The sequence below is a fragment of the Neisseria sp. P0006.S009 genome, assembly GCF_051962915.1.
Taxonomy (GTDB): domain Bacteria; phylum Pseudomonadota; class Gammaproteobacteria; order Burkholderiales; family Neisseriaceae; genus Neisseria; species Neisseria subflava_E.
This window is the reverse complement of the sequence record NZ_JBQCUV010000002.1, coordinates 123,713-180,113: the sequence shown is the minus strand read 5'-3', so window position 1 is coordinate 180,113 and position 56,401 is coordinate 123,713. Positions and strand designations below refer to the sequence as shown.

General features: G+C 48.5%; 57 protein-coding genes and 2 tRNA genes (1 of these 59 only partly in view). 46 read left to right on the top strand and 13 right to left on the bottom strand.

The genetic code is table 11. From position 1 onward, the window contains the following. A protein-coding gene (locus tag ACTHTK_RS04640) for an inositol monophosphatase family protein (protein ID WP_440378422.1) crosses the window boundary here: on the bottom strand, positions 1–275 show its 5' end (the start). 514 nt of this gene lie to the left of the window's left edge; only the first 275 of its 789 coding nucleotides appear in the window; the start codon lies at positions 273–275; its stop codon lies off the left edge, out of view. A gap of 163 nt (positions 276–438) precedes the next feature. Here ACTHTK_RS04640 and ACTHTK_RS04635 point away from each other — a divergent pair, with 163 nt between their 5' ends. From ACTHTK_RS04635 to ACTHTK_RS04620, 4 genes are all read left to right on the top strand, one after another. After that, positions 439–1,164, top strand: coding sequence for a 16S rRNA (uracil(1498)-N(3))-methyltransferase (locus ACTHTK_RS04635; protein ID WP_440378421.1), 726 nt, complete (start codon positions 439–441; stop codon positions 1,162–1,164). 80 nt (positions 1,165–1,244) lie between these two features. Next, positions 1,245–1,535 carry an acyl carrier protein gene (locus ACTHTK_RS04630; RefSeq protein ID WP_070606132.1) on the top strand — a complete coding sequence of 97 codons (291 nt, stop codon included), beginning with the start codon at positions 1,245–1,247 and terminating at the stop codon, positions 1,533–1,535. Next, positions 1,532–2,590 (top strand): beta-ketoacyl synthase N-terminal-like domain-containing protein, encoded by a 1,059-nt coding sequence (locus ACTHTK_RS04625; RefSeq protein WP_107723776.1) that lies wholly within the window; start codon positions 1,532–1,534, stop codon positions 2,588–2,590. The genes ACTHTK_RS04630 and ACTHTK_RS04625 overlap by 4 nt, the downstream gene beginning before the upstream one ends. After that, positions 2,572–3,261: a hypothetical protein gene (locus ACTHTK_RS04620; RefSeq protein ID WP_107723775.1), complete on the top strand. Its 690-nt coding sequence runs from the start codon at positions 2,572–2,574 to the stop codon at positions 3,259–3,261. The genes ACTHTK_RS04625 and ACTHTK_RS04620 overlap by 19 nt, the downstream gene beginning before the upstream one ends. A gap of 110 nt (positions 3,262–3,371) precedes the next feature. Here ACTHTK_RS04620 and ACTHTK_RS04615 read toward each other — a convergent pair whose 3' ends face one another. The 3 genes from ACTHTK_RS04615 to cyaY all read right to left on the bottom strand — a co-directional run bounded on the left by ACTHTK_RS04615 (position 3,372) and on the right by cyaY (position 5,832). Continuing rightward, positions 3,372–4,763 carry a hypothetical protein gene (locus ACTHTK_RS04615; RefSeq protein ID WP_371459614.1) on the bottom strand — a complete coding sequence of 464 codons (1,392 nt, stop codon included), beginning with the start codon at positions 4,761–4,763 and terminating at the stop codon, positions 3,372–3,374. A gap of 184 nt (positions 4,764–4,947) precedes the next feature. After that, entirely contained in the window at positions 4,948–5,454 is a 507-nt protein-coding gene (luxS, locus tag ACTHTK_RS04610; RefSeq protein ID WP_004518928.1) for an S-ribosylhomocysteine lyase, read from the bottom strand. 54 nt (positions 5,455–5,508) lie between these two features. Beyond that, complete coding sequence (gene cyaY / locus ACTHTK_RS04605) at positions 5,509–5,832, bottom strand: iron donor protein CyaY (RefSeq protein ID WP_107723773.1); 324 nt, start codon at positions 5,830–5,832, stop codon at positions 5,509–5,511. Between the two features lie 50 nt (positions 5,833–5,882). Here cyaY and lptM point away from each other — a divergent pair, with 50 nt between their 5' ends. Both lptM and lysA read left to right on the top strand, forming a co-directional pair. Next, on the top strand, positions 5,883–6,074 hold the full coding sequence (gene lptM, locus ACTHTK_RS04600) for an LPS translocon maturation chaperone LptM (protein ID WP_003684659.1): 192 nt from the start codon (positions 5,883–5,885) through the stop codon (positions 6,072–6,074). A gap of 16 nt (positions 6,075–6,090) precedes the next feature. After that, on the top strand, positions 6,091–7,311 hold the full coding sequence (gene lysA, locus ACTHTK_RS04595) for a diaminopimelate decarboxylase (RefSeq protein ID WP_440378420.1): 1,221 nt from the start codon (positions 6,091–6,093) through the stop codon (positions 7,309–7,311). 102 nt (positions 7,312–7,413) lie between these two features. Here the strand turns inward: lysA and ACTHTK_RS04590 are convergent, their stop codons facing one another. Then, positions 7,414–7,641 (bottom strand): SlyX family protein, encoded by a 228-nt coding sequence (locus ACTHTK_RS04590; protein WP_049331977.1) that lies wholly within the window; start codon positions 7,639–7,641, stop codon positions 7,414–7,416. 1 nt (position 7,642) lies between these two features. Further along, on the bottom strand, positions 7,643–9,016 hold the full coding sequence (locus ACTHTK_RS04585) for a Na+/H+ antiporter family protein (RefSeq protein ID WP_440378419.1): 1,374 nt from the start codon (positions 9,014–9,016) through the stop codon (positions 7,643–7,645). A 349-nt stretch (positions 9,017–9,365) separates the two neighbouring features. Here ACTHTK_RS04585 and ACTHTK_RS04580 point away from each other — a divergent pair, with 349 nt between their 5' ends. The 4 genes from ACTHTK_RS04580 (at position 9,366) to ACTHTK_RS04565 (ending at position 14,682) form a co-directional block, all read left to right on the top strand. After that, positions 9,366–10,685: an MFS transporter gene (locus ACTHTK_RS04580; RefSeq protein WP_440378418.1), complete on the top strand. Its 1,320-nt coding sequence runs from the start codon at positions 9,366–9,368 to the stop codon at positions 10,683–10,685. A gap of 316 nt (positions 10,686–11,001) precedes the next feature. After that, complete coding sequence (gene adhE / locus ACTHTK_RS04575) at positions 11,002–13,617, top strand: bifunctional acetaldehyde-CoA/alcohol dehydrogenase (protein ID WP_440378417.1); 2,616 nt, start codon at positions 11,002–11,004, stop codon at positions 13,615–13,617. 125 nt (positions 13,618–13,742) lie between these two features. After that, on the top strand, positions 13,743–13,997 hold the full coding sequence (locus ACTHTK_RS04570) for a helix-turn-helix domain-containing protein (RefSeq protein ID WP_079453748.1): 255 nt from the start codon (positions 13,743–13,745) through the stop codon (positions 13,995–13,997). Further along, positions 13,984–14,682: a MutH/Sau3AI family endonuclease gene (locus tag ACTHTK_RS04565; protein WP_440379745.1), complete on the top strand. Its 699-nt coding sequence runs from the start codon at positions 13,984–13,986 to the stop codon at positions 14,680–14,682. The genes ACTHTK_RS04570 and ACTHTK_RS04565 overlap by 14 nt, the downstream gene beginning before the upstream one ends. Before the next feature lie 12 nt (positions 14,683–14,694). Here ACTHTK_RS04565 and ACTHTK_RS04560 read toward each other — a convergent pair whose 3' ends face one another. The 3 genes from ACTHTK_RS04560 to leuS form a co-directional block, all read right to left on the bottom strand. After that, the gene (locus ACTHTK_RS04560; RefSeq protein WP_440378415.1) at positions 14,695–15,510 is read right to left on the bottom strand and encodes a DNA-methyltransferase; all 816 of its coding nucleotides are present in this window, start codon (positions 15,508–15,510) and stop codon (positions 14,695–14,697) included. Further along, a complete protein-coding gene (locus ACTHTK_RS04555) occupies positions 15,503–16,315 on the bottom strand; it encodes a Dam family site-specific DNA-(adenine-N6)-methyltransferase (protein ID WP_311476359.1) in 813 nt (270 codons plus the stop codon). The genes ACTHTK_RS04560 and ACTHTK_RS04555 overlap by 8 nt, the downstream gene beginning before the upstream one ends. 230 nt (positions 16,316–16,545) lie before the next feature. Beyond that, positions 16,546–19,176, bottom strand: a complete 2,631-nt coding sequence (gene leuS, locus ACTHTK_RS04550) for a leucine--tRNA ligase (protein WP_440378414.1) — start codon at positions 19,174–19,176, stop codon at positions 16,546–16,548. Positions 19,177–19,386: 210 nt separating this feature from the next. On the opposite strand from leuS, the gene dnaJ reads away from it, so the two are divergent. The 3 genes from dnaJ (at position 19,387) to ACTHTK_RS04535 (ending at position 22,077) form a co-directional block, all read left to right on the top strand. Next, positions 19,387–20,556 carry a molecular chaperone DnaJ gene (gene dnaJ / locus ACTHTK_RS04545; protein WP_440378413.1) on the top strand — a complete coding sequence of 390 codons (1,170 nt, stop codon included), beginning with the start codon at positions 19,387–19,389 and terminating at the stop codon, positions 20,554–20,556. Positions 20,557–20,846: 290 nt separating this feature from the next. Next, positions 20,847–21,425, top strand: a complete 579-nt coding sequence (locus ACTHTK_RS04540; RefSeq protein WP_070504231.1) for a TMEM165/GDT1 family protein — start codon at positions 20,847–20,849, stop codon at positions 21,423–21,425. A 1-nt stretch (position 21,426) separates the two neighbouring features. Then, positions 21,427–22,077, top strand: coding sequence for a TIGR01621 family pseudouridine synthase (locus tag ACTHTK_RS04535; protein WP_440378412.1), 651 nt, complete (start codon positions 21,427–21,429; stop codon positions 22,075–22,077). Between the two features lie 75 nt (positions 22,078–22,152). Here the strand turns inward: ACTHTK_RS04535 and ACTHTK_RS04530 are convergent, their stop codons facing one another. Next, complete coding sequence (locus ACTHTK_RS04530; protein WP_003748251.1) at positions 22,153–23,079, bottom strand: LysR family transcriptional regulator; 927 nt, start codon at positions 23,077–23,079, stop codon at positions 22,153–22,155. 175 nt (positions 23,080–23,254) lie between these two features. On the opposite strand from ACTHTK_RS04530, the gene ACTHTK_RS04525 reads away from it, so the two are divergent. The 6 genes from ACTHTK_RS04525 to ACTHTK_RS04500 all read left to right on the top strand — a co-directional run bounded on the left by ACTHTK_RS04525 (position 23,255) and on the right by ACTHTK_RS04500 (position 28,115). Next, positions 23,255–24,004: a Nif3-like dinuclear metal center hexameric protein gene (locus ACTHTK_RS04525; RefSeq protein ID WP_107723764.1), complete on the top strand. Its 750-nt coding sequence runs from the start codon at positions 23,255–23,257 to the stop codon at positions 24,002–24,004. Between the two features lie 122 nt (positions 24,005–24,126). Beyond that, on the top strand, positions 24,127–24,708 hold the full coding sequence (petA, locus tag ACTHTK_RS04520) for a ubiquinol-cytochrome c reductase iron-sulfur subunit (RefSeq protein ID WP_070504243.1): 582 nt from the start codon (positions 24,127–24,129) through the stop codon (positions 24,706–24,708). An 18-nt stretch (positions 24,709–24,726) separates the two neighbouring features. Beyond that, on the top strand, positions 24,727–26,076 hold the full coding sequence (locus tag ACTHTK_RS04515; protein WP_003681866.1) for a cytochrome b: 1,350 nt from the start codon (positions 24,727–24,729) through the stop codon (positions 26,074–26,076). 14 nt (positions 26,077–26,090) lie between these two features. After that, positions 26,091–26,879 carry a cytochrome c1 gene (locus ACTHTK_RS04510; protein WP_198341499.1) on the top strand — a complete coding sequence of 263 codons (789 nt, stop codon included), beginning with the start codon at positions 26,091–26,093 and terminating at the stop codon, positions 26,877–26,879. Positions 26,880–27,093: 214 nt separating this feature from the next. Continuing rightward, positions 27,094–27,699, top strand: coding sequence for a glutathione S-transferase N-terminal domain-containing protein (locus ACTHTK_RS04505; protein ID WP_039861850.1), 606 nt, complete (start codon positions 27,094–27,096; stop codon positions 27,697–27,699). A gap of 11 nt (positions 27,700–27,710) precedes the next feature. Further along, positions 27,711–28,115, top strand: coding sequence for a ClpXP protease specificity-enhancing factor (locus ACTHTK_RS04500; protein ID WP_107723763.1), 405 nt, complete (start codon positions 27,711–27,713; stop codon positions 28,113–28,115). A gap of 146 nt (positions 28,116–28,261) precedes the next feature. On the opposite strand, the gene ACTHTK_RS04495 is transcribed toward ACTHTK_RS04500, so the two are convergent. The 3 genes from ACTHTK_RS04495 to ACTHTK_RS04485 form a co-directional block, all read right to left on the bottom strand. Further along, positions 28,262–28,337 (bottom strand) — tRNA-Ala (locus ACTHTK_RS04495). A gap of 6 nt (positions 28,338–28,343) precedes the next feature. Next, a tRNA-Met gene (locus ACTHTK_RS04490) sits at positions 28,344–28,420 on the bottom strand. 106 nt (positions 28,421–28,526) lie between these two features. Then, positions 28,527–29,678, bottom strand: coding sequence for a class I SAM-dependent methyltransferase (locus ACTHTK_RS04485; RefSeq protein WP_440378411.1), 1,152 nt, complete (start codon positions 29,676–29,678; stop codon positions 28,527–28,529). A gap of 401 nt (positions 29,679–30,079) precedes the next feature. On the opposite strand from ACTHTK_RS04485, the gene mraZ reads away from it, so the two are divergent. From mraZ to ftsA, 27 genes are all read left to right on the top strand, one after another. Continuing rightward, positions 30,080–30,535: a division/cell wall cluster transcriptional repressor MraZ gene (gene mraZ, locus ACTHTK_RS04480; protein ID WP_039861849.1), complete on the top strand. Its 456-nt coding sequence runs from the start codon at positions 30,080–30,082 to the stop codon at positions 30,533–30,535. Then, positions 30,532–31,494, top strand: coding sequence for a 16S rRNA (cytosine(1402)-N(4))-methyltransferase RsmH (gene rsmH, locus ACTHTK_RS04475; RefSeq protein ID WP_440378410.1), 963 nt, complete (start codon positions 30,532–30,534; stop codon positions 31,492–31,494). The genes mraZ and rsmH overlap by 4 nt, the downstream gene beginning before the upstream one ends. Positions 31,495–31,555: 61 nt before the next feature. Further along, on the top strand, positions 31,556–31,819 hold the full coding sequence (gene ftsL / locus ACTHTK_RS04470; protein ID WP_003681879.1) for a cell division protein FtsL: 264 nt from the start codon (positions 31,556–31,558) through the stop codon (positions 31,817–31,819). A 74-nt stretch (positions 31,820–31,893) separates the two neighbouring features. After that, positions 31,894–33,642, top strand: a complete 1,749-nt coding sequence (locus tag ACTHTK_RS04465; protein WP_107723759.1) for a peptidoglycan D,D-transpeptidase FtsI family protein — start codon at positions 31,894–31,896, stop codon at positions 33,640–33,642. A gap of 26 nt (positions 33,643–33,668) precedes the next feature. Continuing rightward, entirely contained in the window at positions 33,669–35,147 is a 1,479-nt protein-coding gene (locus tag ACTHTK_RS04460; protein WP_107723758.1) for a UDP-N-acetylmuramoyl-L-alanyl-D-glutamate--2,6-diaminopimelate ligase, read from the top strand. A 180-nt stretch (positions 35,148–35,327) separates the two neighbouring features. After that, positions 35,328–35,849: a M23 family metallopeptidase gene (locus ACTHTK_RS04455; RefSeq protein ID WP_070826302.1), complete on the top strand. Its 522-nt coding sequence runs from the start codon at positions 35,328–35,330 to the stop codon at positions 35,847–35,849. Positions 35,850–35,873: 24 nt separating this feature from the next. Further along, entirely contained in the window at positions 35,874–36,728 is an 855-nt protein-coding gene (locus ACTHTK_RS04450) for a peptidase (protein WP_440378409.1), read from the top strand. 21 nt (positions 36,729–36,749) lie between these two features. Further along, positions 36,750–37,253, top strand: a complete 504-nt coding sequence (locus tag ACTHTK_RS04445) for a hypothetical protein (RefSeq protein ID WP_070588003.1) — start codon at positions 36,750–36,752, stop codon at positions 37,251–37,253. Next, positions 37,250–38,614 carry a UDP-N-acetylmuramoyl-tripeptide--D-alanyl-D-alanine ligase gene (locus ACTHTK_RS04440; protein ID WP_440378408.1) on the top strand — a complete coding sequence of 455 codons (1,365 nt, stop codon included), beginning with the start codon at positions 37,250–37,252 and terminating at the stop codon, positions 38,612–38,614. Before ACTHTK_RS04445 ends, ACTHTK_RS04440 begins: the two co-directional genes overlap by 4 nt. 15 nt (positions 38,615–38,629) lie before the next feature. Further along, the gene (locus ACTHTK_RS04435) at positions 38,630–38,779 is read left to right on the top strand and encodes a hypothetical protein (protein WP_003748282.1); all 150 of its coding nucleotides are present in this window, start codon (positions 38,630–38,632) and stop codon (positions 38,777–38,779) included. Positions 38,780–38,879: 100 nt separating this feature from the next. Further along, complete coding sequence (gene mraY, locus ACTHTK_RS04430) at positions 38,880–39,962, top strand: phospho-N-acetylmuramoyl-pentapeptide-transferase (RefSeq protein ID WP_004518887.1); 1,083 nt, start codon at positions 38,880–38,882, stop codon at positions 39,960–39,962. A gap of 115 nt (positions 39,963–40,077) precedes the next feature. Continuing rightward, the gene (locus tag ACTHTK_RS04425) at positions 40,078–40,557 is read left to right on the top strand and encodes a group II truncated hemoglobin (RefSeq protein ID WP_107723754.1); all 480 of its coding nucleotides are present in this window, start codon (positions 40,078–40,080) and stop codon (positions 40,555–40,557) included. A gap of 130 nt (positions 40,558–40,687) precedes the next feature. Further along, positions 40,688–41,299: a hypothetical protein gene (locus ACTHTK_RS04420; protein WP_107723753.1), complete on the top strand. Its 612-nt coding sequence runs from the start codon at positions 40,688–40,690 to the stop codon at positions 41,297–41,299. A gap of 139 nt (positions 41,300–41,438) precedes the next feature. After that, the gene (locus ACTHTK_RS04415; protein ID WP_159068470.1) at positions 41,439–41,930 is read left to right on the top strand and encodes a hypothetical protein; all 492 of its coding nucleotides are present in this window, start codon (positions 41,439–41,441) and stop codon (positions 41,928–41,930) included. A gap of 22 nt (positions 41,931–41,952) precedes the next feature. After that, positions 41,953–43,026: a hypothetical protein gene (locus ACTHTK_RS04410; protein ID WP_107723751.1), complete on the top strand. Its 1,074-nt coding sequence runs from the start codon at positions 41,953–41,955 to the stop codon at positions 43,024–43,026. A 24-nt stretch (positions 43,027–43,050) separates the two neighbouring features. After that, positions 43,051–43,575: a hypothetical protein gene (locus tag ACTHTK_RS04405; protein WP_440378407.1), complete on the top strand. Its 525-nt coding sequence runs from the start codon at positions 43,051–43,053 to the stop codon at positions 43,573–43,575. Between the two features lie 49 nt (positions 43,576–43,624). Further along, positions 43,625–44,668 carry an SEL1-like repeat protein gene (locus ACTHTK_RS04400; RefSeq protein ID WP_440379747.1) on the top strand — a complete coding sequence of 348 codons (1,044 nt, stop codon included), beginning with the start codon at positions 43,625–43,627 and terminating at the stop codon, positions 44,666–44,668. A 45-nt stretch (positions 44,669–44,713) separates the two neighbouring features. After that, on the top strand, positions 44,714–46,051 hold the full coding sequence (gene murD, locus ACTHTK_RS04395; protein ID WP_107723749.1) for a UDP-N-acetylmuramoyl-L-alanine--D-glutamate ligase: 1,338 nt from the start codon (positions 44,714–44,716) through the stop codon (positions 46,049–46,051). 13 nt (positions 46,052–46,064) lie between these two features. Next, positions 46,065–46,625: a L,D-transpeptidase family protein gene (locus ACTHTK_RS04390; RefSeq protein ID WP_107723748.1), complete on the top strand. Its 561-nt coding sequence runs from the start codon at positions 46,065–46,067 to the stop codon at positions 46,623–46,625. 133 nt (positions 46,626–46,758) lie between these two features. After that, positions 46,759–47,361, top strand: a complete 603-nt coding sequence (locus tag ACTHTK_RS04385; RefSeq protein ID WP_107723747.1) for a hypothetical protein — start codon at positions 46,759–46,761, stop codon at positions 47,359–47,361. A 189-nt stretch (positions 47,362–47,550) separates the two neighbouring features. Further along, positions 47,551–49,047, top strand: coding sequence for an amidase (locus ACTHTK_RS04380; RefSeq protein WP_440378406.1), 1,497 nt, complete (start codon positions 47,551–47,553; stop codon positions 49,045–49,047). A 271-nt stretch (positions 49,048–49,318) separates the two neighbouring features. Next, complete coding sequence (locus ACTHTK_RS04375; RefSeq protein ID WP_107723745.1) at positions 49,319–50,581, top strand: FtsW/RodA/SpoVE family cell cycle protein; 1,263 nt, start codon at positions 49,319–49,321, stop codon at positions 50,579–50,581. A gap of 4 nt (positions 50,582–50,585) precedes the next feature. Beyond that, positions 50,586–51,653, top strand: a complete 1,068-nt coding sequence (gene murG, locus ACTHTK_RS04370) for an undecaprenyldiphospho-muramoylpentapeptide beta-N-acetylglucosaminyltransferase (RefSeq protein ID WP_063069305.1) — start codon at positions 50,586–50,588, stop codon at positions 51,651–51,653. A 165-nt stretch (positions 51,654–51,818) separates the two neighbouring features. Then, positions 51,819–53,228, top strand: a complete 1,410-nt coding sequence (gene murC / locus ACTHTK_RS04365) for a UDP-N-acetylmuramate--L-alanine ligase (RefSeq protein WP_070826291.1) — start codon at positions 51,819–51,821, stop codon at positions 53,226–53,228. Between the two features lie 87 nt (positions 53,229–53,315). Next, entirely contained in the window at positions 53,316–54,230 is a 915-nt protein-coding gene (locus ACTHTK_RS04360) for a D-alanine--D-alanine ligase (protein WP_371459639.1), read from the top strand. Further along, positions 54,220–54,939, top strand: a complete 720-nt coding sequence (locus ACTHTK_RS04355) for a cell division protein FtsQ/DivIB (RefSeq protein WP_107723743.1) — start codon at positions 54,220–54,222, stop codon at positions 54,937–54,939. Before ACTHTK_RS04360 ends, ACTHTK_RS04355 begins: the two co-directional genes overlap by 11 nt. 74 nt (positions 54,940–55,013) lie before the next feature. Continuing rightward, entirely contained in the window at positions 55,014–56,267 is a 1,254-nt protein-coding gene (gene ftsA, locus ACTHTK_RS04350; RefSeq protein ID WP_003682483.1) for a cell division protein FtsA, read from the top strand. Positions 56,268–56,401 lie beyond the last annotated feature (134 nt).

Genomic DNA, 56,401 nt, shown 5'->3' with positions numbered 1-56,401 from the left:
ACGAAGTTGTTTGTGCCATCGATAGGGTCGACAATCCACAGGCCGTCTGAATGTTCGTTCCACAAACGGGTTTGCTCCTGAACGCTCATCTCCTCGCCCAACATCGGACGATCCTCCAATAAGGGCAGGGCGGCGGCAAAAGCGGTTTGTGCGGCCAAATCTGCTTCACTCAAAACCGAACCGTCTTCCTTGCGTCGTGACGGCGTGTTCAGAAAACGCGGCATGACTTCGGTTTGGGCGATGTGGCGGACGACTTTCTGTAAACGGTATAGCACGGCGTATCCTTGTTTTTTGCAGTTTTGCGTGACAGTGGATTAAAATTCAGGAAGTTTTAAATTATAGTGGATGAAATCGAAATCAGGCAGGCAAGAGGATGTCGCCGTGTTTCAACTTCGTTCACGAAAGTTCAAATTATATACATGAATAAAGCAGGAAACCATGCCCCGATTTTACGTTGATTTTGCCTTAAGCCCCGACAGCGTGGTCGAATTGCCCGATAATGTGGTGCGCCATCTGAATGTATTGCGCGTGAAAAATACGGAAGAAATCGTGTTGTTCAACGGCAATGGCAAGTCATATCCGGCTTTGCCTGAAGTTTTGGAAAAACGCCGCGCCAGCGTGCGGATTCTGCGTGAAGAGGCAACGGACAACGAATCGCCGCTGAACATTACGTTGGTACAGGCGGTATCCGCCGCAGAGCGCATGGATTTCACTTTGCAGAAAAGCGTGGAATTGGGCGTGGCAGAAATTCGCCCGGTCATCAGCGAACGCTGTGTCGTCCGCTTGAGCGGCGAACGCGCTGAAAAGCGGGTGGCGCGTTGGCAGGAAATCGTCGTTTCGGCGTGTGAACAAAGCGGCCGCAATATTGTGCCGAAGGTTTTGCCGCTGACGACTTATGCACAGGTATTGCAACAGTTGCCGCAGGAAACAACCAAACTGTTGATGAGCTTGAACCGCGCTCAAAAGCTAAGCGATGTTCGGCCGCAATCCGGCAAAGTCGTGTTTATGGTCGGTCCGGAAGGCGGCTGGACGGAGAAGGAAGAGCAGCAGGCATTTGATGCCGGTTTTCAATCCGTTACGCTCGGCAAACGGGTGTTGCGTACCGAAACCGCCTCACTTGCGGCCATCGCCGCCATGCAGACGCTTTGGGGCGATTTTGCATAAAGTGGGCCGTCTGAAAACGAGCGTAGCGAGTTTCGCTAAAACGAGCTGTTGCTTCATGATATAAAAATGGGAGTTTAAAAATGTCTTACACCTTTACACTGGCCGAGCACGAGCTGGAAACGGAATTGAAAAAGCTAATCGTGCAAGAGGCCGATAAGGCTGACGATGTGGATATGGATGATTTCACCGACGATGCACTTTTGTTTGGCGATGACAGTCCGGTTGGTTTGGATTCGCTTGATGCGCTGCAGATCAGCGTTGCCTTGCAACAGTATTTCCAAGTGCGCCTACAGGGCGACCGGATGGTGCGCAAACATATGATGTGCGTACGCGATTTGGCGGCGTTTATCCGTGCGGAGCATGGCGCGTGAGTTGGGTTTGCGGTACGGCGGCCACTTCTGCCTTGAATCCGCAAACGGATTTCAGACGGCCTGATGCGGTGTCTTATACGTTTTTAAACCAACCGCAGCAGGCTGCTTATTTTCGTGCATTTGCTAGCGACAGTTTGGGGCGGAAGGAATTGGCGGATATCGCCGAACAACATTTGCGCCTAGCTGCCGAAAATGCAGGCTGGCCATCTGAAAGTTGGCATGATGCGCCGGTGTTTATCGGGTCTAGTTCCTATTCCATCTCCGAATATGAAAACTGCCATTTTGTGGGCAATAGGGCGGAAGAAGAACACAATCTGCTTTATCTCGCCGAAGATTTGCGCCGGCGCAGCGGCAATCGGCAGATTTTCAGTTTCGCTACTGCCTGCACTTCATCCGCCCATGCGCTCATTCAGGCGGATAACTGCTTGCGCGGCGAGGCGGAGCGTGCCTTTGTGCTTGGGATTGAAAACCTCAACCGACTGACTTTGCTGCATTTTCACAGTTTGGGTTTGCTGGCAGAACACTATCAGCCTTTTGGCGGAAACGGTTTGATTTTAGGCGAAGGTGTTGCCGCACTTGCCTTATCTTCCGTTGCTCCCGAATCTTCTTCAGGCCGTCTGAAACTTATCGGACACGCTGCCAATACAGGCAATGACCTGATTCAAAGCGATGGCCAAGCGCAAGAGCAGGTGATGCGCCGTGCGTTAGATATTGCAGGCATCGCTCCTGAAAGCATTGCAGCCGTTAAAACACACGGCATCGGCACGGCTGACAGCGATGCCGCTGAATTGGCCGCACTGGAAAATATATTCGGTGCACTGCCGCCTCTGATGGCGTTTAAGCCGCAAATCGGACACACGCTTGGCGCAACGGCAGCCCTTGAAACAGCCCTGCTTTTATCCGCTTTAAAACAAGGTGGAAACAGCGATTATCAGGGGCGGGAAATTCGTTTTTCCGAGTGCGCAGCTTCACAAAAAGGCGGTTTTTTCTGTTTGGCCAATCAGTTTGGTTTTGGCGGCAGCAACACATCTTTGGTATGGAAATGGCAACCGTAAATCCTAATATCCGCATTACCGCCGCCGTGCGTTTTGATACGGACGCTGGCACCGGTGGTAAAATTCTCAAACAAACCTTAAAGCAGCAAAACGGTATAGATACCCGCCGCCTCAGCCGCTTGAGTTTGATTGCCGCGCTTGGTGCAGGGCAACTGAAGGAACAAAGCAAAATTTGCCCTGATTGCACCGTTTTTCTCGGTACGCTGTTTTCTTCGCCATCCGTGTTTGAAAAAATGGCAGACAATGTACTGAACCATCACGCTGCGATGCCGTTTGACTTTATTGCCAACCTGCACAACGCTCCCGTTTTTCATGCTGCTCAAGCGTTAGGAACGCATGGTGCAACTTTGGTCGTAGCTGTCGACAACAATATGGATACCTGCTTTCATCCATTGTTGCTGGCGATGCAATCTGTGCAAAATGGCGGACAGGCTGCGGTTGGCTGGGCATATGAACATCAAGCAGCACATGCCGATACCCATGAAGGCAGTATTTGGATTGTGCTTGAAGCCGGTGCAGAGCAGGGTGTTCCCGTTGTGTTGAATGATGAAGTGATGCAGACTGATAGGTCGTCTGAAAAGCCGCAATATTATTGGCAAAATATCGCCGATTGGATAGAAGCAGTAATGGCGCACGAGGGTAGGGATGTGAAGAAATGTACTTTGGCGTGATCAGCAAATGATTTTAGAGAAAGTATTTGTCTGTTGAATAAATAAGGTTTGTACCATTAAAAAGGCCGTCTGAAAATGTTTTCAGACGGCCTTTTTGTATAAAAAACCAATCAACGAGACATCTCGCCTTGAATAGCGCGGATATTTGCTTTACGGGCGTTGATGGTACGGGTCAGTTGTTGGATTTTAATCTGATCGCCTTTTTGTTTGGCCGCATTCAGCTGTGTTTGAAGGCGGGTAATAGCGGCCTGTTCGTTGCGTACTTCGGTCTGCAATATTTGTTTGCGGGTTTCCTTAGGACTTGGCTTAGGAGCCGGCGTAACCACAGGAGCAGTACGGATCACAGGGGCTTTGTATTTGCTGTATGAAGAAGCGCGTGATTTACCCGGACGGTTGCGCAAGATAATATTCAGACGCGGATTGGCGGCTTCGGCTGTGTTGGTTACGCTGGTAATCGGAATATGGGGCAGAATTTTGATATCGTTGTAAACATTGCTCGGATCGAACGGAATATCGGCAGCCGGCTTATATGCATTAGGGAAAGGCGTTTGTACGGATGTTTTGCTTTGATCTACCGGGGAAATCGTTGCAGCAGGTTTATTTGGTACATTTGATTCTGCTGTTGGTGTAACAACGGTTTTAATCGTTTGTTCGTTAGCCGTGTTTGTGACGGCTATTTTTACAGTTTTGGTGTTTTTTGCATTACGTAGGGTTGGAGTTTGGGCTTTGCCTTTACGCTTGGTTTCAACTTTGATAGGTGTTTTGTCAAGTGCTTCATCTGAGGCAGTTACGGTTTGGTTATTTTGTTTGGCCGTAGTGCGATCAGGTGTTTTCGGTAAAACAACAGGATTCTGAATAATTGTTTGGGGAGCTTGAATCGCAGATGCTTTCGGGCGGGTTTGCGTAATAGGAGTGGTAATGGAGTCGGGTATATTGTTTGGAGTTTGATCAGCCGCAGTTTGAGGTTGTGTGGTATCAGGCATGACGTTGAGAACGTCAGTAGTGTCAATTTCAGGTTTTATTGTAGATGGGGTTGTATCACCGAGAATGGCAAGGCCGTCAGCAACATTTTTATCAATTTGAGAAGTTAGACGTGCTTGTGCCATCGGAATGGAAATAGGTGCAGGGATACCGTTTTCATTTCGAGTAACAACGACTGGGGTTTGTACCGCAGGCATTGCTTGAGAAGCATGAACGTAGTCAGTGGCAGATGCTTTAAATTCTGTTGTTTGTACCGTTTTTAAAGCGGACATATCGTTGAGGATAGCAGAACCATTTGTAACGGATTTATTAGTTGGTTCAGATTCAGTGAATACGTTAGGTTCTGCAACAATGCTGCTCTCTGTGGTGGTGTTTGTGTCAACTACGCGGCAGGTATTGTTGAGTGGGTATGAAGCATAAACAGAGATGCCTTCAACATTGCAGACATACTCGGCAGCGTTGGCGGCGGCGGGGAGGGTCAGGCTGAGGGCAATGGCGGTTTTGCAGAAAAACGGTTTCATAAAAGCAATAGAATCAGGTTGTTTGTTTAAAGTGTAATTATACTATGTACACTGTCAGCATCCGCCAACTTATTTTTAGGCGGTGTAAAACTGTGGCTGAAAGGTTGAAAATTGGAATAAAAGGTCTTAGGCCGTCTGAAACTTGTCATATAAAGTTTCAGACGGCCTTTGCTGTCATAGCGTATTAGGCGTTTAACAGGCTTTCGTCCAATGTCAGCTCTTCGTTTTTATTGACGGCTACTTTGCGTGCCAAAACGTTTTGGGCGATTTCGTGCGCTTCGGCAAGCGAGTGCATCAGATAAGTACCGCATTGGTATTCGTTCAGCTCGGGAATTTTGCTTTGGTCTTGAACGGTCAAAACATCCTGCATTGAAGCGAGCCATGCATCGGCCACTTTTTGCTCGTCGGGCGTACCGATGAGGCTCATGTAGAAACCGGTACGGCAGCCCATCGGGGAAATGTCGATGATTTCGACGCCGTTGCCGTTTAAGTGGTCGCGCATAAAGCCTGCGAACAGGTGCTCCAGCGTGTGAATGCCTTTTTCAGGCAGGATTTCTTTGTTGGGAATGCAGAAACGCAGGTCAAACACGGTAATAGTGTCGCCTTTGGGCGTGGTCATGGTTTTTGCCACGCGTACGGCAGGGGCGTGCATACGGGTGTGGTCGACTTTGAAACTGTCTAGTAGGGGCATTTGGGTGTCCTTTGAGGTAAATAGATTTTTAGCTAGGGATATTTGGAGACTGAATCACAATTCCGCAATCTCAACTGCTTCGCCCGAAGCCGCGCTTAGTGCTTCGTTCAAAACGTCGTAGAAATCGCGGCTGTCGCGTGTTGCCAGCCATTTGCCGTTTTGCTCGGCGAAATGGTAGCCACCGCTTTTTGCGGCAATCCACAATTCTTGGTTGGGCGTGTGGCGGTTGACGATGATTTGCGTGCCGTTTCCGGCTTCGATGGTCAGGACGTTTCCGGCAAACTGGCAGTCGAAATCCCAGCCGTTTTCGTCGATTTGGTCTTCGATGTGTTCGAATAATTCTTCGCTCATGCGGATGAATTCGCTTTCGGTCATCATGGCTTTTTGTGTGGTTTTTGTTTAAGATACCGAATCTTGCCACATTCGTAATGATGAAGAAAGTTTTACTGATGAAATACGGCGTATTTTTTGCAGCGGCAACGGCTCTGCTGCTCTCTGCCTGCGGCTACAAAGGCGACCTCTACCTGCCCAAAGAAGGCGACAAGGCGCGCTTCGGCGTGATTCAGACCGGCTTGAAATTCGATACGGCAAAAGAGCCGACCACTCAAACCAACGATTAAAAAAGACTTCACAAACATGACCTTATCCTGCGAACAAATCCCTTATTCCCACCTTGCTGAAGAGTTTGGTACGCCGCTTTATGTGTACAGCAAATCTGCGCTGACCGAGGCGTTTGAAAACTACCAAACCGCGTTTGCTGCTTTAAATCCGCTTGTCTGCTACGCGGTTAAAGCCAATGGCAACCTGAGCATCATCAAGCACTTTGCTTCTTTGGGGAGCGGTTTTGACATTGTGTCCGGCGGCGAGTTGGTGCGTGTTTTGGCGGCCGGCGGCGATGCGGCGAAAACGATTTTTTCCGGTGTGGGCAAGAGTGAGGCAGAAATTGAATTTGCGCTGAATGCAGGCGTGAAATGCTTCAATATGGAAAGCATTCCCGAAATCGACCGTATTCAAAAGGTTGCCGCGCGTTTGGGTAAAGTCGCTCCGGTTTCCCTGCGCGTCAATCCTGATGTCGATGCCAAAACCCACCCTTATATTTCCACCGGTTTGAAAGCCAACAAATTCGGTATTGCCTATGCCGATGCGCTTGAGGCCTATCGTCATGCTTCCCGACAAAGCCATTTGAAAATCGTCGGTATCGACTGCCACATCGGCTCGCAACTGACCGACCTCAGCCCGCTCATCGAAGCCTGCGAACGTATCTTGGCCTTGGTCGACCAACTGGCAGACGAAGGCATTGTGTTGGAACACTTGGACTTAGGCGGCGGTGTCGGCATTGTTTACCAAGACGAAAATGTGCCTGATTTGGGCGCGTATGCCCAAGCCGTTCAAAAACTGATCGGTACGCGCCGTCTGAAACTGGTCCTCGAGCCAGGCCGTAGTTTGGTCGGCAATGCTGGTGCGTTGTTGGCGCGCGTCGAGTTCGTCAAACACGGTGAAGAGAAAAACTTTGTGATGGTCGATGCAGCGATGAACGATTTGATGCGTCCGGCACTTTATGATGCCTATCATCACATTGAAGCGGTCGAAACCAAAGACATTGAGCCTCTGACGGCCAATATCGTCGGCCCGATTTGCGAAACCGGCGACTTTCTCGGCAAAGATCGCACTATCGCCTGCGAAGAAGGGGATTTGCTGCTTATCCGCAGCGCCGGTGCGTATGGTTCAAGCATGGCGAGCAACTACAACACGCGCAACCGTGCGGCGGAAGTATTGGTTGACGGCAGCGAATGTAAACTTATCCGCCAACGCGAAACCGTCGAGCAGCAAATGGCCAACGAATTGGCTTGTTTGTAAGGTTTGATTGTTTAAAAGGCCGTCTGAAAGCTTGACTGACTTTCAGACGGCCTTTGTTATGAAAGGAAAGGGCATGTATCCAACACGCCCTTTTTCAGTTCATCAATAATGCGGCGGAATCTCATCGCGCAGGCTGTATGGTTCGCGTTCGCCGTTTGCGCCTTTGTCCTGAATCCGTTGATACAGAAGCCGCAACTGGCCTTGTTGCAAATCCAAAGCCTGCTGCATCTTGGCGATGGTGTCGTTCAGGCTGCCGATTAAATCTTCCTGCAAGGCCGTCTGAATTTCCAGCTCCGTGACGCGGTGTTCCAATTCCTGAATATCGCTCATATTACAGCACCATCGCGGCAATCCAGCCGGCAGCCATCAGCGGGATATTGTAGTGGATAAAAGTCGGGATAACCGAATCGCGGATGTGGTCGTGCTGACCGTCGGTGTTCAGACCCATGGTTGGGCCGAGCGTTGAGTCGGAAGCAGGGGAACCCGCATCACCCAGCGCGCCGGCGGTGCCGACGATGGCCACGGTAGCCATTGGGGAGAAGCCCAAGCTGATGCACAAAGGCACATAAATCGCGGTAATAATCGGCAAGGTGGAGAAAGACGAGCCGATGCCCATGGTTACCAGCAGGCCGACAAATAGCATGGTAAAGGCGGCCATGCCTTTATTGCCGCCGAACAAAGCCATGCTGTGTTCGACCAAAGGCTGAATCTCGCCGGTTGCGTTCATTACAGCGGCGAAACCTTGTGCCGCAATCATAATAAAGCCGACCATCGCCATCATTTTAATGCCTTCGCCGAATACATCGCTGGCGGCGGAGCGGTTCATCACGCCCAACATCATAAACACGGCAAAGCCCAACATCGCGCCCAATACCAATGAGTTTTCATACATAAGCTGGATGGCAAAACACACGGCAATCGCCACGGCCGCTACCAAGCTGCGATAGGTTGAAGGCTCTTGTTGTTGAACTGCCGCACGGTTGTCTTCCGTGTCAGTAGTATTGTTTTGATAAATGCGTGGTTTGCGGTAGTGCAAAAAGGCCAGCAGCAAGCCGGAAACCATGCCCAAAGCCGGAATCGCCATTGCGTGCATCACATTGATGCCGCTGGTGTCCATGCCTGCCGAGCGGATATTGCCCAACATGATGTCGTTCAAGAAGATGGCGCCGAAACCGTAAGGCAGGAACATATAAGTCGTTACCAAGCCAAACGTAATCACGCAGGCCACCAAGCGGCGGTCGAGTTTCAAACGGTTGAACACCAACAGCAGCGGCGGAATAATCATCGGGATAAACGCAATATGAATCGGCACAACGTTTTGGCTCATCACACCCATGCACAAAATAATCGCCAGCAGCAGCCATTTGACCGCGCCTTCGCCTTTCGCATTGCCTTCACCGCCGTTTAGTTTGCGGATAATCACGCCGGCGAGCTGTTGCGGCAGGCCGGAATGCGTGATGGCCATGGCAAACGCGCCGAGCATGGCATAAGACAGCGCGATTTGCGCCCCGCCTTTCAGACCTTCGTTAAAAACAGGAATAATCCCTTGCTGCACCACATCGCCGGCCGCGTTGGTTACATTCTCCAAAGGCATACCGGCCACCAAGCCGCCGACAAACGCGCCGACAGCCAAGCTGAGCACCACATGCACGCGCGATAAAGACAGCACAAGCATGATGATGACCGCAATTACAACCGCATTCATATCGTTCTCCGTTGTTTCAGACGGCCTGTTATGTAAAAACAGGCAATCATCTGTTTACATATTACAAATAAACATCATAACCCAAGCATGAAGCCTTTGCAAAAAACGGCAGGCCGTCTGAAAAACAGACCATCGGTTTCAGACGGCCTGCCGTGAACCCTTATTCAGCGTTTTAATAGGGCGTGCGGTTCTGGCGATAAAAATATCTAAAAAATACGCGCTTCCTATTCTTTGCATATGGTACCAATGTTAAAATCGACACAATGTCTTGGTTTCAGGTTTGTCACTGAAATTAAAGCAGTTATTGATAAAATCCAATTCAATAATACGCAAACAAAGGAAAGAAGTGATGGATATTTTGACGCGGCTGCACAATCTGCCGCCCTCCCGCTTTCATTACAAACTTCTGGTTTTGGTCGGCATAGGCTGGTTGTTTGATGCTATGGATACAGGCTTGGTGTCGTTTGTATTGCCGGCTTTGGGCAAAGATTGGGCGCTGGCTCCGGCGCAGTTGGGTTGGATTGTCAGCATTGCCTTTGTCGGCATGGCTTTGGGCGCGGTATTTAGCGGCTGGCTGGCGGACAGGTTCGGACGGAAAACCGTTTTTGCCGGCACGATGGTGGTGTACAGCATTGCCACAGGTTTGTGCGCGCTTGCGCCTGATTTGACGGTTTTGCTGGTGTGCCGCTTTTTTGTCGGCGTCGGTTTGGGCGGCCAACTGCCCGTCGCCGTGTCGCTGGTCAGCGAATATGCGCCGCCGAAAGTACGCGGCCGTTTTATTGTGTTGCTGGAAAGCTTTTGGGGCTTGGGCTGGCTCTCGGCCGCGCTGGTGTCTTATTTCTTTATTCCGCAAACCGGCTGGCACAGCGCGTTTTTATTCGGCGCCTTGCCCCTGTTTTATGTGCCGTTGGTGTTGAAATTCGTTCCCGAATCCGTGCCTTACCTGCTTTCCCGCGGCAAAACCAACGAAGCGCACCGTTTGGTATCCGCGCTGGAAATACAATCGGGCATCATGCCGCAGACAGAAGCCGTTGCCGCACCGGCCGCCCCGCGCGAACGCATCCGCTTCGTCCAACTTTGGCAACATCCGTTTGCACGGCGCACGCTGATGTTGTGGCTGGTTTGGTTCGGCATCGTGTTTTCGTATTACGGCATTTTTACTTGGTTGCCCAAACTGCTGGTCGAGCAGGGCAATACCGTGGTCAAAACCTTTGAATATGTGCTGGTAATGATTGTTGCGCAACTGCCCGGCTATATTGCTGCCGCGGCTTTGGTGGAAAGAATCGGCCGCAAAGCAACGTTGGCAGGCTTTTTGGCCGCGTGCGCCGCATGCGCATGGTTTTTCGGGCAAAGCACCACTGCGGCCGAAGTCATGATCTGGGGCAGCCTGATGTCCTTCTTCAACTTGGGCGCATGGGGCGTTTTGTACACCTACACCCCCGAACTCTACCCTTTGCGCTTCCGTGCCTTCGCATCCGGCTGGGCAGGCGCCATCGGCCGCGTTGGCGGCATACTTGCCCCCATGGTAGTGGCGGCGATGGTGGGCAACAGCGGGGGCTTCGGCAATATCTTTATGATGTTTGCGCTGGTTATGCTGCTGATTGTGGCGGTAATCTTGGTATTGGGTGAAGAAACTAAAGGTCGTACGCTGGAAGACATTAGCCAATAAACGGCAAAGCAAAAAAGGCCGTCTGAAAAATATTTTCAGACGGCCTTTTTCATTTACGTTTGTAATTTTAATACACCGATTTTCTGTTTTTATCTTAATTATCGAGGAAAGCGACGAAGAATAACCGTCTTTGTTTTTGTGTAGATAAAAATATTATACTTCAAAGAATTAAAATGAATAAACGATAAAATGGCCGTCTGAAAAGTTCAATCATAGTTTGTGATGTAGGTCAAAGCAAAATGTAACTAAATTACCTATAGTTATCGTAGTGAAAATTTATTGACCTTATTGCCACCTTTTATTAAGGAGATACACCATGAACGCATCAGCCGACAACGTCGTCAGCCCAGCCGTAGCCGAGGTAAACAGCCTGGTTGAAAAGGGTTTACGGGCGTTGGATGAGTTTCTTAAGCTGGATCAGGAGCAGATTGATTTTATTGTTGCCAAAGCCTCTATCGCCGCGCTGGACAAACATGGTGTACTCGCCATGCACGCGGTAGAAGAAACAGGGCGCGGCGTGTTTGAGGATAAGGCGACGAAAAACCTGTTTGCCTGCGAAAACGTCGTGCGCCGCCTGCGCGATTTGAAAACCGTGGGTGTTATCAGTGAAAACGATGTAACCGGCATTACCGAAATCGCCGATCCGGTCGGCGTGGTTTGCGGTATTGTGCCGACGACCAATCCGACTTCCACCACCATTTTCAAATCTTTGATTGCACTGAAAACCCGCAATCCTATTATTTTCTCGTTCCATCCGTCTGCACAGCAGTGTTCCGCCCATGCAGCGCGTATTGTGCGCGATGCGGCGATTGCGGCCGGTGCGCCGGAAAACTGTATCCAGTGGATTGAAAAGCCGTCTATGGAAGGCACTTCCGCGCTGATGAAGCATCCGGGCGTGGCAACGATTTTGGCGACCGGCGGCAATGCGATGGTAGAAGCCGCGTATTCTTGCGGCAAACCTGCGCTCGGCGTCGGGGCGGGCAACGTACCTGCTTATGTTGAAAAAACGGCGGACATCAAACAGGTGGCACACGATATTGTGATGTCGAAATCTTTCGACAATGGCATGGTGTGCGCCAGCGAGCAAGCGGTAATTGCCGATAAAGAGATTTACAAAGAGTTGGCCGAAGAGTTCAAATCTTACGGCGTGTACTTTGCCAATAAAAAAGAAAAAGCCATGCTCGAAGAGTTTATCTTCGGCGTAACGGCGAATTGCGCCAGCTGTGGCGGAGCAAAACTTAATTCCGCCGTCGTGGGCAAACCGGCGGCATGGATTGCCGAACAGGCCGGGTTTAAAGTGCCTGAAAAAACCAACATCATTATCGCCGAATGTCGCGAAGTCGGCCCGAACGAGCCGCTGACCCGCGAAAAACTTTCACCTGTTTTGGCCATGATTAAGGCGGACTCGACCGAACAAGGTTTGAAGTTCGCAGAAGAAATGGTTGCCTTTGACGGCTTGGGACACTCCGCCGCCATCCATACCGCTGACGAAGAATTGGTCAAAACGTTCGGCTCCCGCGTCAAAGCGTTGCGCGTGATTTGGAATTCACCTTCCACCTTCGGCGGCATCGGCGACGTGTACAACGCCTTCCTGCCTTCTCTGACCCTCGGTTGCGGCTCTTACGGTAAAAACGCCGTCGGCGGCAACGTCAGCGCAGTCAATCTGTTAAACATCAAAAAAGTAGGCCGTCGGAGAAACAACATGCAATGGTTCAAAGTGCCCGCCAAAATCTATTTTGAACGCGATTCCATCCAATATCTGCAAGACATGAAAGACTGCGAAAAAGTCATGATTGTGACTGACCGTTCGATGGTTGATCTGGGCTTTGTCGATAAAATCACCTACCAACTGCATCAACGCAAAAACAAAGTGACCATCCAGCTGTTTACCGATGTCGAAGCCGATCCGAGCGTCCAAACCGTCTATAAAGGCACGGATTTGATGCGCAGCTTCCAACCCGACACCATCATCGCACTGGGCGGCGGTTCTCCAATGGACGCAGCCAAAGCCATGTGGCTCTTCTACGAACAGCCCCAAGTCGACTTTGAAGACCTCGTCCAAAAATTCATGGACATCCGCAAACGCGCGTTCCGCTTCCCTGAATTGGGCCGCAAAGCCAAATTTATCGGCATTCCTACCACATCGGGCACCGGCTCCGAAGTGACGCCGTTTACCGTCATCAGCGACGGCGACAAAAAATATCCGATTGCCGACTACTCGCTGACACCGACCATTTCGATTGTCGATCCTGCGTTTACCATGACAGTTCCGGCAGGTGTAACCGCCGATACCGGTTTGGACGTACTGACCCACGCCGTAGAAGCATACGTTTCCGTACTGGCGAACGACTTTACAGACGGCCTCGCTCTGCAAGCCATTAAGCTCGTGTTCCAATACCTCGAACGCTCCTACAAACATGGTGCGGCCGATCCTGAAGCGCGCGAGCATATGCATAATGCCTCTACCATCGCAGGCATGGCGTTTGCCAATGCGTTCTTGGGCATCAACCACTCGATGGCACACAAAATTGGCGGTAAATATCATGTTCCGCACGGCCGCGCCAACGCCATCCTGCTGCCGCACGTCATCCGCTACAACGGCACGCGTCCGCAGAAAACCGCCACTTGGCCGAAGTACAACTACTACAAAGCCGACCTGAAATATCAGGAAATCGCCCGTACCTTAGGCCTGCCATGCAGCACACCGGCAGAAGGCGTCGAATCCTTCGCCCGCGCCTGTCATGAATTGGCGGTCAACGTCGGCATCAAAATGTCGTTTAAAGAGCAGGGCATCGATGAGAAAACCTTCCTCGACGGCAGAAAAGAGCTGGCCATGATGTCTTTTGAAGACCAATGCACCCCGGCCAACCCGCGTTTGGCATTGGTCGCCGACATGGAAGAAATCCTGACCAAAGCCTATTACGGCGAATAAAATCGGGGAGATAAAAAGGCCGTCTGAAACCTGAATATAGGGTTTCAGACGGCCTTTCGTATTAGAACTAAAGTTGATACTTATTGTATGTGGAATTTAATTTGCAAACATTAAGAATAGTCATCATGAAATCAGAAATTTTAAAACAATTTGGCAAACATGTTCGTCATTTAAGACAACTCCAGGATTTAAGTCAGGAAGCATTGGCTGAAAAAGCGAATATGCACCGGACTTATATCGGAATGATAGAACGTGGAGAGCGTAACCCCGCCCTATTAAATCTTATTCGTTTGGCTAGCGCATTAGATATTTCTTTACCTGAACTTTTAACTTTTAAGGACCATGTTAATGACGGAAACTGTGATAATGAATCTAACTGATTCATATGGTTTTTTTAGAGAAAACGTCGGAAGGACGCTAGGAGATCTAAAACTTGAATATCAAACCAGATTCCCCAAGTTCACCTCTGAAATGAAGATAAATAAAGGCGGCGTAGGGCAGTTTATCGAGAAATTGATAGGACTTAAGAATACAAATGCTTTGACAGATTTTTCTGATGGTGAGCTAAAAACCAATAAAGCAGATAAAGATGGTGCGCCACTAGAGACTATGTTTATCTCGCAGATTTCCAGTAACTTTGATCAGTTAATCAGCGATCAGATAAGCTTTGAAGATAGTTGGATATACCAAAAAATAAAGAATTTGCTATATGTTCCTATTTGTAAAGTCGACAACAATCCTGACAAATGGTACATACAGTCAGCCTATCATGTGCAAATAAATGAAGGGGGTGAACTTTTCAGACAGTTAGCTGCTGATTTCACGCAAATTAAAAGTAAGCTGTTAGCTGATATTAATTCCGGCGACGGATACATTCATACATCAAACGGTAGTTTTATACAAATCAGATCAAAAGATTCCAAGCCATACCATCCTATATTTTCTGCACAATATAATCGGAATATTTCAAATAAGAATCATGCATTTTATTTTAAAAAAGAATTCATGCGGGAAGTCCGTGAAATGGCCAGACAGGGTAGGGATGGTGTTGTTCGAATAATTTAAAATAAAATGGGGCTACAGCTTTTGTTGTAGCCTTTTCTTTGCCAATTCAAAAAAATCTTCTTCTAGTTCGCAACCACAAAATTTCCGACCATGTTTTAAGGCAGCAACGCCTGTCGTGCCACTGCCCATGAAAGGGTCAAAAATTAAATCTCCGATGTTTGAAGCTGAGAGTATGCAGCGTTCAAGCAAGGGGAGTGGTTTTTGTGTCGGATGTTTGCCGAATGTTTTTTCGGCTTTATTGGGAGGAGGGAATGTCCAAACACATTTCATCTGTTTGCCATTATTTTGTGCTTTCATCATTTCATAATGAAACGTATGTTTGGCTTTTTTATTTTTCTTTGCCCATAAGATTGTTTCTGTCGAATGGGTAAAAAAACGGCAGGACAAATTAGGGGGAGGATTGGGTTTTTCCCAAGTAATATTGTTCAAAATATGGTATCCGATGGTTTGCATCAGGTAGCCGATTAAATAAATATTATGGAATGTGCCGCAAACCCAAATTGTGCCGTTTGGTTTTAATAAGGCGTAACACAGTCGAAGCCATTCTTCGTAGAATTCCAAATCTGCCGCCATCCCTTTGGATTTATCCCAGTTACCCTTATTAACGGAAACCATTTGTCCACTTTGACAACTGAAACCGTCATTGGAAAGAAAGTAAGGCGGGTCTGCGAAAATCATATCAAAACAGCCGTTTGGATGTTTTTCCAATATCTTCCGCATGACGTTAAGGGAATTTTCGTTGTAGAGGACAAGGTCGTCTGAAACAATTTTTTTCAAACGACTTTGATAAATGGCAGCTTCTTCAGCCAGTTTGTTGAAATCACTCATAAATTGCCAATAATTCTCCGACTTTCTTACGACTGCTGCCTTTGGCGGCAATATTGCGCTGTACTTCAACCGTTTTCAGAATGGCAGAAGAATAAATATCTCTCGTAAATTCAGTATCATGATTTGAAATCAAAACGCCTTGAGAGTTAGGCGCAATTTGTTGGGCTGACTGGGCAAGACGGATTTGATCGTCTAAATTGAAACCTTCTTTGGCATAAGTGGTAAATGAAGCGGTTGGGCTTAAAGGTGCATAAGGAGGATCACAATAAACAGTATCTGTATTGTTTATCAGGGACAGGATTGTTTGAAAATCTCCGCACATTAATTCAACTCTGTCAGATTTTTGAATGAAACCTTCCATTTCTTGTTGGGGAAAGTAAGGAGATTTGTAGCGTCCAAACGGCACATTGAATGCCCCTTTGCTGTTGTAACGGCATAAACCGTTAAAAGCATGGCGGTTCAAATAAATAAATAGCGCTGAACGTTCGTGTAGATCTTGGCTGAAGTTGAATTGTTCCCGCAATTCATAGAATCTTGAATCGCTATTGTTTTCAGAAGTAAAGAAAGAGCGGGTATAGTCTATGAATCCGGATTTTTCTTCTTTTAGGATACGGAATAAGCCGATTAAGTCAGCGTTAATATCATTGAGCAGATAATGTTCGAAATCTAATGCAAGAGACAAAGCGGCAGAACCGCAAAAGGGTTCAATCAGACGTTTTCGTGCAGGAGTGGGTAGATTGTGTTCGATAAAGGGGACAAGTTTATGTTTGCCACCAGCCCATTTTAGGAAGGGTTTTGAAGCCATTAGGATGCCAAGTACAAGCGTGGTTGATTGGCTTCGAATTGTGCCAAAACATCGTGAGGAATACAACGGATTTATGTTTTTTGGGACGTGTGTAGAGTGATTCTAAATCCAATGGAATCTTTCCATCCCAATGTGTTATTGGGCTTATTAGTTTAATCTACCTTAAAAAGGCCGTCTGAAAACCAAGTTTCAGACGGCCTTTATCCGTATGGCTAAACCTTAAAAGCGGTTTAGACGACGATATTTACCAAACGTCCGGGTACGACGATGATTTTTTTAGCAGGCTTGCCTTCCATGAATTTTACTGCGCCTTCGTTGGCAAGGGCGGCGGCTTCGAGGTCGGCTTTGGATGCGTCGGCGGCGACGGTGATTTTGCCGCGCAGTTTGCCGTTGACTTGAACCATCACTTCGATTTCGGATTTGACCAAAGCGGCTTCATCGACTGTTGGCCAGCCTGCTTCCCACAGTTTCGCGCCGTTTAATTCGCTCCACAGGGTTTCGCTGATGTGCGGCACGATGGGCCACAGCAGGCGTACGACGGCTTCCAATACTTCTTGGGCGACGGCTCGGCCTTGTTCGCCGTTGGTGTCGGTTTTGTCGTATTGGTTGAACAGTTCCATCACGGCGGCGATGGCGGTGTTGAACTGCTGACGGCGGCCGTAGTCGTCGCTGACTTTGGCGATGGTGGAATGCAGTTTGTGGCGCAGGTCCTTGAGTTCTTTAGATAAACCGTCTTGGCTGCCTGCAAACGCTTTGACCGCGCCGCCTTGTTTCAGGTATTCGTAAACGGTACGCCACAGGCGGCGCAGGAAGCGGTGTGCGCCTTCGACGCCGCTGTCGCTCCATTCGAGGGACTGTTCGGGCGGTGCGGCAAACATCATGAACAGGCGGGCGGTATCCGCGCCGTAGGCGTTAATCAGCTCTTGCGGATCGACGCCGTTGTTTTTGGACTTGGACATTTTTTCCGTGCCGCTGATGACGACAGGCAGGCCGTCGGCTTTCAGAACGGCGGAAACAGGGCGGCCTTTGTCGTCGAAAGTCAGCTCGACATCGGCAGGGTTGATCCAGTCTTTGCTGCCGTTGGCGTTTTCGCGGTAGTAGGTTTCGCAGACGACCATGCCTTGAGTGAGCAGGCGTTCAAACGGTTCGTCAACATTGACCAAACCTTCGTCGCGCATCAGTTTGGTGAAGAAGCGCGCGTACAAGAGGTGCAGAATCGCGTGTTCGATACCGCCGATGTATTGGTCGACCGAGCCCCAGTATTTCGCGGCGGCAGGATCGACCATGCCGTCTGAAAATTTGGGCGACATGTAGCGGAAGAAATACCAGCTCGATTCCATGAAGGTGTCCATGGTGTCGGTTTCGCGTTTCGCCGCGCCACCGCAGCATGGGCAGGTGGTTTCGTAAAACTCAGGCATTTTTGCCAGTGGCGAACCCATGCCGTCGGGTACGACGTTTTCAGGCAAAACGACGGGCAGTTGGTCGGCAGGGACGGGGACGTCGCCGCATTTTTCGCAATGAACGATAGGAATCGGGCAGCCCCAGTAGCGTTGGCGCGAAATACCCCAGTCGCGCAGGCGGTATTGGGTTTTCGGTTCGCCTGCGTCTTGGCTTTGCAGTTTGGCGGCAATGGCGTCGAAGGCCGTCTGAAAATTCATGCCGTCCAAGTCGCCGCTGTTGACCAATACGCCGTTTTCTTTGTCGCCGTACCATTCTTGCCATTGGTTTGCGTCGAATGCGTTGTCACCGACGGCAATCACTTGTTTTTTCGGCAGATTGTATTTGGTGGCGAACTCGAAATCGCGTTCGTCGTGCGCCGGAACCGCCATCACTGCGCCGTCGCCGTAGCCCCACAATACATAGTTGGCAATCCACACTTCCAGCTTGTCGCCGTTGAGCGGGTTGACGACGTAGCGGCCGGTCGGCACGCCTTTTTTCTCCATTGTCGCCATATCGGCTTCGGCAACCGAACCGGCTTTGCATTCGGCGATAAATGCCTGCAATTCGGGTTTGTCGGCGGCTGCGGCGGTTGCCAGCGGATGCTCGGCGGCAACGGCAACATAAGTCGCGCCCATCAGCGTGTCGGGACGGGTGGTATAAACTTGCAGGAACTTCGCGTAATCGCCTTCCAAACCTTGTTTGCTGTCGTCTGAAACAGCAAAGCGCACGGTCATGCCGCGCGATTTGCCGATCCAGTTGCGCTGCATGGTTTTGACTTGTTCCGGCCAGTGTTCCAGCTTGTCCAAATCGTTGAGCAGCTCTTCGGCGTAATCGGTGATTTTGAAGTAATACATCGGGATTTCGCGTTTTTCGATCAACGCGCCCGAACGCCAGCCACGTCCGTCGATGACTTGCTCGTTGGCAAGGACGGTTTGGTCGACCGGGTCCCAGTTCACCGTGCCGTTTTTGCGATAGACGATGCCTTTTTCAAACAGCTTGGTAAACAGCCATTGTTCCCAGCGGTAGTATTCGGGTTTGCAGGTAGCGACTTCGCGCTCCCAGTCAATCGCAAAACCCAGGCTTTTGAGCTGGGTTTTCATGTATTCGATGTTGTCGTAAGTCCATGCAGCGGGGGCAACGTTGTTTTTCATCGCCGCGTTTTCCGCAGGCATACCGAACGCGTCCCAACCCATAGGCTGCATGACGTTGAAGCCGTTTAAGAGTTTGAAGCGGCTCAATACGTCGCCGATGGTGTAGTTGCGTACATGCCCCATGTGCAGCTTGCCGCTGGGGTAGGGGAACATGGAGAGGCAGTAGTATTTGGGTTTGGAAGCGTCTTCGGAGACGTTGAAAATACGCTCGTCGTCCCATTTTTTCTGCGCCGCAGGCTCGATGGCGGCGGGTTGGTAATGTTCTTGCATGGTCATTCTGTTTTTCGCTTGAAAACGTTGGAAAAAATAAAGATGGGATTATAGCAGGTTGTCGGGCCTGTCGGTTTGACAAAGGCCGTCTGAATGTTTGGATGTCGGAAAAGCACAATTTCAGACGGCCTTGAAAATACTGACTTGAGTTTTTGATACTCGCCCACATATCCCACCCAGTTTGAATTCATTCTTAACACTATCAAAATTATGAGCAATAAAGATTTTTACGAAACCCTTGGTGTTGCCCGCAGCGCTAGCGACGATGAAATCAAAAAAGCCTACCGCAAGCTGGCAATGAAATACCATCCCGACCGCAACCCTGACAACAAAGAAGCGGAAGAAAAATTTAAAGAAGTCCAAAAAGCTTACGACACCTTGTCTGACAAGGAAAAACGTACCATGTACGACCAATACGGCCATGCCGCGTTCGAACAGGGCGCAGGTGCGGGCGGATTCGGTGGCTTTGGCGGTTTTGGCGGCCAGGGCGGATTCGGTGGCGCGCAAGGCTTTGATTTTTCCGATATTTTCAGCCAAATGTTCGGCGGTGGCGGTAGAGCAGGCGGCCGTCAGCCGGATTACAGCGGCGCGGACTTGCAGGTCGGCATAGAGATTTCGCTTGAAGAAGCCGCCAAAGGCGTGAAAAAACGCATCAACATTCCGACTTACGAAGAATGTGATGTCTGCCACGGCTCAGGTGCCAAGCCGGGCACATCCGCATCGACTTGTTCACACTGTGATGGCACAGGTACGGTACATGTAATCCAAGCCATTTTCCAAATGCAGCAGACTTGTCCGACTTGTCACGGCACAGGCAAAGAAATCAAAGATCCTTGCGTCAAATGCCGTGGCGAAGGCCGCACCAAGACCAGCAAAACGGTTGAAGTCAACATTCCTGCAGGCATCGACGACGGTCAACGCATCCGCTTGAGCGGCGAGGGCGAGCCGGGTCAACACGGCGCACCGGCAGGCGATTTGTACGTCAATGTCCGCGTAAGACAGCACAAAATCTTCGAGCGCAACGGCCTGGACCTGCATTGCGAACTGCCGATCAGCTTTGCCATTGCCGCATTGGGCGGCGAAGTCGAAGTGCCGACTTTGGACGGCAAAGTCAAACTGCACATTCCGAAAGAAACGCAAACCGGCCGCCGTATGCGCGTGAAAGGCAAAGGCATCAAGTCTCTGCGCTCCAGCTCGACCGGCGATTTGTACTGCCACATTTTGGTTGAAACACCGGTCAACCTGACCGACCGTCAGAAAGAGTTGCTGGAAGAATTTGAAAAAATCTCCTCCGGCCTCAATCTCAGCCAAACCCCGCGCAAAAAATCGTTTTGGGAAAAAGTAGGTGAAAAAGTAGGCGATTTGTTCTCCGATAATTAATCGCTGTGAAAAAGGCCGTCTGAAACCTGCTTAAATCAGGTTTCAGACGGCCTTTTGTTTTTCTTGCTTCAAACTTTTGTTTGCCGTAAAATCCGCGCTTCACTCTTACGGGAGTAGCCATTCGGCGCAATGCCGAAACCGTTGTCAACATAATCGGCTTTGCGGCCGTGGCAGCGGTATCTTCTCTGCTTTATCGGAAGACAGGCAAGACGTAAGCGTTGTCCATACCCTTGCGGGCGGTATGCACAGCGCTTTTTGTTTGCCCGCTTTTCGGTTGAGTATCTTAAATTATGGAAGCTTTTTTCTCCTCGACGCTGGGCGTTGCCATTGCCGAAATCGGCGATAAGACGCAATTACTCGCGCTCTTTTTGGCAGCACGTTTTGCCCATAAAAACGCGATTGTTGCCGGTATCTTTATTGCAACCCTGTTGAACCATCTTGTTTCAGCCGCACTCGGTGTCTGGCTGGCATCCGCTATTTCGCCCGAAGTCATGAAATGGGTGGTCGGCGGCAGCTTTATTGCGGTCGGTTTATGGCTGCTGTTGCCGGACAAAGACGAAGACCCTGACGGTAAGTGGCTGAAATACGGCGCATTTACGGCGACGGTCGTCCTGTTTTTCTTGGCGGAAATCGGCGATAAAACGCAGATTGCGACGGTTCTTTTGGCGGCAAAATACCAATCTATCCTGCTGGTCGTGGTCGGCAGTATTGCCGGTTTGATGATTGCTTCTGTGCCTACCGTGTATTTGGGCGAAATGTTGATGCGCAAGATTCCGGCCAAAGCAGTGCGCATTGTTGCGTGTATCTTGTTCTGCTTACTGGGTATTTTGACCCTGCTTGGCGACGGTATTGTGTTGAAGGCCGTCTGAAATGTGGGACATTGTTTTTGAACATAAAGACTTTGTGGTCATCAATAAGCCTTGCGGCGTATCGGTACATAATGAATCGGAAGGGGATGTTTGCCTGACTGCTTCGCTGGCGCAGCAGCTCGGCGTTGAGCGCGTGTGGCTGGTTCACCGTTTGGATAAAGCCACCAGCGGCCTGTTGCTGTTTGCGTTAAACCGCGACAGCGCGGCCGCTTTGTCGGCACAGTTTGCCGAGAAAACCATGCGTAAAACTTATTTGGCACTCGGTACGCACAAGCCGGCGAAAAAGCAGGGCTGGGTGAAAGGCGGTATGGCGCGTTCGCGGCGCGGTACATGGAAGCTGACGCGTGATGAGGATAATTTTGCCGTTACCCGTTTCAGCAGCCAAAGCCTGAAGCCCGGTTTGCGCCTGTTTGTGTTGCAACCGTTTACCGGCAAAACCCATCAGCTGCGCGTGGCCATGAAAAGCATAGGCAGTCCGATTTTGGGCGATACGCTGTATGGCGGCGATGAGGCGGGACATCTGTTTCTACACGCTTGGCGTTTGGTGTTCGACTATCGCGGCGAGCATTTCGATATTCGGGTTACGCCTGATAAAACATGGCCGTCTGAAATCGATTTGTCGGCGTGTTTGGGTTCGGATGAATCCGAATAGAAGCAGTAGAGTTTTTGTATATATTAAAAAAGGCCGTCTGAAAATTGTTCAGACGGCCTTTTGATTGTTTCAAGTTTACATTTCCAATTCGCTCAAGCCCGGCAAGTCGGCAAAACAGCGGTCGTGCGTGATTTGGCAGAAGTTGTCCAGATAGCCTTTGTTGGCATCTTCCGTACGAATGGCTGCATAAAGTTTGCTCTGCAGGCCGTCTGAAGTGATTTTGCGGTGGACGACGTAGCCTTTTTCCAAATATGGCATGACTGTCCAATAGGGCAGGGCGGCGATGCCGCGTTTGCTGGCAACCAGCTGAATAATGGCAATGGTCAGCTCGCTGTGGCGGCGCGGCGGATTAATGCCTTTGGGCAGCAGCACTTTTTTGGGCAAATCCAGCATTTCGTCGGGGACGGGATAAGTAATCAGGGTTTCGTCGATAAAGTCTTCCGCTTCCCAAACGTCTTTGTCGGCAAGCGGGTGGTCTTCTGCGCAGATGCCGACCATTTCATAGGCAAACAGGGGGCGGTAGCTGATGCCGTTGAGCGGCTCGGCTTCGGAAACGATGGCAAGGTCGGCGCGGTGTTGCAGCAGCAGCCCGACCGGATCGGCTTGGAAACCAGAAACGATGTCCAATTCAACTTGCGGCCATAACGGGCGGAATTCGCCCATGGCAGGCATCAGCCAGTCAAAGCAGGTGTGGCACTCGACGGCAAGTCTGAGTTCGCCCGCTTCGCCTTCGATAATCCGCACCAAATCACGTTCGGCGGCGGCAACCTGCGGCAACAGCTCGCGCGCCAGTTGCAATAGGCGCATACCGGCAGGTGTGAAGCGCAAAGGTGTGGATTTGCGTTCAAACAACGGCGTTTCGTAATAATTTTCCAAGGCGCGGATTTGGTGCGACAGGGCGGATTGGGTCAGGAAAACCCGTTTGGCGGCAAGGGAAACGCTGCCGGTTTCTTCTAAAGCCAGCAAGGTTTTGAGATGACGCAATTCGATAATAGAGTCCATGTGTTTTCAGACGGCCTGTAGGTAAGGTGGGGTATATTAAAATAATTCATGATGATGTGCAAATGATTAATGTTGGGAATGATTGCTGAAATCGGAATGTAAGAATTTGAGGCATAAACAGATTTTGCGGTTAGAATGCGAAGCTGTTTTTGAAGATAGATATAAGGAGCGGAATATGGCTTTACGCCGCGAAATTCTGGCTTGGTGTGATGAGACTTTGCAGGTCGGGCTGTTTAAGGACTATGCGCCCAATGGTCTGCAGGTCGAAGGCAAAGAAGAAATTGCCAAAATCGCCACTTCGGTTACCGCCAGCAAAGCAGCAATCGATTTTGCCGTAGCGCAGGGAGCGGATCTGCTTTTGGTCCACCACGGTATGTTTTGGAAAAGCGAGCCTGTCACGATTACCGGTTGGAAAAAAGCACGCATTGAAACCTTGCTGCAACACCAAATCAATATGGCGGGCTACCACCTGCCGCTGGACGCGCACCCGCAATTAGGCAATAACGCACAGTTGGCTGAGAAACTCGATTGGGTACTCGAAAAACAATTCGGCGAGCAAAACCTGTTAAATACAGGCCGTCTGAAAACCACGCAAACGCTGGTGCAGTTATCTGAACGCATTGAGGCGGTATTCGGCCGCAAGCCGACCGTTATCGGCGATCTTGAACGTAAAATCAAACGTATTGCCTGGTGCAGCGGCGGTGCGCAGGGATTTTTTCAGACGGCCGTAGACGAAGGTGTCGATGCGTATCTGACCGGTGAAATTTCCGAAGCGCAATATCATCTTGCCAATGAAACAGGTGTGGCATTTATCAGCGCTGGCCATCATGCGACAGAACGCTACGGCGTACGTGCCTTAGGCGATGCCGTGGCAGAAAAATTCGGTATCGAAGTGGTTCACTTTGATGAAAACAATCCTGCTTGAGTATTGAGCAATATCATAAAACTTTACCTTATTTTAAATAATGCTTTGAGTATTACAACAAACTAGGTAGAATTACGCTGTTTAATGGCTCGGTATTCCCAAAATTTTAGGACGACTGAATAATGGATAATCAAGAAATCAACAACGGTCGCCGCCGTTTCCTGACACTGGCTACTTGCGGTGCAGGCGGTGTGGCGGCTCTGGGCGTAGCTACGCCTTTCGTGGCCAGCTTCTTCCCATCGGAGAAAGCTAAGGCTGCCGGTGCTGCTGTCGAAGTAGATGTCAGCAAAATCGAAGCAGGCCAAATGCTGACTGCCGAATGGCAGGGTAAACCGATTTGGCTGGTCAACCGCACAGATCAACAGCTCAAAGACTTGAAAAGTTTGGATGGTGCAGTTACAGACCCTAATTCCGAAGTGGATCATCAGCCCGAAAATTGTAAAAACGAGACCCGTTCGATCAAGCCGAACCTTCTCGTCGCTATCGGTATCTGTACCCACCTGGGTTGCTCTCCGACTTACCGTCCCGACATTGCTCCCGCCGACTTGGGTGCAGACTGGAAAGGCGGTTTCTTCTGCCCTTGCCACGGTTCGAAATTCGACATTGCAGGCCGAGTATACAAAGGTGTTCCTGCACCGACCAACTTGGTTGTACCGCCTTACAAATATCTGAGCGATACAACTGTTTTGGTGGGCGAAGACTAAAAATAAGGAACGATAATTATGGCAAACCAAACCAATAGCAAAGCAAAAGCATTGTTAGGCTGGATGGACGCTCGCTTCCCTCTGTCTAAAATGTGGAATGAGCATTTGGCTCAATACTATGCGCCGAAGAACTTCAACTTCTGGTATTACTTCGGCTCTTTGGCCCTGCTTGTCCTTGTAATTCAAATCGTCAGCGGTATTTTCCTGACCATGAACTACAAACCGGACGGCAACCTTAACGCCTACCATCTGCCTGCTGCCTTTACCGCAGTAGAGTACATCATGCGCGACGTGTCCGGCGGCTGGATTATCCGCTACATGCACTCCACCGGCGCATCTTTCTTCTTCATCGTCGTTTATCTACACATGTTCCGTGGTCTGATTTACGGTTCATACAAAAAACCTCGTGAATTGGTGTGGATTTTCGGTTCCCTGATTTTCTTGGCATTGATGGCAGAAGCCTTTATGGGTTACCTGTTGCCTTGGGGTCAAATGTCCTTCTGGGGTGCGCAGGTAATTATTAACCTGTTCTCCGCCATCCCTGTTATCGGTCCTGATTTGTCCACTTGGATTCGTGGTGACTTCAACGTTTCCGACGTTACTTTGAACCGCTTCTTCGCCCTGCACGTTATCGCAGTACCTCTGGTATTGCTCGGCTTGGTTGTGGCTCACATCATCGCCCTGCACGAAGTGGGTTCTAACAACCCTGATGGTGTTGAAATCAAGAAAAACAAAGACGAAAACGGTATTCCACGCGATGGTATCCCATTCCATCCTTACTACACCGTTAAAGACATCTTGGGCGTCGTTGTATTCCTGATTGTCTTCTGTTCTGTGTTGTTCTTTGCACCTGAAGGCGGCGGCTACTTCTTGGAAGCGCCAAACTTCGATGCAGCTAATGCGCTGAAAACACCTCCTCACATTGCGCCGGTATGGTACTTCACTCCGTTCTACGCAATTTTGCGTGCGATTCCTTCCTTTGCCGGTACTCAGGTATGGGGTGTAATCGGTATGGGGGCAGCAGTTGTACTGATTGCCTTGTTGCCTTGGTTGGATAAAGGCGAGGTTAAATCTGTCCGTTATCGCGGCCCAATCTTCAAAACTGCGTTGGTTCTGTTCATCATTGCCTTCATCGGTTTGGGTATTTTGGGTGCAATGGTAGCAACTGATACTCGTACTTTGGTTGCACGTATCCTGTCTTTCGTCTACTTTGCATTCTTCCTGGGTATGCCGTTCTATACCAAACTGGATACCAACAAACCAGTTCCTGAACGCGTAACCATGAGCACTACTAAACAAAAAATTATGTTCTTTGTTTACGTCGGTATTACCGTTGTTGGTGCTTATTTGTTTGCAACCAATATCTGATGAGGGCAGCGAAAATGAAACAAACTCTGAAAAACTGGTTTGCTGCCTTATTGCTGGCAGTGCCTATGAGTGCAGCCGTCGCCAGCGGCGGCCATGCAAACTACGAAAAAGTCGATATCGACCTGCGTGATCAAGTCAGTCTGCAGCACGGTGCGCAAATCTTTACAAACTACTGTTTGTCTTGCCACTCTGCAAGCGGTATGCGCTTCAACCGTCTGAAAGATATTGGTTTGACTGAAGATGAAATCAAGAAAAACCTGATGTTCACAACAGACAACGTTGGTGACGTAATGGTAGCGGCAATGGATCCGAAAGATGCCTCCAAATGGTTGGGTGCGCCTCCGCCGGATTTGACCCTGATTGCTCGTTCTAAAGGTGCAGACTACCTGTACGCCTATATGCGCGGTTTCTATAAAGACCCAACTCGTCCGAACGGTTGGAACAATACTGTTTTGGCCGGCGCGAGTATGCCTCACCCATTGTGGGAGCAACAAGGTATTCAAGCCGTTGAGTTGGATGCTAAAGGTCAGCCTGTTATGATTAAAGACGAGCATGGCAACCTGACTCCTAAGCTGTATTGGGAATCTACCGGTCTGCACAGCCGTCGCCTGCCTAACGGTAAAGTGATCCAAAAAGAGTACGATGCGTATGTGCGCGATTTGGTAAACTACCTGGTATACATGGGTGAGCCTGCTCAATTGCAACGCCACCGTATCGGTTACATGGTTTTGACATTCCTGTTTGCCGTAATGTTGCCGTTGGCGTACTTCCTGAAAAAAGAATTCTGGAAAGACGTTCATTAATTCTTTTGAATCAAAAAGGCAAACCTGTTTCAGGTTTGCCTTTTTTGTTTGCTTAATCAATTTATGTCGGATTAATGCAAATCTAAAAATTGCTTAATGTAAACAGTGTGTTATTTTAAATTTCTGGATTAAGTATTTGAAATTATGTATAATTCTTTCTGAATTTTTATAAGGCTTAAGGCCGTCTGAAAAGATTGATCAGGAGTAGAAGATTATGATGACTTTGTATTCGGGTATTACTTGTCCATTCAGCCAACGCTGCCGTTTTGTGCTGTACGAAAAAGGCATGGATTTTGAAATCAAAGATGTGGACGTGTTCAATAAACCTGAAGACTTGGCTTTGATGAATCCGTATAACCAAGTACCGGTTCTAGTTGAGCGTGATTTGATTTTGCACGAATCAAACATCATCAACGAATACATTGATGAGCGTTTCCCTCATCCTCAGTTGATGCCGGGTGATCCTGTTATGCGCGGTCGCGGCCGTTTGGTGCTGTACCGTATGGAAAAAGAATTGTTCAGCTTGGTACAAGTGTTGGAAAACCCTGAATCTACCAATAAAGAACAAGCTAAAGCGCGTGAAGCCATTGGCAATGGTTTGACATTGTTGGCACCATCTTTTACTAAAAACAAATACATCTTGGGCGATGACTTTTCTATGATTGATGTTGCCTTGTCTCCGCTGCTGTGGCGTTTGGACTATTACGACATCAAACTGGGTAAATCTGCTGCGCCTTTGCTGAAGTACGCCGAGCGTATTTTCCAACGCGAAGCCTTTATTGAGGCATTGACGCCGGCTGAAAAAGCCATGCGCCGCTAAAGGATGGATATATGGCAACTTCAACCAAACCGTATTTGTTGCGTGCTTTGTATGAATGGTGTTTGGACAATAACCAAACACCGCACATCGTTGTTTGGGTAAATGAACATACCCGTGTGCCGATGCAGTATGTGCGTGACAATGAAATTGTTTTAAATATTGGCCCTACTGCCAGCCATAACTTGAATATCGACAACGAGTGGGTCAATTTTTCTGCACGCTTTTCCGGCGTAGCGCACGAGATTTGGATTCCGGTCGGTCATATTGTCAGTATATTTGGCCGCGAAAGTGGAGAGGGTATGGGGTTTGAGGTAGAACCATATCAGCCTGCTTCTATCGAAGCTGCAGTGGTCGAAGATAAAAAAGCTGAATCTGCGGAAGAAAAACCGAAAAAAGTATTGAAGCTTGTGAAGTAATTAAAAGACAAGAGGCCGTCTGAAATGTTTCAGACGGCCTTTATTGATTGGGTATTGAGATGGCAAAATTAATGAGCAATCAGTTATTAATTAAGATTAAGCCAAACAAAAAAGCTCTTGTGTTTAACAAGAGCTTTTTTGTTTAGTGGTGGAGGTAAGCGGGATCGAACCGCTGACCTCTTGCATGCCATGCAAGCGCTCTACCAACTGAGCTATACCCCCGAAATTTGGTGGCGAATCAGGGACTCGAACCCCGGACACAAGGATTATGATTCCTCTGCTCTAACCGACTGAGCTAATTCGCCGTTTCGTGAAGTCGCTATTATAGTTTTTTTTGAATATTTGGCAAGCGCTAATTTTACTTTTTTTTATTTCTTATTGTTTTTAAAAAATAAAAAGTAGGTTGTCAGGCTATAACTTATGGCAAATATCGCCGTGGCTGAAGCCTGTCCAATCGATATCAATGTCTTTGCCAAAAGCGATCACTTTAAAAAGTTCGCCCATTTCGTGCTGATGTATCAGTTTCTGTACTGCGGCGGCGGCTTGGATATATTCAACCGAATCCGGGCTGCCGATTTGTGAAAGTAGATCAGTGATGCCGAGATTGAGCAGGAAATAGGATTGGGGCAGGTAGCCGATTAAGTCCAAACCTGCTTCCGTGCCGGCGCGTGCAATATCGGTGAAATTGACGTGCGCAGTCAAATCGGTTAGGCCGATATTGAAAAATGGGTCGTGGATGGTGTGGTGGCGATAGTGGCCGATAAATGTGCCTTCTTTGCGTTGCGGATGGTAATACTGGGCGGCGTCGAAGCCGTAATCGATAAATATCATGCCGCCGCGCTGTAATTTAGCGGCCAGGGTTTGGATAAAGGCATATTGTGCCGGATGCAGCTCGCTTGTGTATGAAGAGAGGGGAGGAAAATATAAGGCGGCTGTTTGTATCAGTTCGGATTGGGTCAATGGTCTGATGGCTTCGATTAGCTCGTCATTCTCTAGGCTGACGCCGATTTGTTGAAATCCTCCATCTTGATAAATTAAGCGTTCAACCGGCATGGCATCCAATACTTCGTTGCCGATGATGATGCCGTCAAAGTGTTCGGGTAATGCGGTGAGGTGGATGATTTTGGCGGCTGCTTCGGGAGATGTGTGCTCAAGAATATGTTGACGTTGTCTCTCTGCAAGCTCTGCTGATAGCTCAATAATGTAGTAATGACTCAGGTCGTCTGAAAGATTTTGTAACAAAGTAGCGGCAAGATGGCCTGTACCTGCACCAAATTCATAGATATTGCCTGCTGTTTGCGGCAGTAATTCGGCAAGTTGTTTGGCAAGGGTTTGTCCGAATAGGGGGGAGAGGGTTGGGGCAGTAATGAAGTCGCCGTCTGTGCCGATTTTATGGCTGCCTCCACTGTAATAGCCGTATTGAGGTGTGTAAAGGGCAAGCTCCATAAAACGGGAAAAGGGTATCCAGTTTTGATGTTGTTCAATTTCGTTTTTTATGAGCTTCGTCAGGTGTGCTGAAGAGGCTTGTGCATCAGTGGAAGGGAGGGGGAGTTGTGGCTTCATGACTGTTAGATAATGTAAAAAATTTGAATTTGTTTGTATATTATAGCCCCTTGTGAGAGGGGTGATAATCGGGTGTAAAAATACTATATGTAGTATTTTAAAAATATAAACAATACTAGATATGGTGTTTTATGCCATATAAAATGGCTGGCATATTAATTTGTCATGCATTTTTATATATATAAGCTATTGAATTTTAAGTGTTTAGTGTTTCATTTCAGATAAAGGGTTGATTTGACCTGATTGCCAAAATTTCTTATAGTGTCGGTTAGTGGGGCATAGTGGGTGAAAGTGGTTACTTTTCCCAAAAAGTGTTCCGTAGAAGTGAAAACGAAATATTTTAGGAAGGTGGGATTTTTAATCCCACTCTAGTTTTATTTTAATCGAATTTGAGGTGTGATGTGTTTGGTGGTGCTCATGAATTGAGTATGGACAGTAAAGGGCGGTTGGCGATTCCTGCCAAATTCCGCGATATTTTGCTGCGCCGTTATACGCCTGCAATTGTGGTCACACTGGATTCCCGAAAAAAATTATTGATGTACCCCGAGCCCGTTTGGGAAGAAAAAGCCGAGCAGATTTTGAAGTTGAAAGTTGCCGGCAATGAAGCTTTGCAACGGTATCAAAATCTGCTGCTGCACAATGCGGAGATTTTGGAGTGGGACAGCGCCGGACGTGTTTTGATTCCGGCCAATCTGCGCAAACGTGTGGATTTTGAAAAAGAAGTTACTTTGGTTGGCCGTGCAAACCGTATGGAGTTGTGGGGTCGCGAACATTGGGAAGAGGAAATGAATCAGGCTTTGGATATCGATCCTGATGAATTGGCTTTCCAATTAAGTCAAACGGATTTGCAATTGTGAGTAAAGTTGAAAATTATCAGCATGTTACTGTCTTGTTGCATGAGGCGGTGGATGCGTTAGCAATCCGTGAAGACGGGATTTATGTGGACGGTACGTTCGGTAGGGGAGGGCATTCCCGGCTGATTTTGTCACGTTTGGGTGAGCAGGGTCGTTTGGTTGTTTTTGATAAAGACCCGGAGGCGATTGCGGTAGCTAATGAGCTGGCGGCCCAAGATAAACGTGTCAGTGTCGTACACAATGGTTTTGAAACATTTCAGACGGCCTTGGATGAATTAGGCATCGATAAGATTGACGGTGCGCTTTTTGATTTGGGGATTTCGTCGCCGCAAATTGACGATGGCAGCCGCGGATTCAGTTTCCGCTTTGATGCGCCGTTGGATATGCGGATGGATCCGACTCGCGGGATGTCTGCGGCAGAATGGATTGCAACCGCATCCGAACAGGATTTACACGAGGTCATTAAGAATTATGGTGAAGAGCGGTTTAGTCGCCAGATTGCGCGCGCCATTGTTGCGCAACGCGAGGAGAGTCCCATCGATACAACCCGCAAGCTGGCGCAGCTTGTGGCGCAAAACGTCCGTACTCGTGAGCGCGGACAAGACCCTGCAACGCGCACCTTCCAAGCAACTCGCATCTTTATTAACCGCGAGCTCGAAGAGGTAGAGGCAGTTTTGCCGCAGGTTGCAGGCCGTCTGAAAGAGGGTGGACGCTTGGCTGTCATTGCGTTCCATTCGCTGGAAGACAGAATTGTGAAGCAGTTTATTAAAAAATATTCGCAACATGCGCCATTACCCCGTTGGGCAGTGGTCAAAGAGGCGGATTTGCCTCAGCCGCCTTTGAAGGCTGTGGGCAAAGCAATCAAACCGGGTTCGACAGAGACTGAAGCTAATCCGCGTGCACGCAGTGCAGTTTTGCGTGTGGCGGAGCGCAGCAGCGACGAATTTTCGGTTGTTGACTAGGGAAGCGTTTCGGCATTGTCGCAAGGGATGTTTCTGTTGACAGGCCGTCTGAAAGTTTGAAATGGGTAAGTTGAATATTTTATTACTGGTTTTGGTGACGGTTTCGGCCTTTGCCGTAGTGTTTAAGCAAAACCAGTCGCGCTTGCACTTTATCGAGTTGGATAAGGCACAAAAACGGGAAATTCAGTTGGAACAGGATTACGCGCGCTTGAAATTGGAGCAGGCAAGATTGGCCAACCACAAACTGATTAAAGTGGCGGCCGAAAAGCAACATCTGCTTCCGCCAGGTGCGCATAATACGGCTATGCTGGAACGCAAAAAATAAGAATATAGCCTTGTTTTCAAGGTGTTTACGGGAATTAATAGCTCACTGAGCAGCTAAGTCATGAGAAGTCCAACATGTTAATTAAGAACGAATATAAACCTCAAATGCTGTCTGGAACCACAAAAACAAAAAAACCGCTGACAAGTAACGGGCGTATCGGTTTGGTGCTGGGTGCCGTTGCGCTGGCATTTACCGGTCTGTTGGTGCGCGGGGTTTATCTGCAAACCAGTCAGCATGAGTTTTTGAAAAATCAGGGCGACCAACGTTTTGTGCGTACGCTTCCGTTGCCTGCATCACGCGGTATGATTACCGACCGTAATGGTGCTACATTGGCGTTGAGTGCGCCTACCGAATCATTGTATGCCATGCCTTCCGGTATGGAGGAAATGCCGACTGACGAGCAGTTGGAAAAACTGTCGGCCATTGCCGATGTGCCTGTTGAAGTGTTAAAAAATAAATTGTCTAAAAAAGACAAAGGTTTTATCTATCTGAAGCGTCAACTCAGCTACGAAAAAGCGGAAGAAATCAAGGCATTGGGCATTAAAGGCATTGCATTCCAAAAAGAATTGAAACGCCATTACCCGATGGGCAATCTGTTTGCGCACGTTATCGGTTTTACCAATATCGACGGCAAAGGTCAGGAAGGCTTGGAGCTTTCCCGTGAAGACAGCCTGCGCGGTGAAGATGGTGCGAAAGTCGTATTGCGCGATAACAAAGGTAATATCGTTGACAGCCTTGACTCTCCGCGCAACAGTGTGCCTAAAAACGGCCAAGACATGATTTTGTCTTTGGATCAGCGTATTCAAACTCTGGCTTATGACGAGTTGAACAAGGCTGTGGCTTATCACAAAGCCAAAGCGGGTACGGTTGTGGTATTGGATGCGCAAACCGGCGAGATTTTGGCGTTGGTCAACAGTCCGGCTTACGATCCGAATCAACCGGGTCAGGCCAATAGCGAACAGCGCCGCAACCGCGCCGTAACCGATATGATTGAACCCGGTTCTGCCATGAAGCCGTTTACTATTGCCAAAGCATTGGATTCCGGCAAAGTGGATGCAACCGATACGTTCAACACCCTGCCTTACAAAATCGGTCCGGCTACCGTACAAGATACCCACGTTTATCCTACTTTGGATGTGCGCGGCATTATGCAAAAATCTTCCAACGTCGGTACCAGTAAACTTTCTGCCATGTTTACGCCTAAAGAAATGTACGATTTCTATCATGATTTAGGTGTGGGCGTGCGTATGCATTCAGGCTTTCCTGGTGAGACTGCAGGTTTGTTGAGAAGCTGGCGCAGATGGCAAAAAATCGAACAGGCAACCATGTCTTTCGGTTATGGCCTGCAATTAAGCCTGTTGCAATTGGCGCGTGCCTATACTGTCTTGACCCATGACGGCGAATTGTTGCCTGTCAGCTTTGAAAAACAAGCGGTTGCACCTAAAGGCAAGCGCGTCATCAAAGCCTCTACTGCGAAAAAAGTGCGCGAGTTGATGGTTTCCGTTACTGAAGCCGGCGGTACCGGTACTGCCGGTGCTGTCGATGGTTTCGACGTAGGTGCGAAAACCGGTACGGCGCGTAAACTGGTTAATGGCCGCTATGTGGACAACAAACACGTCGGTACGTTCATCGGTTTTGCTCCGGCTAAAAATCCACGCGTGATTGTGGCCGTTACCATCGACGAACCGACTGCCAACGGCTATTACGGAGGCGTGGTTGCCGGTCCTGTATTCAAAGAAGTCATGAGCGGAAGCTTGAACATCTTGGGCGTTTCCCCGACCAAGCCGTTAAGTAATGCCGCTACTGTCAAAGTACCGTCATAATCCAAACAATCAAAGAGATATTGTTTATGTTCAGCAAGCTAACCCCTTTGGCTGAAACCAACTTTCCGCCTCTGCTGTGTGAAAACGCAGCAGGGCGTTTGTTGCATTCAGACAGCCGTCAAATCAAACAAGGTGATATTTTCGTTGCCTGTCAGGGCGAATATACAGATGGCCGCAGTTATATCCCCGCAGCCATTGCCAACGGCGCGGCTTTTGTTTTTTGGGACGATGACGGCAAATTTGCGTGGAATCCCGAATGGAACGTTCCCAATCAAGGCATTAAAGATCTGAAACATCGCGCCGGTATGTTGGCGGCGCAGGTTTACGGCAATATTTCAGACGGTCTTAAAGTTTGGGGCGTAACCGGTACCAACGGCAAAACCTCTATCACACAATGGCTGGCGCAAGCTGCCGATTTTCTGGGCGAAAAAACCACCATTATTGGCACAGTCGGCAACGGCTTTTGGGGCGCATTGGAAGAGACCACGCATACCACGCCTGCTCCTGTCGATGTCCAAACCCTGCTCTACCGCTTCCGCCAGCAAGGCGCAACAGCCGCCGCGATGGAAGTCTCCAGCCATGGCCTTGACCAATCGCGCGTCAACGGCGTGCCGTTTTGCAGTGCAATCTTTACCAATCTCACCCGTGACCACCTCGACTATCACGGCACCATGGAAGCCTATGGTGCCATCAAATCGCGCCTGTTCTACTGGCATGGTCTGCAACACGCCATCATCAATGTCGATGACGCATACGGTGCAGAACTCGCAGGCCGTCTGAAAAAAGACTGTCCCGATTTAGCCGTTTACGGCTATGGTTTCAGCGAGCAAGCCGATATCCGCATTACCGATTTCACCGCTTCTTCAAACGGCATGGAAGCCGTATTCCAAACCCCGTGGGGCGAAGGAAAATGCCGTACCCGTCTGCTCGGACGATTCAACGCGCAAAACCTCGCCGCCTGCGTTGCCTTGTTGTGTGCCAACGGTTATCCACTCAATAACGTTTTGGAAGTACTGGCAAAAATCCGTCCCGCTTCAGGCCGCATGGATTGCATTATGAACAGCGGCAAACCTTTGGTTGTTGTCGATTATGCCCACACGCCCGATGCACTGGAAAAAGCACTCTCCACTTTGCAGGAAATCAAACCGCAGGGCGCGGCTTTGTGGTGCGTATTTGGCTGCGGAGGTAACCGTGACCGTGGCAAACGCCCATTGATGGGTGCGGCAGCCGTGCAGGGTGCCGATAAAGTTGTCGTAACCAGCGACAACCCACGCTTGGAAAATCCTCAAGACATCATCAACGATATTTTGCCTGCCGTGCCTCATCCTGAACGCGTCGAAGTTGATCGTGCCGTTGCCATCCGTTATGCGGTTGAGCAGGCTGCCGCAAACGACATCATTCTGATTGCCGGTAAAGGGCATGAAAACTATCAGGATGTACAAGGCGTGAAGCACCATTTCTCCGATTTTGAAATCGCAGAAAAAGCATTGGCAGCGCGCGGATAGACCATATCGCAAATGTTCAGACGGCCCGAAACCTTAAGGCCGTCTGAAAAAGATTTAAACATATACAATAAAAGCAAAACGACACACGCATTACGGCACGTCAGCCATTAAACCCATCACAGTTGTTTGTTTCGGAGGACTTTTTAACAAGGCCGTCTGAACAACAAGGAGACCGATTTGATGCTGAAAATGCCGACAAAAACCTTATTAATCAGTGCAGCCGTAGTTTTATTCGCAGGCTGTACCACCAAACAACTTCCGCGCCCTACTGCCGAAATCGAGCAGTTGAGGGCGCAACAGCCTCCGGCCGAGCAAAGCCTGCCCAATCCTGTCAAAGGCAAGCGTTTTGACGACACTTGGGGCGCGGCGCGCAGTCAGGGGCGCAGGCATGAAGGTGTGGATATTTTTGCTAAGAAAAACACGCCGATACGCAGTACTACACCCGGCATCGTAACCAAAATCGGGCGCAACCGATTGGGCGGTAAAGTTATCGGTATTCAAGGGCCGGGTGCTTGGCATTACTATGCCCACCTCAATAAATTTGCCCGTATCCGTCTGTATGAACGAGTAAAAGAAGGGCAGGTCATCGGCTATGTCGGCAAAACCGGCAACGCCAGAACCACACCGGCCCACCTGCATTACGGCGTGTATCTGCCGAACGGCGCGGTGAATCCGTATCCGCTGATTAATCAGAACAGATAGGCCGTCTGAACAAGATTTGAGAATATGAACGCAAAGAAATTGGTTAAGGCAACGAATATCGTCGGTATGGTGGCAGTCGTGCTGCTGGTGTATTGGGTATTTGTTCTGATTTTATCCAATGTTTTCGGGCTTAAGGTGTTCCGCGAATACATTACGGAAATTTTCCTGATGAGTATTTTGGGGATTTTTGCCGTGATGGCGGGTGCCTTGATACTGAACATCATGCTGAATCTGACCCGTATTGCCGAGCGGGGACAAGAGGAAGAAAGCAAAGGTGGCCGGAAAACCTTATATTTGTTGTTGGCCGTATTTCCCGTTTTGGCCGCTTTGCTATTTGGCGGAAATTATCTGACGGTTCAGAAAAAACGTCAGATTTTGACTCAATCGCTAGAGCGTATCGTCAAGGACAATCCATCGCAAATCAACGCGTTGGCAGATTATCGTTTTGATTTTGCGTATATCAAAAAAGCAGCGTTAATCCTTGAGCTGATGTCGAAGGAGGATTCTGCCTTTAAAGCAGCTACGGTGATTGTGCCGGATACGATAGGTAATAAACAAGTTTATTTGGCTTTCTCAGCCGATTCCCAGTTAAGTGGGATTGATGAGCAGGCGCCCAATGCTCAGGGAGTAGGCGATAATAATGGTTTTGTCGTTACTCGGAATGGCAATAAAGAAACGATCAGCAAAACGCAATATCTTTATGCTCCGAATTTGAGCGAGCGTGAATACTTGCAAAGAATATTTGCCGGACAAACAAATGAAATACGTTATGAAGCAAAAGATGGCAATTACAGCCTTTGCCACCCTTACCGCCAAAACGGTAAAACCATTGTATTGTGTTTTTCCGATTACCAGCAGTACGGGAAAATCGGCAGTTGATAAGAGAAAGTGATTTGTAGTATGAAAAGTTGGTTTTCCAATACATTTCCTGAATATAAAAAATTGCCCAAAAGCGGCAAATTTATGGCATGGCTGACTTTTGTGCAGGGCGTAGTTTGGTTGATTCTGGCATCAATTCAGAGTGTGCAAGGACTGATTAACAACATGGCATGGGCTGTGTTTTTTGGGATTTTACTTTTCATTTTGGGTGTGTTGGCGTTGTCTGCAGCATGGAATGCGTTTAAATTCCGTGAAATAGGTTTTAATAGAATGATATATGTGTACACGCCATGCTTGTTGCAAATAGTCTTTGTAGGAGAGGCATTTTCTTTTACGTATTATATAGAAAGTGTACTGCAATTATCATTTAGCCTTATAGTACATAAACTTACTGTCGGTATAAATTTTGCCGCTATTCTTTTTATTGTGCTGGCAGGACGCAATTGTCGTCATTTAAAAATGGTTTCCCAAAATACGGATAAAAATGTGGAGCCGTTAGAACAAGGACAAGAAACACAATCATGAAACCACTAGACCTTAATTTTATTTGTCAGACCCTCGGCCTTCCGATGCCGTCTGAAAATCAATCCGTTTCGCGTATTGTTACAGACAGCCGTGATATTCAGGACGGCGATGTATTTTTCGCGCTTGCCGGTGAGCGTTTTGACGCGCATGACTTTGTTGAAGATGTGTTGGCAGCGGGGGCAACGGCGGTTGTGGTTTCGCGCGAAGATTGCGCGGCTTTGAAAGGCGCGTTGAAGGTTGACGATACGCTTGCGGCTTTGCAAAAACTGGCGAAGGCGTGGCGTGAAAATGTGAATCCGTTTGTCTTTGGTATTACCGGCTCTTCCGGCAAAACGACGGTTAAAGAGATGTTGGCCGGCGTATTGCGTCATCGATTCGGTGATGAAGCTGTGTTGGCGACTGCCGGCAATTTCAACAATCATATTGGCTTGCCGCTGACTTTGTTGAAACTGAACGAAAAACACCGCTATGCCGTCATTGAAATGGGTATGAACCATTTTGGCGAATTGTCTTTGTTGACCCGAATCGCCGGTCCGAATGTTGCTCTGGTCAATAACGCTTTGCGCGCGCATGTCGGTTGCGGTTTTGATGGTGTCGGCGACATTGCCAAAGCCAAAAGTGAAATCTACGAAGGTTTGCTTTCAGACGGCATTGCGCTGATTCCGTGCGAAGATGCCAATATCGCTACATTTGAAGCCGCTACTGCGCAATTGAACGCTCAGACTTTCGGCGTTGCCAGTGGCGATGTCCATGCAGAAAATGTTGAGTTGAAACCGTTGTCTTGTACGTTTGATTTGGTGCGTGACAATGAACGTGTTGCCGTGGTACTACCAGTCCCCGGCCGTCACAATGTGCATAATGCCGTAGCAGCGGCGGCTCTGGCTTTGGCGGCAGGTTTGAGCCTTGCCGAAGTTTCAGACGGCCTGAAAAATTTCAGTAATATCAAAGGCCGTCTGAATATCAAGCAAGGCATTAAAGGCGCGACTTTGATTGACGATACTTATAATGCCAACCCTGACAGCATGAAAGCCGCTATTGATGTGCTCGCCGCTATGCCTGCGCCGCGTATTTTTGTGATGGGCGATATGGGCGAATTGGGTGAGGATGAGGCCGCAGCCATGCACGCCGAAGTCGGCGCGTACGCCCGCGACCAAGGCATCGAAGCGGCTTATTTTGTCGGCGACAACAGCGTCGAAGCGGCGGAAACATTTGGCGCGGAAGGTTTGTGGTTTGCAGACAAAGATCCTTTGATTCAAGTGTTGAGCCATGATTTGCCTGAACGCGCTACTGTATTGGTCAAAGGCTCGCGCTTTATGAAGATGGAAGAAGTGGTCGAGGTGTTGGCAACAACAACTGCGTAAAAGGCCGTCTGAAATATGAAAAAGATTTTACTATTGGCTGGTTTGCTGATTGCCGCGTTTTATGCTGGAATGAAAGTACAGGCATTTATTTATGAAGATACCTGCTTGGATTTGGGTGGCGGAAAGAATCCTGGAAACTATCCGATTTGCGTGGTAGAGAAATAATCTTACTCAACAAGGCCGTCTGCAATTTCAGACGGCATACCGATTTATTTTTAATTGGGCATAAGCCCGCTGTAACAACAAAAACAAAAAAGGAAGCCCCATGTTTTTATGGCTCGCACATTTCAGTAACTGGTTAACCGGTCTGAATATTTTTCAATACACCACATTTCGTGCCGTGATGGCGGCTTTGACTGCTTTGGCGTTTTCCCTATTGCTTGGTCCGTGGACCATCCGCAAACTGACTGCGCTTAAAGTAGGCCAAGCCGTCCGTACCGATGGCCCTCAAACCCACCTGATCAAAAACGGTACGCCAACCATGGGCGGATCGCTGATTTTGACCGCCATAACCGTGTCCACAATCTTGTGGGGCAACTGGGCAAATCCTTATATTTGGATTCTCTTAGGCGTCTTGCTTGCTACCGGCGCACTCGGTTTTTACGACGATTGGCGTAAAGTGGTTTATAAAGACCCTAACGGCGTGTCTGCCAAATTCAAAATGGTGTGGCAGTCCAGCGTTGCCATCATCGCCGGTTTAGCATTGTTCTACCTTGCTACAAATTCCGCCAACAATATCCTGATTGTTCCCTTCTTCAAACAAGTTGCCTTGCCGCTTGGCGTAGTCGGCTTCTTGGTATTGTCCTACCTGACCATCGTCGGCACATCCAATGCCGTTAACCTGACCGACGGATTGGACGGCTTAGCCGCATTCCCCGTTGTACTTGTCGCAGCCGGTCTTGCCATCTTTGCCTATGCCAGCGGCCACTCCCAATTTGCACAATACCTGCAATTGCCTTACGTTGCGGGCGCGAACGAAGTGGTGATTTTCTGTACCGCCATGTGTGGCGCGTGTCTCGGCTTTTTGTGGTTTAACGCCTATCCCGCGCAAGTCTTTATGGGCGACGTCGGCGCGCTCGCGCTTGGCGCGGCGCTTGGTACCGTTGCCGTCATCATCCGCCAAGAATTTGTCCTCGTCATTATGGGCGGTTTGTTTGTTGTTGAAGCCATTTCCGTTATGTTGCAAGTCGGTTGGTACAAACGCACCAAAAAACGCATCTTCCTGATGGCGCCGATTCATCACCATTACGAACAAAAAGGCTGGAAAGAAACCCAAGTCGTCGTCCGTTTCTGGATTATCACCATCGTCTTGGTGCTGATTGGTTTAAGTACCCTCAAAATCCGCTAAATCTCCAAAGGCCGTCTGAAACTTTCAGACGGCCATTATGTAAGGTAAGCATGCTTGCCTGAATCCTACGTCTCAAAATAAATCCCGTAATAATCCACACAGAAAGTCTCCAAACATGTACCAATCTTTTGGCGGCGCAACTGGTATCCGCACACTGACCGACCGTTTCTACGACTTGATGGAACTTGAGCCGCAATACCAAGCCTTACGCCAAATGCACGGCGAAGACATGACCCTGATACGCGAAAAGCTCTACGAATTTTTCAGCGGCTGGCTCGGCGGCCCGCAACTCTTTGTCGAAAAATACGGCCATCCCCAACTGCGAGCCCGCCACATGCCTTTTGCCGTCAACGTACAAGTCCGCAACGAATGGATCGCCTGCTTTGCCCAAGCCATGAGCGAACTGGACATCGATAAAGCACTTGCCGAGCCGGTTTTAATCCAAGTTTTTGCCATGGCAGATTGGTGCCGTAACCAAAACGAAGACGGTATCGAACCGCCTATGCCGCCGATGGCGGTCGATCCCGTAATCCGCATTCCCGAATTGAAAAACGTTTTAAAGCAGTATGGCGTGGATAGTTATTTTGAAGGTTGAGGTCGTCTGAAAAGTGATTGTGATAGCAAATGTAAAAATAGATTAATCATCATGATAAAGGGGGACTTTAAACTCAAATCATGAAAAGGTCGGATTCTGAATCCAGCCTACGGCTAAAACAAGAGGTAATATGGATGTTGTAGGAATAATGCTGATGTGGTTAGTTGGAATAGTCTTTTTTCCTATTATTGTGTACATCGTATGGAGAATTTATAAATATACGTGCACACTTCCTATAAAAGTGCAGCGAGGTATAGCAATTTTAATCATTGTTACCCCGTTAATTTTATATATGGGTATGTCGCAAATCGTAGATAAAGGATATTGCATTAGGGACAGAAAGTATTTTTCTGAATATTCAAAAGAAAAAATGGTTAATGATGCAATAATTTTGTTGATAAATAAGGGTTCAGATATTTCTTTGGGTGGGTATAAAAAAAATCAAGATTTTTCTAAAAATTCTGAGACTTTTGATATTGCTAATTTTAAATCATTTAATGATGATTGCTGTCATGTATATATAGGTGATATTAATGACGGTAGCGGTCCGGTTAAATATGTCTATAAATTCACTGGGAAATTTTATGGATATGTAATGTTGGAGTATTGGCAAATAAGGCCAAATTTTAAAATGTATGAAGAACAAAAGCGTGTTTATCAGAAAATTGAAAAAACAAGAAGCTATTATGGAGTGAGCCGTTGCGGAGAAGTTTTTGAAATTCCCAGTTATCTATATTTTTAAAATTGTGGAAAAGATATAAGAAAGGATAGTTATGTTGAGATTTCTACTTGGAATTAGTTTTTGTATAACATTATCAGCTTGCCAAACAGAAACTTTGGTAAAAGATATAAACATTTCGAAAAAACAGGAGTTGCATAATATGAATATGAATACTTATTTTGCTAAGAATACAAAAAAATTAGATGAGGTGATACAAATTCCTAGTGAGGGTGTTAAATCTATCGATGTATATGCTCTCTATGGATTTGTTGAATCATTTTCGCCCATTTCTACTGCTGAGCAAATTAAACAAAGAGTAGGGGAAGGTTTGGGTTATAAGGACTTATTTGGTACAAAATCTGTCCATTACCGTTTAGAACCAAAAGACTTTTCTCATTTTTTCTCTGGTTTTAATAGAATTAAAAGTACATTAAATCCTTATGATAAATTTGATTCAGTATATTTGATATTGATTGAAATTAAGTATAACACCCATTCTGTCCAAATACTTACTCGAGAGGCAGCAGCGGGAGAAGATTTTTTATTCAGTAAAATTATTAAGAATGATGAGAGATTTTTGATTTTATTGGATTCAAAAGGATTAAAAGAGTTATTTAACACGATCGATCCAAATCAAAATATCCTGAAATGATTAATTTAAGTTGGAGCTGTTTATGACAAGCGGTGTGGATTTTAATAAAAAAGGTTTTGTTGCCAGTGTGCAAAATGAGGAAACTTTTGGGAGAGTTTTAATAGAAAATAACGCTTACAATAATGAGACGAAAGAGTTTGATAAAACAAAAGTGAATGCTTTAATGCCTGCAGATTCGGATGATGTCAAAAAATTAGACTTGGCTTTGCAATATTTGCAGCAAAATGAAAAAGCTAATTCGTTGATTCAAAATGCTTCTGATATGGGTATTCATATCGTAATCTTTAAAGAGGGAGATAACACTTTTTATCCACTAAGACCCAATAATACTGATGGGATTATCTTTTGGAACCCTAATCAATCGGCAGAGATTTTTTCTGAAATTAATGGGAAAAAAGTTTCATTAGGAGTCCAATCTGCTGCTAATGTTTTGTTTCATGAGTTGGTTCATGCAACTGATCCTAATTTGGCAAAATCTGATGTTGAAATGGACAGTTATAACAAGCCTTTTGCATCAGATGACGTGAAACATAAATTTTATAACGCTCCTGAATATTTGGCTGTAACGATGTCCAACGAAATAGTCAGTAAATTTCATAATGAGCCAATAAGACCTGATTATATCGGTGATTCAATGTTTGTTTCTGTACCTAATCCCATCAATTCTCAAACCAATCATTACGACCAAGATGGCAACCTTATAGGTAAAACAGTCAAAACTTACGACGAAAAAAACGAAACTATCAAGACGGTAAATACTGATTATTTGCGTCAAGATGAACGTGGTTTGCCAGTGGAAAGTGAGACGGTCACTGATATAAATGGAGAGCCTGTCAAACAAATTCAAGATAAGTCCTCTTTCAACTATAATTTGCCTGACTGGAACAATTTGAACGGCAGTGATTTATACGCTGCAGTTTTGTCTGCGGACAGTAGTCAGTTGGATGCGTTGGGTAAAAGTCTGGCGCAGTCGGAAGAAGGTCAGCGTATGCTGAGGCAGGGAGAAAATCTGTTGGCTGAATATAAAGAACAGCAGGAATTGGAGCGGCAACAGGAGTTGGTACATTCAAGCCGGGCAATGGTCAGAACGCTTTAAATCCGTATATCAGGGAAGGTTTAAATGGACGATAAGAAATTTGATGAGGCTATAAAGGTGTTGGTAATGTTGCGGGCGGACGTTATCGAACAGGGGAAGAAAATTGATGGCCGAATTAATGAGCAACAGCGTGCTTTGTCGGAGGAGTCTGACCGGTTCAGACGACAGGTTGGTAATATAGTTGACAATGCAGGGAAGACTATCCGACAAGAAACTGAGCAGTCGTTGGGCTTAGCAAGTGAAGGGTATAAGAAGGCAGTTGATGAATTAAATCGTGAAGTGGGAAAACTCAATAAAATTATCAAAAGCTGGTATATCGGCATAGGCGTAGTATTAGTTATTGCTGTCATTATATTGTTTGTGGTGGTGCGATATACGGTTGTTGATTTGGCTGATAGGCGTGCGGAATTGGAGAGTTATGAACATGCCATTGAAACTGCCAAAGCATTTGCTGAGTCGGATGCCTACATATGTGAAGGGCGCATTTGTATCAATACAGGTAAAAATGTCGGTAACGGCTATCGTCAGGCAAAACCGAGAAAGAAATAAAACGTCGTCTGAAAAACTAGGATAAAACAGAAATAATAATTTGAAAGAAATGGATTTTAGAATGAATAAATTATTAAAAAAAATGATGGTAGCCCTGTTATCTTTGGGCTTGGTGCAGGCAGTTTGGGCTGATAATGTACCGGATTTTAAGAAAACGCTTCAAGCTGCAGAGCAAGGGTATGCTAAAGCCCAATTTAATTTGGGTTTGATGTACTACAATGGGCAAGGAGTTCGTCAGGACTATACACAGGCGGTGCAGTGGTATCGCAAGGCGGCAGAACAAGGGGATGCAAAAGCCCAATATAATTTGGGTGTGATGTACGACAATGGGCAAGGAGTTCGTCAAGATGATGCACAAGCGGTGCAGTGGTATCGCAAGGCGGCAGAACAAGGGTATGTAAAAGCCCAATATAATTTGGGTGTGATGTACGACAATGGGCAAGGAGTCCGTCAAGATGATGCACAGGCGGTGCAGTGGTATCGCAAGGCGGCAGAACAAGGGGATGCAGAAGCCCAATATAATTTGGGTGTGATGTATTACGATGGGCAAGGTGTCCGCAAAAACTATGTTGAAGCGGTCAAATGGTATCGCAAGGCGGCAGAACAAGGGTATGCTCAAGCCCAATATAATTTGGGTGTGATGTATTACGATGGGCAAGGTGTCCGCAAAGACTATGTTGAAGCGGTCAAATGGTATCGCAAGGCAGCAGAACAAGGGTATGCAAAAGCCCAATATAATTTGGGTGTGGCGTATGAAAAAGGTAAAGGAGTCCGTCAGGACTATACACAAGCAGTGCAGTGGTATCGCAAGGCGGCAGAGCAAGGGTATGCCGATGCCCAATCTAATTTGGGTGTGATGTATGAGGAAGGACAAGGAGCCAGTCAAGACTATGCACAGGCAGTGCAGTGGTATCGCAAGGCAGCAGAACAAGGGCTTGCAGAAGCCCAATATAATTTGGGTGTGATGTATGCCAAAGGAGAAGGTGTTCGTCAGAACTATAAGATCACCAAAGAGTGGTTTGGTAAGGCTTGTAATAATGGATTGCAACGAGGTTGCGATGCTTATCGCATATTAAATCAGGCAGGATATTGAATCCTTATTCAAAGGCCGTCTGAAAAAACTTAGGACAAAACCAAAATGACTTTTCAAAACAAAAAAATCCTCGTCGCCGGGCTTGGTGGCACGGGTATTTCCATGATTGCCTACCTGCGCAAAAACGGTGCGGAGGTTGCTGCGTATGATGCGGAGCTGAAAGCTGAGCGCGTGTCGCAAATCGGTAAGATGTTTGACGGGCTGGTGTTTTACACGGGTCGCATGAAAGATGCGCTGGATAACGGTTTCGATATTTTGGCGCTCAGTCCCGGCATCAGCGAGCGGCAGCCAGATATTGAAGCGTTCAAGCAAAACGGCGGGCGCGTGTTGGGCGACATCGAATTGCTGGCGGACATTGTGAACCGTCGTGGCGACAAAGTGATTGCGATTACCGGCAGCAACGGTAAAACCACAGTAACGAGCCTGGTGGGCTATCTCTGCATCAAGTGCGGGCTGGATACCGTTATCGCGGGCAATATCGGCACGCCGGTTTTGGAGGCGGAATTGCAGCGCGAAGGCAAAAAAGCGGACGTGTGGGTGTTGGAGCTTTCCAGCTTCCAATTGGAAAACACCGAAAGCCTGCGCCCGACTGCGGCGACGGTGCTGAACATTTCCGAAGACCATCTCGACCGCTACGACGACTTGCTCGACTATGCGCATACCAAGGATAAGATTTTCCGTGGCGATGGCGTGCAGGTTTTGAATGCGGACGACGTGTTCTGTCGTGCGATGAAACGGGCAGGGCGCGAGGTGAAATGGTTTTCTTTGGAACACGAAGCCGATTTTTGGTTGGAACGTGAGACAGGCCGCCTGAAACAAGGCAATGAAGATTTGATTGCCACGCAAGACATCCCGCTGCAAGGCTTGCACAATGCCGCCAATGTTATGGCTGCCGTGGCTTTGTGCGAGGCTGTCGGTTTGCCGCGCGAGGCATTGCTCGAACAAGTCAAAACCTTCCAAGGCCTGCCGCACCGAGTGGAAAAAATCGGCGAGAAAAACGGCGTGGTGTTTATCGACGACAGCAAAGGCACGAATGTCGGCGCGACCGCCGCCGCGATTGCCGGTTTGCAAAATCCGCTCTTCGTGATTTTGGGCGGCATGGGCAAAGGGCAGGACTTCACGCCCCTGCGCGACGCGCTTGTCGGCAAGGCAAAAGGCGTGTTCCTGATCGGCGTCGATGCTCCGCAAATCCGCCGCGATTTGGACGGCTGCGGCTTGAATATGACCGACTGCGCCACTTTGGAAGAAGCAGTTCAGACGGCATACGCCCAAGCCGAAGCGGGCGATATTGTGTTGCTCAGCCCTGCTTGTGCGAGCTTTGATATGTTCAAAGGCTATGCGCACCGTTCGGAAGTGTTTATCGAAGCGTTCAAAGCTTTGTAAGGCCGTCTGAAAGATGAAAGTCGGGTTGAAAATCGGCTTGTCGGCAGCTGTGCTTTTGGCTGTCGCCGCTTCAGTAGTTTGGTTTGCCGCGCCGATTCGTTCCACGACAACTGTTACCATGTCAAGTGAAGCGCCGTTGCCTGAAAATGCGGTTATCGACAGATTGGTCGTGTATAAAAGCAAACGCACCATGTCGGCGTACTCGCAAGGCAGGTTGCTGAAAACCTATCCTATTTCGTTGGGCAAGCAACCGGTCGGGCATAAACAGTTTGAAGGCGACGGCAAAACGCCCGAAGGAAAATACCGCATCAATGAGCGTAATCCCAATAGCGGCTACCATAAAAACCTCGGCGTTTCCTATCCCAACGAAGCCGACAAAGCCTACGCGGCGGCACAAGGCAAAAGCCCGGGCGGGTTGATTAAAATCCACGGCATGAAAAACGGCTGGGGTTTTATCGGTAAAAAACACCTGCAAAAAGACTGGACCAACGGCTGCATCGCGGTAACGGACGAAGAAGTCGACGAACTCTACCGCAGTGTAAAACACAACGCGGAAATTGAGATTCTGCCGTAAACCTTGTGCGCTATTGCCTCAAAGGTCGTCTGAAAACGTCAAGGTGGTTTCAGACGACCTTTTTGCAGCAACGATAAATTTGTTTCTTTTTCTTTATCCGGTGTTACTGTTTGAAATATAAGCCATATAAAAAATGATGAAGTTAACTCGAAAACTTTTGACTACAACTCCTTTTATCCTATTATTTGTTTTTTGGGGCTATAGTGAAATAGATACACGGTCTTGTCAGTATATAAACCTAAACAATGATTTTTTCCAATTTATAGATGATCTGTCAGAAGAACGTGTTAGAAAAATTAATAAGGAAAAGGGGTTGTTTGCGCCTGTTACATGGAACTATCCTACAAGGGATATATCTGTATATACGCTGTTAAAAGCTGAAATATTGGATAATCCATCTCCGTATGTTTGTGATGCGGCTTATGTTATTAAGTCCAAGGAGTTTGACCAATCCCAAAAAGCATACGCTATTATGTTGATGCATTTTGCTTCAATGAAAGATCATATCTACCTGTTGAAAACAGCCAATAAAGCTTATGAGGAGAAAATTATTACTGATAAAGAAGTGTTAGCGGAATTGCTGTATACCCCCGAACATATGGGTTACAGTACTAATGCAAAATATGTCTGGTTACCTGTATGGCGTAGAGAATTTATGAAACATGCCAATGAGGTATTGGATAAAGAACAAATTGATAGTATTCGATCAGGTAAAATTCTGTGGAGAGGATGGTAGTAAACATAGGTTGAGATCTTTGTAAAATTCCCTAAACTACCACCAAGACATTTAGCGGGCTTCTCCATGTGCATATTCTTTCAGTAAACTGCAACAACCCTGGAAGCTAAATACATTAAACGCTTTACCATGGCAGGTAGCTATGCCTGACTGACAAAACGTGTGTTTATCAATCCGAAAGGAAAACCCATGAATTTTCAAGACTACATCCGTTACGATGCCGTCGGTTTGGCAGAGCTGATCCGCAAAAAAGAAGTCTCCGCCGATGAAGTGTTGCAGGCTGCTTTAAACCGCTTGGACGAAGTCAATCCCAAGCTCAATCTGTTGGCGCACGATCTGCGCGAACGCGCGGCGGCGTGGCAGGGGTCGTCTGAAAATGCCGATACGCCGCTGGCGGGCGTACCGTTTTTGCTCAAAGACTTGCTGGCGGATTGGGAAGGCGCGCCGACATGGTCGGGTTCGCGTATGATGCAGCATTACATTGCCAAACAAAACAGCGATTTGACCCAAGCCTATCTCGATGCGGGGCTGCGCGTGTTCGGCAAAACCACTACGCCCGAATGGGGCTCGTATCCCGTTACCGAAACCGAAATTTACGGCATCACGCGCAATCCGTGGCATTTGGATTACACCGCGGGCGGCAGCAGCGGAGGCGCGGCGGCGGCAGTGGCTTCGGGCGTCGTACCCGCAGCGCACGGCAGCGACGGTGGCGGCTCCATTCGCTTACCCGCGCACAACTGCGGCGTGTTCGGGCTGAAACCCACGCGCGGCCGCAGCAGTTACGCGCCGAACGCATCGGAGGCATGGCAAGGTTTGGTATGCGACCATGTGTTGACCCGCAGCGTGCGCGACAGCGCGGTTTTGCTGGACATCGCCGCCCAAACCCAAGCCCGCGCCCTGTATGCCTGCCCGCCGCCGCCCGAAAACGGTTTTGCAGGCAGCCTGAAACTAGAAACAGGTCGTCTGAAAATCGCTTTTTGGAAACAGACATGGTTTGGCGGCGGTAACGACGAAGGCACGGAAGCCGCGTTCGCCCATAGTTTGAAACTGATGCAAGACGCGGGACACGAATTGGAAGAAGCCACGCCCGATTTCGCGCCGCCCGAACAGCTCAACCGCGCCGCCCGCATCATCGTCATGGGCGAAACGGCAAAACTGTTCTACCAATATCAATACGAAACCGGACAAAAACTACCGCACTGCCTGCTTGAACCGACAACGTGGGCAATGATTGTGCAGGGGCGGCAAATCAGTGCGGGAGAAATGGCATGGGCGCGCGACGTGATGCTGGCGCAGGAACGTGCCGCCAAAGCATTTTTCACACGCTACGACGTGTTGATGACGCCCGTCTGCCCGCGCACCACGCCGAAAATCGGCGAGATGATGCCGCCGCCCGCCGCACAAAAAGCCATGCGCCTGCTGTTTGGCACGCTGCGCTTGGGTTTTCTGTTGAAAAACAACCCGTTTTTAGAAAAAGAAGCCGCCGCCGCGCTGCAATACGTCGGTTATACGTCGCCGCTGAACATGAGCGGCAACCCCGCCATGAGCGTGCCGCTTTACCGGCATAACGAGCTGCCCGTCGGTACTCAGTTTGCCGCCGCTCACGGACGCGAAGACACGCTGCTCCGCCTTGCAGCGCAGTTGGAACAGATACAGCCGTGGGCGGAAATACCGCAGTTGGCTTAGGGTTTGTATTGGATAAAAAGTAGCCTATTTTTCTGAAGAAAAAATTTATAAAAGGCCGTCTGAGAACATAAAAGCGTTTTCAGACGGCCTTTTGCCGGTATCAAAGGGTAGGGGAGGGCGCAAAGAACGTCGGAATCCGGCATCTTTAAAGATTCTGAATTGTTGGTTTGGAAATAAACCTTTAAAATAACGTTAATTCATTTTTTCAGACGGCCTCTTGCCCATTAGCAGGCCGTCTGAATATTTTATTCAAGCCGTTACGGATGTTTTCATGATTAGTCTTTCCAAAATGCTTGACCGGCCGATTGCGCGCGATGGTCGGAAGTTTGATGTTTCTCTCTTGTGGATGGTCGTCTTAATGACGGTCTTCAGCCTGATTATGATTTATTCGGCTTCTATTGCGTATGCGGCATCGGAAGGGGGCAGTCAGTTTTCTTTTGTGTCTAAGCAGGCAATGTTTATCCTGTTTACGGTGGCTATATGCTTGCCGCTTTTCCTGCTGAAGATGAGCTTCTGGCGGCGGATTATTCCGTTTTATTTTGCTGTTTCGGGTTTGCTGTTGCTGCTGGTTTTGTTTGTCGGCCGCGAGATTAACGGCGCGACGCGCTGGATTCATATCGGACCGCTCAACTTGCAACCGACTGAATTTTTCAAATTGGCGACAGTCTTGTACTTGTCCAGCCTGTTTACGCGCCGTGAGGAAATGTTGCGCGATTTGGATTCTTTGGGTTGGTCGTCTTTGTTTACCGGTATTGGCGATTTGGTGTGCAGCCCTTTTAAAAGTGAAGCTTGGGTAAGGGTAAAGGAACGCTTCCGCAAGTTTAAGACCTTGATTCTGCCGATTATGTTGGTGGCGGTCGGTTTGGTTTTGATTATGGGTCAGCCGGACTTTGGCTCGTTTGTCGTGATTGTCGTAATTACCATGGGTATGCTGTTTTTGGCAGGTTTTCCGTGGAAGTATTTTGCCGTATTGGTGGCGACCGTTGTGAGCGGTATGGGCTTGCTGATTTTGGCTGCGCCTTACCGTATGGCGCGTGTGGCGGCGTTTTTGGACCCTTGGAGCGATCCTCTGGGTAAAGGCTATCAGCTGACACATTCCTTGATGGCGATTGCGCGCGGCGGCTGGTTTGGCGAGGGCTTGGGTGCGAGTTTGGAAAAACGTTTCTATCTGCCTGAAGCGCATACGGACTTTATTTTTGCCGTTATCGGTGAAGAATTTGGCTTTGTCGGGATGCTAGTTTTGGTGTTCTGCTACGGCTGGCTGGTGTGGCGCGCGTTTTCCATCGGCAAGCAGGCGCGTGATTCGGGCTTGATGTTCAGCGCGTACATTGCCAACGGTATCGGTATTTGGATTGGTATTCAAAGTTTCTTCAATATCGGTGTAAACATCGGTATCCTGCCTACTAAAGGCCTGACTTTGCCGTTTATGTCTTACGGTGGTTCGGCTGTCTTTATCATGCTGGTGTGCATTACTTTGTTATTGCGCATTGATTATGAAAACCGCCAAAAAATGCGCGGTTATTCGGTGGAGTAAAACCATGAGCGGTAAAACTTTTATGCTGATGGCCGGCGGTACGGGCGGTCATATTTTCCCTGCATTGGCGGTTGCCGAGTCGCTGCAAAAGCGCGGCCATCATGTGATTTGGCTGGGCAGTCAGGATTCGATGGAAGAGCGTATCGTGCCGCAATACGGCATACGCTTGGAAACGCTGGCTATTAAAGGTATCCGCGGCAATGGTATCAAGCGTAAGCTGATGTTGCCGTTTACGTTGTATAAAACCGTCCGCGCGGCGCAGCAGATTATTAAGAAACACCGTGTCGAGTGCGTTATCGGTTTTGGCGGTTTCGTTACTTTCCCCGGCGGCTTGGCGGCAAAAATTTCCGGTGTGCCGATTGTGATTCACGAGCAAAACGCCGTAGCCGGTTTGTCCAACCGCCAACTGTCGCGTTGGGCAAAACGTGTTCTGTATGCTTTCCCCAAAGCCTTTCAACATGAAGGCGGATTGGTGGGTAACCCTGTCCGTGCCGATATTGCGGCATTGCCTGTACCTGAAGAACGCTTTGAAAACCGTCAAGGCCGTCTGAAAGTTTTGGTGGTGGGCGGCAGTTTGGGTGCGGATGTGTTGAACAAAACCGTTCCGCAAGCTTTGGCATTATTGCCTGAGGCGGCCCGTCCGCAAATGTATCATCAGTCCGGCCGCAATAAATTGGGTAACCTGCAGGCGGATTATGATGCATTGGGTGTGCAAGCCGAGTGCGTCGAATTTATTACCGATATGGTATCCGCCTACCGCGATGCCGATTTGGTAATTTGCCGTGCCGGTGCGCTGACGATTGCCGAGTTGACGGCTGCCGGTTTGGGCGCATTGCTGGTGCCGTATCCTCACGCAGTGGACGACCATCAAACAGCCAATGCGCGCTTTATGGTGCAGGCTGAAGCTGGTTTACTGCTGCCGCAAACTCAACTGACGGCAGAAAAACTGGCCGAAATCCTCGGCGGATTAAACCGTGAAAAATGCCTGAAATGGGCGAAAAATGCCCGTACCTTGGCACTGCCGCACAGTGCGGACGATGTGGCGGAGGTCGCCATATCCTGTACCGAATAAGCAGGCAGACTTTGTTCAAGGCCGTCTGAAAAGTTGATTAACGGCGTTTCAGACGGCCTTTATTGCTTTTGTTAAAATTCCTTTACAATAAAAGCATAGCGCAGAAGCGGATAGCCCTTTAAAATAACGCTTTTACGCACTAAAAACCAACCGGAACGCAACGTTATGATGAAAAATCGAGTGACCAACATCCATTTTGTCGGAATCGGCGGCGTCGGCATGAGCGGTATTGCCGAAGTTTTACACAATTTGGGCTTTAAAGTTTCCGGTTCGGATCAGGCGCGTAATGCCGTTACTGAGCATTTGAGCGCTCTCGGCATCCAAGTTTACCCAGGTCATACTGCCGAACACGTCAATGGCGCCGACGTGGTTGTTACCTCTACTGCGGTTAAAAAAGACAATCCTGAGGTTGTTGCCGCGTTGGAACAGCAAATCCCCGTCATTCCGCGCGCGTTGATGTTGGCAGAATTAATGCGCTTCCGCGATGGTATCGCTATTGCCGGTACGCACGGCAAAACCACAACCACCAGCCTGACCGCTTCCATCCTCGGCGCGGCAGGACTCGACCCGACTTTCGTTATCGGCGGCAAGCTCAATGCCGCTGGTACCAACGCCCGTTTGGGTAAAGGCGAATACATCGTCGCAGAAGCCGACGAATCCGATGCTTCTTTTCTGTATCTGACGCCGATTATGTCCGTCGTGACCAATATCGATGAAGACCATATGGACACTTACGGCCACAGCGTTGAGAAGTTGCATCAGGCGTTTGTGGATTTCATCCACCGTATGCCGTTTTACGGTAAGGCATTCTTGTGTATCGACAGCGAACACGTCCGCGCGATTTTGCCCAAAGTGAGCAAGCCTTACGCCACTTACGGCTTGGACGATACTGCCGATATCTACGCGACCGATATTGAAAACGTTGGCGCGCAAATGAAATTTACCGTTCATGTTCAAATGAAAGGGCATGAGCAAGAGCCGTTTGAAGTTGTTTTGAATATGCCCGGCCGCCACAACGTCCTCAATGCGTTGGCGGCTATCGGCGTTGCGCTGGAAGTTGGTGCATCGGTTGAGGCCATTCAAAAAGGCTTGCTCGGCTTTGAAGGTGTCGGCCGCCGCTTCCAAAAATATGGCGACATCAAATTGCCAAACGGCGGAACCGCGCTGCTGGTGGACGATTATGGCCATCATCCTGTCGAAATGGCGGCAACTCTGGCCGCCGCACGCGGTGCATACCCTGAAAAACGCTTGGTCTTGGCTTTCCAACCACACCGCTATACCCGTACACGCGATTTGTTTGAAGACTTCACCAAAGTCCTCAATACCGTTGATGCGCTGGTGTTGACCGAAGTTTATGCCGCAGGCGAAGAGCCGATTGCCGCGGCCGACTCCCGCGCTTTGGCGCGCGCCATCCGCGTATTGGGCAAACTTGAGCCGATTTACTGCGAAAACGTTGCCGATCTGCCGCAAATGCTGCTGAATGTTTTGCAGGACGGCGATGTTGTGTTGAATATGGGTGCCGGCAGCATCAACCGCGTTCCGTCTGCATTGGTGGAATTGTCGAAACAATCATAATAAACAGGCATATTGGCCTTTGAGGACAGATAGGTCGTCTGAACAATATTCAGACGGCCTGTATCAGTATTTAAGAAAGTGGAAATTATGCAGAATTTTGGCAAAGTGGCCGTGTTGATGGGTGGCTTCTCCAGCGAGCGCGAAGTTTCGCTGGATAGCGGCGCCGCTATTTTGGCTGCCTTGAAAAGCAAAGGTGTCGATGCCCATGCGTTCGACCCCAAAGAAACCCCGTTGTCTGAATTGAAAACACAAGGTTTTCAGACGGCCTTCAATATTCTGCACGGCACTTTCGGCGAAGATGGCGCGATTCAAGGCGCGTTGGAATTGATGGGTATTCCTTACACCGGCAGCGGTGTGGCCGCTTCTGCGTTGGGTATGGACAAATACCGCTGCAAACTGATTTGGCAGGCTGTGGGCTTGCCTGTTCCTGAGTTTGCCGTATTGCATGACCACAGCGACTTTGATGCCGTTGAAGAAAAATTGGGCCTGCCGATGTTTGTGAAACCTGCCTCAGAAGGCAGTAGCGTCGGCGTAGTAAAAGTAAAAGAAAAAGGCCGTCTGAAAAGCGTTTACGAAGAATTGAAACACTTGCAGGGCGAAATCATTGCCGAACGCTTTATCGGCGGCGGCGAATATTCTTGCCCGGTATTGAACGGCAAAGGCCTGCCGAGCATTCATATTATTCCGGCTACCGAGTTTTACGACTACGAAGCCAAATACAACCGTGACGATACGATTTATCAATGCCCGTCGGAAGATTTGAGCGAGGCGGAGGAAAACCTGATGCGCGAACTGGCTGTGCGTGGCGCGCAGGCGATTGGTGCGGACGGCTGTTCGCGCGTGGACTTTCTGAAAGATACAGACGGTAAACTGTATCTGTTGGAAATCAATACCTTGCCTGGTATGACCAGCCATAGTTTGGTGCCAAAATCTGCAAGCCATACCGGCGTAGATTTTGCTGATTTGTGTATTGAGATTTTGAAGACCGCTCATGTGGGATGATGCAGGCGCACTGGGTCGGCTGACCCGCCGGCTATTGTTGCTGATGACCTTTCTGCTGATAGGTTCGGGCATAGCTTGGCTTTACAATTCCAAATATTTCCCTGTGAAACAGATTGCCATTCAGGGTAAGCTGAAATATGCCTCCAGCAAAGAATTGCAAACTGTTGCACGAGAGCATATCAGGGGTAATATGTTCCGCGCCGATATTGATTCGGCGCAGGCCGCTTTTCAGGAATTGCCTTGGATTGACTCGGCAATGGTACGCCGCCGTTTTCCGGAAACCGTGGAAATTATCCTGACCGAGCGCGTGCCGGTTGCACACTGGCGTGCTGGCGGCTTGGTCGACAGTAAGGGCAATGTGTTTGCCGCAAGCCTGAAACAGGACCTGCCTATATTTGAAGGGCAGCAGGGGACAGGCAAAGACATGGTCAAACATTATGCGGACTTTTCCGGTATTTTGAGTCCGTTGAAGCTGACCATCAAAGAATTGATCTACACGCCGCGTTCGGCATGGCTGCTTGTATTGGACAACGGCATTACCGTGCGCTTGGGGCGTGAAAACGAAATTAAACGTTTGCAGCAGTTTGCCCAGATTTGGCCGTCGCTGCTGCGTAAAAAACAAAGTCGTATCGAGTATGTCGATATGCGTTATAAGGATGGTTTTTCAGTCCGTTACAGGCCGTCTGAAAACCCTTCCGACAGTGAATAGCCGATTAGACGTGAAGCAATCTTGTTTCAAAAATAATCAAACCGTCAGTCAGACAACATAGCGAACGAGCAATTATGGAACAACAACAAAATAAATATATCAGTGCCTTAGACATTGGTACGTCCAAGGTCATCGCCTTAATCGGTGAGATTCGGGAAGATAACGAAATCCACATTGTTGGCTTGGGTCAAAGCCCTTCACGCGGTCTGCGTGCAGGTATGGTGACCAACATTGACGCTACCGCGCAAGCCATTCGTCAGGCGGTAGAAGATGCCGAGCTGATGGCAGATACCAAAATTTCCCACGTCGTCACCGGTATTGCCGGTAACCATATCCGCAGCCTGAATTCACAAGGCGTGGTAAAAATTAAAGATGGCGAAGTATCACAAGCCGACATCGATCGTGCCATCGAAACGGCCAAAGCTATCAATATTCCGCCTGATCACAATATCTTGCATACTGTGGTTCAAGAGTACATCATCGACAACCAGCCAGGTGTGAAAGAGCCTATCGGCATGAGCGGCGTGCGTTTGGATACCCGTGTTCACATCATTACCGGTGCGAACACTGCTTTGCAAAATATCCAAAAATGTATCCAACGTTGCGGCCTGCAAATGGATCAAATCATGCTTCAGCCTTTGGCAAGCGGTCATGCTGTTTTGACTGAAGACGAAAAAGATTTGGGTGTGTGCGTCATCGATATCGGTGGCGGTACAACCGACATTGCGGTTTATACCAATGGTGCAATCCGCCATACTGCGGTTATTCCCGTTGCCGGCGATTTGATTACCAAAGACTTGGCACAAGCCTTGCGTACGCCGCACAGTGCAGCCGAGTACATCAAAATCCATTACGGTGCCGCGATTCCGACTATGGACGGCTTGGACGAAATGATTGAAGTTCCTAGCGTTGGCGACCGTCAATCACGTCAAATTTCACGCCGTGTATTGGCTGAAATCATCGGCCCGCGTGTAGAAGAAATTTTGGAGTTGACGCTGAACGAATTGCGCCGCTCCGGTTTCCCAGAAGAAGTGCTGACTTCCGGTATCGTTTTGACCGGCGGTGCTTCTATGTTGACCGGTATTGTTGAGTTGGCGGAAGAAGTCTTCAACCTGCCGGCGCGTATCGGTGTTCCACAAGAAATGGGCGGCGTATCCGAGCGTATTCGTAATCCACGCTATTCAACAGCGATCGGCCTGCTTCAGACGGCCTATGCTGCCGAAGAGGGTGAGCAAACCAGCCGAACCGGTGCGATTGCACTGAATGATTCAGGCAAAAAAATGGGTCTGTGGGAAAAAATCCAAAGATTCTTCAGAGATAATTTCTGATAAAAGTTTTCAGGGCAGGCGGTGCAGCAACCGTTTGTCCTGAATATTTAAGTGAAATTAAACAGTTTTAAATAATTGCCAAGTGAATAATTTAAAACTTGTATATTTTCTGTTAAAAAATGTAGTAAAAATAT

Excerpts from the sequence above, each read along its gene's own strand:
- ACTHTK_RS04385 (WP_107723747.1), top strand. The coding sequence starts at position 46,759 with ATGATGAAGTTAACTCGAAAACTTTTGACTACAACTCCTTTTATCCTA.
- petA (WP_070504243.1), top strand. The coding sequence starts at position 24,127 with ATGGATAATCAAGAAATCAACAACGGTCGCCGCCGTTTCCTGACACTG.
- ACTHTK_RS04380 (WP_440378406.1), top strand. The coding sequence starts at position 47,551 with ATGAATTTTCAAGACTACATCCGTTACGATGCCGTCGGTTTGGCAGAG.
- ACTHTK_RS04555 (WP_311476359.1), bottom strand. The coding sequence starts at position 16,315 with ATGGCTTCAAAACCCTTCCTAAAATGGGCTGGTGGCAAACATAAACTT.
- murG (WP_063069305.1), top strand. The coding sequence starts at position 50,586 with ATGAGCGGTAAAACTTTTATGCTGATGGCCGGCGGTACGGGCGGTCAT.
- ACTHTK_RS04425 (WP_107723754.1), top strand. The coding sequence starts at position 40,078 with ATGTACCAATCTTTTGGCGGCGCAACTGGTATCCGCACACTGACCGAC.
- ACTHTK_RS04400 (WP_440379747.1), top strand. The coding sequence starts at position 43,625 with ATGGATTTTAGAATGAATAAATTATTAAAAAAAATGATGGTAGCCCTG.
- ACTHTK_RS04450 (WP_440378409.1), top strand. The coding sequence starts at position 35,874 with ATGAACGCAAAGAAATTGGTTAAGGCAACGAATATCGTCGGTATGGTG.
- ACTHTK_RS04415 (WP_159068470.1), top strand. The coding sequence starts at position 41,439 with ATGAATATGAATACTTATTTTGCTAAGAATACAAAAAAATTAGATGAG.
- ACTHTK_RS04615 (WP_371459614.1), bottom strand. The coding sequence starts at position 4,763 with ATGAAACCGTTTTTCTGCAAAACCGCCATTGCCCTCAGCCTGACCCTC.
- ACTHTK_RS04570 (WP_079453748.1), top strand. The coding sequence starts at position 13,743 with ATGAAATCAGAAATTTTAAAACAATTTGGCAAACATGTTCGTCATTTA.
- ACTHTK_RS04510 (WP_198341499.1), top strand. The coding sequence starts at position 26,091 with ATGAAACAAACTCTGAAAAACTGGTTTGCTGCCTTATTGCTGGCAGTG.
- ACTHTK_RS04525 (WP_107723764.1), top strand. The coding sequence starts at position 23,255 with ATGGCTTTACGCCGCGAAATTCTGGCTTGGTGTGATGAGACTTTGCAG.
- ACTHTK_RS04440 (WP_440378408.1), top strand. The coding sequence starts at position 37,250 with ATGAAACCACTAGACCTTAATTTTATTTGTCAGACCCTCGGCCTTCCG.
- lysA (WP_440378420.1), top strand. The coding sequence starts at position 6,091 with ATGACCTTATCCTGCGAACAAATCCCTTATTCCCACCTTGCTGAAGAG.
- murD (WP_107723749.1), top strand. The coding sequence starts at position 44,714 with ATGACTTTTCAAAACAAAAAAATCCTCGTCGCCGGGCTTGGTGGCACG.
- ACTHTK_RS04460 (WP_107723758.1), top strand. The coding sequence starts at position 33,669 with ATGTTCAGCAAGCTAACCCCTTTGGCTGAAACCAACTTTCCGCCTCTG.
- ACTHTK_RS04620 (WP_107723775.1), top strand. The coding sequence starts at position 2,572 with ATGGAAATGGCAACCGTAAATCCTAATATCCGCATTACCGCCGCCGTG.
- ACTHTK_RS04505 (WP_039861850.1), top strand. The coding sequence starts at position 27,094 with ATGATGACTTTGTATTCGGGTATTACTTGTCCATTCAGCCAACGCTGC.
- ACTHTK_RS04445 (WP_070588003.1), top strand. The coding sequence starts at position 36,750 with ATGAAAAGTTGGTTTTCCAATACATTTCCTGAATATAAAAAATTGCCC.
- ACTHTK_RS04435 (WP_003748282.1), top strand. The coding sequence starts at position 38,630 with ATGAAAAAGATTTTACTATTGGCTGGTTTGCTGATTGCCGCGTTTTAT.
- ACTHTK_RS04360 (WP_371459639.1), top strand. The coding sequence starts at position 53,316 with ATGCAGAATTTTGGCAAAGTGGCCGTGTTGATGGGTGGCTTCTCCAGC.
- ftsA (WP_003682483.1), top strand. The coding sequence starts at position 55,014 with ATGGAACAACAACAAAATAAATATATCAGTGCCTTAGACATTGGTACG.
- ACTHTK_RS04530 (WP_003748251.1), bottom strand. The coding sequence starts at position 23,079 with ATGGACTCTATTATCGAATTGCGTCATCTCAAAACCTTGCTGGCTTTA.
- ACTHTK_RS04565 (WP_440379745.1), top strand. The coding sequence starts at position 13,984 with ATGAATCTAACTGATTCATATGGTTTTTTTAGAGAAAACGTCGGAAGG.
- ACTHTK_RS04455 (WP_070826302.1), top strand. The coding sequence starts at position 35,328 with ATGCTGAAAATGCCGACAAAAACCTTATTAATCAGTGCAGCCGTAGTT.
- ACTHTK_RS04375 (WP_107723745.1), top strand. The coding sequence starts at position 49,319 with ATGATTAGTCTTTCCAAAATGCTTGACCGGCCGATTGCGCGCGATGGT.
- ACTHTK_RS04485 (WP_440378411.1), bottom strand. The coding sequence starts at position 29,678 with ATGAAGCCACAACTCCCCCTCCCTTCCACTGATGCACAAGCCTCTTCA.
- ACTHTK_RS04410 (WP_107723751.1), top strand. The coding sequence starts at position 41,953 with ATGACAAGCGGTGTGGATTTTAATAAAAAAGGTTTTGTTGCCAGTGTG.
- ftsL (WP_003681879.1), top strand. The coding sequence starts at position 31,556 with ATGGGTAAGTTGAATATTTTATTACTGGTTTTGGTGACGGTTTCGGCC.
- leuS (WP_440378414.1), bottom strand. The coding sequence starts at position 19,176 with ATGCAAGAACATTACCAACCCGCCGCCATCGAGCCTGCGGCGCAGAAA.
- ACTHTK_RS04535 (WP_440378412.1), top strand. The coding sequence starts at position 21,427 with ATGTGGGACATTGTTTTTGAACATAAAGACTTTGTGGTCATCAATAAG.
- ACTHTK_RS04560 (WP_440378415.1), bottom strand. The coding sequence starts at position 15,510 with ATGAGTGATTTCAACAAACTGGCTGAAGAAGCTGCCATTTATCAAAGT.
- luxS (WP_004518928.1), bottom strand. The coding sequence starts at position 5,454 with ATGCCCCTACTAGACAGTTTCAAAGTCGACCACACCCGTATGCACGCC.
- cyaY (WP_107723773.1), bottom strand. The coding sequence starts at position 5,832 with ATGATGACCGAAAGCGAATTCATCCGCATGAGCGAAGAATTATTCGAA.
- dnaJ (WP_440378413.1), top strand. The coding sequence starts at position 19,387 with ATGAGCAATAAAGATTTTTACGAAACCCTTGGTGTTGCCCGCAGCGCT.
- ACTHTK_RS04515 (WP_003681866.1), top strand. The coding sequence starts at position 24,727 with ATGGCAAACCAAACCAATAGCAAAGCAAAAGCATTGTTAGGCTGGATG.
- mraY (WP_004518887.1), top strand. The coding sequence starts at position 38,880 with ATGTTTTTATGGCTCGCACATTTCAGTAACTGGTTAACCGGTCTGAAT.
- adhE (WP_440378417.1), top strand. The coding sequence starts at position 11,002 with ATGAACGCATCAGCCGACAACGTCGTCAGCCCAGCCGTAGCCGAGGTA.
- ACTHTK_RS04635 (WP_440378421.1), top strand. The coding sequence starts at position 439 with ATGCCCCGATTTTACGTTGATTTTGCCTTAAGCCCCGACAGCGTGGTC.
- ACTHTK_RS04590 (WP_049331977.1), bottom strand. The coding sequence starts at position 7,641 with ATGAGCGATATTCAGGAATTGGAACACCGCGTCACGGAGCTGGAAATT.
- ACTHTK_RS04580 (WP_440378418.1), top strand. The coding sequence starts at position 9,366 with ATGGATATTTTGACGCGGCTGCACAATCTGCCGCCCTCCCGCTTTCAT.
- ACTHTK_RS04500 (WP_107723763.1), top strand. The coding sequence starts at position 27,711 with ATGGCAACTTCAACCAAACCGTATTTGTTGCGTGCTTTGTATGAATGG.
- ACTHTK_RS04465 (WP_107723759.1), top strand. The coding sequence starts at position 31,894 with ATGTTAATTAAGAACGAATATAAACCTCAAATGCTGTCTGGAACCACA.
- murC (WP_070826291.1), top strand. The coding sequence starts at position 51,819 with ATGATGAAAAATCGAGTGACCAACATCCATTTTGTCGGAATCGGCGGC.
- ACTHTK_RS04405 (WP_440378407.1), top strand. The coding sequence starts at position 43,051 with ATGGACGATAAGAAATTTGATGAGGCTATAAAGGTGTTGGTAATGTTG.
- ACTHTK_RS04630 (WP_070606132.1), top strand. The coding sequence starts at position 1,245 with ATGTCTTACACCTTTACACTGGCCGAGCACGAGCTGGAAACGGAATTG.
- ACTHTK_RS04540 (WP_070504231.1), top strand. The coding sequence starts at position 20,847 with ATGGAAGCTTTTTTCTCCTCGACGCTGGGCGTTGCCATTGCCGAAATC.
- ACTHTK_RS04355 (WP_107723743.1), top strand. The coding sequence starts at position 54,220 with ATGTGGGATGATGCAGGCGCACTGGGTCGGCTGACCCGCCGGCTATTG.
- ACTHTK_RS04585 (WP_440378419.1), bottom strand. The coding sequence starts at position 9,016 with ATGAATGCGGTTGTAATTGCGGTCATCATCATGCTTGTGCTGTCTTTA.
- ACTHTK_RS04420 (WP_107723753.1), top strand. The coding sequence starts at position 40,688 with ATGGATGTTGTAGGAATAATGCTGATGTGGTTAGTTGGAATAGTCTTT.
- ACTHTK_RS04390 (WP_107723748.1), top strand. The coding sequence starts at position 46,065 with ATGAAAGTCGGGTTGAAAATCGGCTTGTCGGCAGCTGTGCTTTTGGCT.
- lptM (WP_003684659.1), top strand. The coding sequence starts at position 5,883 with ATGATGAAGAAAGTTTTACTGATGAAATACGGCGTATTTTTTGCAGCG.